Genomic DNA, 57,671 nt, shown 5'->3' with positions numbered 1-57,671 from the left:
ATAAATGAAACGGGACAGCCGTCTGGCTATCCCGGGGTGCCTGTGATTATTACGCCAAAGGCTATTCTGTTCATCTGTTATCTGCAGTAATTGCTGCACGCACGATTTTTAGGGCGGGTTTTACTCTTCACCATCCACATGTTCGCGGATCATTACCAGGAAAGGTTTACCAAAACGCTCCAGCTTACGATGTCCGACGCCGTTGACGCTGAGCATTTCCGAGGCGGTAATTGGCATCTGCTCCGCCATCTCAATCAGCGTCGCATCGTTAAACACCACATAAGGCGGAATATTTTCTTCGTCGGCAATCGCTTTACGCAGCTTGCGCAATTTTGCAAACAGCTTGCGATCGTAGTTGCCGCCGTAGCTTTTCTGGTTGTTATATTTCGGCTTAACGGTGACCAAACGCGGCACCGCCAGCATCAGCGGCGCTTCACCCCGTAAAATCGGCCTCGCCGCCTCGGTAAGCTGTAGCGCTGAATGTAGCGTGATGTTCTGTGCCACCAGCCCCAGATGAATCAGCTGGCGCAATACGCTGACCCAGTGCTCGTGGCTTTGCTCGCGACCGATACCATATACCGGCAGCTTATCGTGCCCCTGATCGCGAATGCGCTGGTTGCTGGCACCGCGCAGTACTTCCACCACGTAGCCCATGCCGAAACGCTGACCAACGCGGTAAATCGTGGAGAGCGCCTTTTGCGCCTCAACCAGGCCATCATAGCGTCGTGGCGGATCGAGACAGATATCGCAGTTGCCGCATGGTTGCTGGCGACCTTCGCCAAAATAGTTCAGCAGCACCAGACGGCGACAGGTTTGCGCTTCGGCGAAAGCGCCCATTGCATTAAGCTTATGGCGTTCGATATCCTGCAGCGGACCGGGCGCCTTCTCTTCCAGACAGCGACGTAGCCAGGCCATATCCGCTGGATCGTAGAGCAGCATCGCCTCGGCCGGCAGGCCATCACGTCCGGCGCGGCCGGTTTCCTGATAGTAAGATTCGATATTACGTGGAATATCAAAATGCACCACAAAGCGGACGTTGGGCTTGTTGATGCCCATACCGAAAGCGACAGTCGCCACCACGATTTGTAAATCGTCGCGCTGAAAAGCCTCCTGCACCTGGGCTCGATGCGCGTTGTCCATTCCGGCATGATAGGCGCCAACGCTCAGACCGCGACTTTGCAGGCGGGCGGCAGTGTCTTCTACTTTGGCCCGGCTGTTGCAGTAAATGATGCCGCTTTTGCCGCGCTGATCCTGTACGTAACGCAACAGCTGCTCGGTAGGCTTGAATTTTTCTACCAGCATATAGCGAATATTGGGCCGGTCGAAACTGCTGATCTGAATCAGCGGATCCTCAAGCTGCAGCAACCGAACAATATCGTTACGGGTGGTTTCGTCGGCGGTGGCCGTTAAGGCCATCACCGGCAGCGCTGGAAAACGCTGACGCAGCTGACCCAGCGCACCATATTCAGGACGGAAATCGTGGCCCCACTGGGAAATACAGTGCGCTTCGTCTACCGCCAGCATCGCCGGGTTCCAGCGCGTCAGGCTGTCAAGGAAGTTATCCATCATGAGGCGTTCCGGCGCGATATACAACAATCGCACCTCGCCGCTACGGCATCCCGCCATCACCGCCTGCTGCTCTTCCCGTGTTTGCGATGAGTTCAGGCATGCTGCCGCTACGCCATTCGCCAGCAACTGATCGACCTGATCTTTCATCAGCGAGATAAGCGGAGAAACGACCAGCGTCAGGCCGTCGCGCAGCAAGGCCGGAATTTGATAACAGAGCGATTTTCCGCCGCCAGTGGGCATCACCACCAGACAATCCCGGCCGCTCAGCGACGCCTGAATGATGGTTTGCTGCCCGGGGCGAAACTGCTGATAGCCGAAGGTATCACGTAATACCTGTTCAGCCAGCGCTTCGTGATTGATTACTGCCGCCGTAGACACGTCTTCCCCGTATTGCACTGCATAATGATGACTTGACGGGCGGCATGCCGCCCGAAGAGAGAATAGCTAAGTGACAGACCCGCCGGGCGCGCCTGGATCAGAACAGATCGTTTAAGGTTACGCCAACGCCGACGCGAGTCTGGCGGTGATTATAATCGATTAACGATTCGCCGTAGCCACTGAATACCTGGGTATAAAAACGCACATGCTCGCTAATCGGATAGCTCCAGCCCAGTTCCGCGCCGCCGTAACCGGTATTCCAGTTATAGGTACCCTGAATGCTGAAAATGCTGTCGCCCATCTGGTAGCCCAGTTTGGCGCGATAGTAACCCATGTATTTAGTGATGTCAGGGTTATCATCGCTGCTGGAGCCTTCTGACAGGCGATACCAGGGCTTAATTTCCGCCAGGAAGTTGCCGTTTTGCGCCATCAGGCGCGCATAAACGCGGTTCCAGCTGCGGGAAGTAGGATCGGAGCGCCCATTGGACTGATGGCTAAAGCCAAACTCCACATCGCGCAGCGTCCAGCCGGCAAACGAGTAATCCGTTGCCCAACCGAGAAAAATTTGTGGTTCGTAATTTGTTTCACGGAAAGGCGATGACTCGCCACGGTTAGAGAGCTGCCACCAGGAACGTTGGGTATAAGAAGCGGCCAGCACCGAATTATCGCCCAGAATACCGCGCCATAAAGGAAACGCCAGGCTGAGCTGGAATTGTACCTCATCCTTTTTCGCGTTGTCAGCCCAATCATAGGACTCAATGGCTTCCCTGTTAAGGTCGCTGGTCCAGGTATAGAGCAGATAGTTGCGTTCATAGGGATACAGCACAAAGGGATTATCATGCTTTTCCAGCAGGTTAGCGATAATGCTGCCGCGTACCGCTGGGGCATCATGTATTTCCTTGACGGTGGCTTCTTTAGCCTGCGCCAATACGGGCAGTAATAAGGCCGCCGCAACTAATCCTCTTAGCATCCGCATAGTATTCTCCGGTGAAGCGCTGTGTGCCATTCAAAGGGCCATTATGTAAAAAAAGCAGGCCATTCTACACACAATTCCCGGATGAATTCAGCGCTGTTTTCTGAAAGTGGAAAGCACTTTCCTGGCAGCATAGAATACACAATTTGTTAACATGATCGCACATTACGCATGGGCTTCAGGAAAATCCTTTTATGTCAGAGACTCAGTTAACTTCGACAGCGGCACGTCAGCTTATTGGCGAGATATTTGTTTATCATATGCCCTTTAATCAGGCGCTCGGCCTGGAGCTAAAACGCCTTGATGCCGATTACGCCGAACTGCGTTTTGCCAGTAAAACGATGCTGGTGGGCAATGCAGCCCAACAGATTTTGCATGGCGGCGTTATTGCCTCAGTGCTGGATGTGGCGGCGGGCCTGGTGTGCGTCACTGCCTCGCTGACGCGACATGAGAAGATTACCGAACAGGAATTACGCCAGCGTCTGGCGCGCATGGGAACCATTGATCTGCGCGTAGATTACTTGCGGCCCGGACGCGGGGAGCATTTTATTGCCGCCAGTAGCTTACTGCGCGCCGGCAATAAAATTTCCGTGGCGCGTGTGGAGTTGCATAACGATGCGGGCGTTCATATCGCCAGCGCTACCGCAACCTATCTGGTCGGCTAATTTTCACCGCTGCGCCCGCTTTTCCTTTACACTTGCGCCTTTACCCCGAGAACAAGGTGATGGATACACAACAAACGCGCCAGGGTATTTTCTGTGCGCTGTGCGCTTATTTTATCTGGGGCATAGCGCCCGCCTATTTCAAACTACTTCAGGACGTTGCTCCCGGCGAGATCATGACGCATCGCGTTATCTGGTCGGCGCTGTTTATGCTGGGGCTTATCTCACTGACCCGCAGCTGGCGGCGCGTAACATCGGTCATTCAGCAGCCTAAAAAGGTGCTTTTGCTGGCGGTCTCCGCCACGCTGGTCGGTGGCAACTGGCTGCTGTTTATCTGGGCGGTAAATAATCACCATATGCTGGAGGCCAGCCTGGGATATTTTATTAATCCTCTGCTGAACGTGGTCATCGGCATGGTGTTTCTGGGCGAACGTTTTCGGCGCATGCAGTGGGTTGCGGTGGCATTGGCAACCTGCGGCGTACTGGTGCAGCTGTGGAAGTTTGGTTCGCTGCCAATTATCGCGCTGGGGCTGGCATTGAGCTTTTCCCTGTATGGGCTTGTGCGTAAGAAAATTGCGGTAGATGCCCAGAGCGGGATGTTGATTGAAACATTATGGCTGTTTCCGCTGGCGTCGATTTATCTGTTTGGCATTGCCGACAGTGCCACCAGCCATCTCGGTAACAATAGCGCCTCGCTCAACCTGCTGCTGATCGCCGCCGGGGTCGTCACCACCATTCCGCTGATGCTGTTCACCGCCGCCGCCACGCATCTGCGTCTGTCGACGCTGGGCTTTTTTCAATATCTCGGCCCTACGCTGATGTTCCTGCTGGCGGTGCTGTTTTATGGCGAAATCATGACGCCAGATAAAGCGGTCACTTTTGGCTTTATCTGGCTGGCGCTGGCGCTGTTTATTATTGATGCGCTCTATACCCTGCGCCGGTCAGGAACGCGCAAAGCGTGATATAAAACGCGCCAGCGCCGGGCCGGTAAGCAAAATGGTAAACAGCCGAAGGGTTTGTAGCGCCATAACAAAAGCGATGTCAACGCGGCTCCCTGCCGCGATAATCGCCACGGTATCCAGCCCGCCAGGGCTGGTTGCCAGATAAGCAGTCAGCAGATCGATATCCAGCAGCTTCGTCAGCATCCAGGCCATCGCGCCACACAACAGCATTAGCCCGATAATAGAGGCAAGCATCTGCGGTAACGTGCGCAGCGCCAGACGAAATATCGGGCGCGTAAAGCGTAGCCCAACCGACCAACCGATCAATGCGTAGGCGGTCGCCAGCAACCACTCCGGCACCTGTAGCTCTACTGTCCCGCTGCTTTGCAGGGCCGCGCCCGCCAGCGCAGGCAGCAGCAGCGCGCCGGAAGGGATGCGAAAACGCTGCCCCAGAAACGCCCCCAGCAGCACAATGCCCAGCGTAATAACAAAACGCATATCCAGCGGCGGAAACCAGAGCTGCGGCGCGGCATGCTGCGCATCATCACCCAAACCGATACGCGCCACCATCGCTGCGGCGGTGGCGACAAACAGCACGCGCAGATACTGCATAAACGCCACCAGCCGCGCATCAGCGCCATAATCCGCAGCCATCGCCACCATCGCTGATGCCCCGCCTGGCGAAGAACCCCACGCGCCGGTTGGCCCGGGCAAATCACTGTAGCGCACCAGCAAGAAGCCAGACAGCCCGCTGGCTGCCAGCGTCAGCAGCAGAACCGTCAGCACAATCGGCCAGTCGGCAATCAGCGGCTCGATAACCGAGGGCGACAGGCTTTGCGCGATCATGCAGCCCAGCACCGCCTGACAGAGAATAAACAGCCGCTTATCAATACGCAGCGTCGCGCCCAGCAGCCCCATGACTACGCCGACGATCATCGGGCCCAGCAGCAGCGCGGCCGGTACATGAAAATATTGCAGTATAAAACCCAGCAGCAGGGAAACGCCGATAAGCGTTAACCACTGCTGATTGCGCGAGAGCTTTTCCATAGAAAGGAACGATCACAGAGGCTTGAAAAACGTAAGGTTACGTCCAACCCGTCGGGAATACCAGCAACAACAGGCCGGAGAAGATCTCTGGCCCGGCAGCGTTAAAGCCAGTTTTTACGTTTGAAGTAGAGATAGGGCGCCAGTCCGGCGAGGATCATCAGGCCGATAGCGGCAGGATAACCAAAACTCCATTTCAGCTCCGGCATAAACTCAAAGTTCATGCCGTAACTTGAGGCCACCAGTGTCGGCGGCAGGAACACCACCGATACCACCGAGAAGATTTTGATAATGCGGTTCTGCTCGATGTTGATAAAGCCCATTGCCGCCTGCATCAGAAAGTTAACCTTCTGGAACAGGGATTCATTGTGCGGCAGCAGTGATTCGATATCGCGCAGGATTTCCCGTGCCTGCTCCAGCTGGTTATTAGGCAAGCGCGCCTTACGCACCAGGAAATTCAGCGCACGCTGGGTATCCATCAGGCACAGGCGAACTTTCCAGCCAATATCTTCCAGCTCCGCCAGCGTAGAGAGCGCCTGATCAAACTCGTCGCCCTGCTGCCCTTCCATAATCACCCGGCTCAGCTTTTCCAGATCGCTGTAGATGTTTTCAATCTCATCTGCCAGCTGTTCAATTTTGGTTTCAAACAGATCCAGCAACAGTTCATAGGCGTTGCCGTCAATCAGCGTCTGACTGCGGGCGCGCATACGATAGAGACGAAACGCCGGCAGCTCGCGCTCGCGCAGCGTATAGAGACGCCCTTCGCGAATGGTGAAGGCGACGGTGGCGTTGCCTGCGTGATCTTTGGCATCTTCATAGAAAAAGAAGGAGTGAATATGCAGGCCATCTTCGTCTTCAAAGAAGCGTGCGGAGGCTTCGATATCTTCCAGTTCGGGACGGGTCGCCAGGCTTTGACCCAGTTCATTTTGTACGCGCTCGCGTTCTGCTTCTTCGGGCTCGATCAAATCGACCCAAACCGAAGAAACCAGATCTTCCGGCGTATCTTCCAGTTCCAGGCGTGTAAGGCGGCTGTGATCCAGTTTAAAAGCGCTCAGCATAGCAGTACTCCCAATGGGTCATTCAAACGGGACAATACGCCGGAACACAGAAACCTGAGTTTCAGTCGGTGGTAAACGCTAACTCGTGCGACGGGAAATGCGGTCGCTGACAACCACAAAGGCTATCAGCATAAGAGGATGGCCTTAGGGGTTGTACCTGTTAATAAGGTAGGTGAGCCAGCATCGACTGGGAGTGTCCAAGGCGAAAGTCCTCTTAGGGTGATGGTGCGCGCATGTTACGCTGAGACGAAAAAGGCGTCAAGCGAAGCAGGACGCCGCCAGCGGCAGCGCCCGGACTTTTCAGTAACGCGAGAAAATTGTCGTCTGACGCGCATGCGACCAGACAAGAGCAGGCTGCGCCAGCTTAGCGCGGCGGCAAATGCTATACCGCTTCAAGCCGCGCATAGGCGGCCACCAGCCATTTAATGCCCTGCCCCTGAAACGCGACCTGCAGACGGCTGTGATCGCCGCTGCCTTCAAGGTTGATGATGGTGCCTTCGCCAAACTTGGCGTGGCGCACGCGCTGCCCCAGCGTAAAGCCGCTGTCGTTCTGCGCCACCGGCGTGCCCATCCGCTGATGGTTAACCGGACGGCTAATGCTGGCGCGCAGGCGTACCTCATCCACACACTCTTCCGGCAGTTCACCGATAAAGCGCGACGGGCGATGATAAACTTCTTTCCCGTAGAGCCGACGCGTTTCCGCATAGGTTAACGTCAGCTTTTTCATTGCGCGGGTAACGCCAACGTAGGCGAGACGGCGCTCCTCTTCCAGCCTGCCGCCCTCGTCGAGCGCCATCTGGCTGGGGAACATCCCCTCTTCCATGCCGACAATAAAGACCTGGCTGAACTCCAGCCCCTTGGCAGCATGCATGGTCATCAGCTGGGCCGCGTCCTGCCATTTATCAGCCTGGCCTTCACCCGCTTCCAGCGCCGCGTGCGACAGAAACGCCTGCAACGGCATCAAATCTTGATCTTCGTCCTGATAGCTGTACTGACGCGTGGCGTTCACCAGCTCTTCTAAGTTTTCGATACGCGCCTGGCCCTTCTCGCCTTTTTCCTGCTCATACATCAGCCACAGGCCGGAATCTTTGATCACCCGGTCAGTTTGAATATGCAGAGGCAGCTCCGCCGTTTCCTGCGCCAGCGAATCCACCAGTTCGGTAAAGCGCTGTAGCGCCGAAGCGGCACGTCCGGCCAGCGCCTTTTCCTGCAGCAACTCGCGGCTCGCCTGCCATAACGTTAGCTGACGGTCACGCGACGCCTGGCGCACCACGTCCAGCGTGCGATCGCCAATGCCGCGCGTCGGCGTATTTACCACACGTTCAAAGGCGGCATCATCGTTACGGTTGGCGATCAGGCGCAGGTAGGCGAGTGCATCTTTGATCTCCTGACGTTCAAAGAAGCGCATGCCGCCGTAAATACGATACGGCATACTGGCCTGTAGCAGCGCCTCTTCCAGCACACGTGACTGGGCGTTGCTGCGATAAAGAATCGCACAGTCGCTGAGCGCGCCGCCGTTCTCCTGCCACACTTTGATACGGTTCACCACAAAGCGCGCTTCATCCAGCTCGTTGAAAGCGCAATAGAGTGAGATCGGCTCACCGTCGCTGCCGTCGGTCCAGAGCTCTTTTCCCAGTCGGCCATTGTTGTTGGCAATCAGGGCGTTGGCAGCCTTCAGGATATTGTTGGTGGAGCGATAGTTTTGCTCCAGACGAATGGTTTCTGCGCCGCGAAAATCGTTCAGGAAACGCTGAATGTTTTCCACCTGCGCGCCGCGCCAGCCATAAATGGACTGGTCGTCATCACCAACGATCATCACCCGGCTGCTGTCGCCAGCCAGCATTCTAATCCAGGCGTACTGGATATTGTTGGTATCCTGAAACTCATCCACCATGATGTTGGTGAAGCGTTCACGATAGTGGTTAAGAATGTGCGGCTTATTCAGCCACAGCTCATGGGCGCGCAGCAGCAGCTCGGCAAAATCAACCAGCCCGGCACGATCGCACGATTCCTGATAGGCCTGATAAATGCGCAGCCAGGTTTGCTCCACCGGATTGCCGTAGCTTTCAATATTCTGAGGACGCAAACCCTCATCTTTTTTGCCGTTGATGTACCACATCGCCTGACGCGGCGGCCACTGTTTTTCATCCAGATTCATTGCCTTAATCAGCCGCTTCAGCAGGCGCAGCTGATCTTCGCTGTCGAGGATTTGGAAGTCCTGCGGCAGTCGGGCATCAAGGTGATGCGCGCGCAACAAACGATGCGCCAGACCGTGGAACGTCCCGATCCACATGCCGCCCTGACTGGTGCCGATAAGCTGCTCAATACGATGGCGCATCTCTGCGGCGGCTTTGTTGGTAAAGGTAACCGCCATAATTGAGTAGGGCGAGCAGTTCTCTACCGTTAGCAGCCAGGCGATACGATGCACCAGCACGCGTGTCTTGCCGCTGCCCGCGCCTGCCAGCACCAGCAGGTTATTGCGTGGAGCCGCCACGGCTTCGCGCTGTTTATCATTCAGGCTGTTTAGCAGGTCAGAAACGTCCATAAGCACCGTCAGTCAGGAGAATCGCTCCAGCAAAGTCACTGGATATTTGTACAGAAGATTATATCAGCGCCGTCAGCGATGCCAACTGCGTAATTTCTACATGCGGCAATAGTCGCGCATCGTCAATCTGCATCAGGTTGCCCTCACGCAGATTGATCCAGCAGGCCTGCATACCGTAGCGCACCGCGCCAGCCACATCGGTAGTGAGATCGTCACCCACGTGCAGGATATTTTCCGGCGCGAGTTTTAATCGCTGCGCCGCCAGATGATACATATCCTGATACGGTTTCGCGCGCCCGTGCGGGCCGGCACGCAGCACAAACTGAAAATAGCGGTCAAGCCCGAACAGATGGGGTTCGGCGTTGCCGTTGGTTATCGCCACCAGCGGAACCCGCTCCGCCAGCGCCGCCAGCGCCACGTGCGTTTCCGGTGGGACATCAACCTGGCTACGCCAGTGGGCGAACACTTCCATGACCTTATCCGCACCTTCCTGCGCCTCGGCAGGCGTCAGGCCGATATTCAGCATCGCCAGTTCCACGGTGCGCCGCCGCCATTCCGTGACGTCATGACAGATATCAGGTTCCTGCGCCAGCAGTTGATTGCGCAGCTGCTGATAGGCTTCCACCGAAAAATCATGCAGATCGGGATGCCATGACTGCAAAAAGCGGTGCGATTCCCGCGTGGTTTTCAGGATCACCGGATGGTTGTCATACAGCGTGTCATCCAGATCGAAGGTAATCGCTTTGATCGGCTGCAGCCGACGGTAAAAATGCATCAGGATTTTCCTCGTTTGGCGCGTGGATGCGCTTCATCATACACTGACGCCAGGTGCTGAAAGTCGAGATGGGTGTAGATTTGCGTTGTCGAGAGGCTGGCATGACCCAGTAGCTCCTGTACCGCGCGTAAATCACCGCTGGATTCCAGCATATGCGTGGCAAAAGAGTGGCGCAGCTTGTGAGGATGAACGTGGCTGCTGACGCCTTGCTTAACGCCCCATTCGGCGAAGCGTTTCTGCACATTGCGCACCGAAATACGCTTGCCTTCTTTTGAGATGAACAGCGCATCGCCGTTGGGCGCGAAGCCTGCACGCAGCGTTAGCCACTTTTCAATCCATTCAACCGCTGTGCGCCCAATAGGCAAACGGCGCTCTTTGCTGCCTTTGCCGGTAACCCAGACTTCACCCGCTTCCAGATCGAGATGGCGCAGATCGATGCCAACCAGCTCGGAAAGACGCAGCCCTGCGCCATACATCACTTCCATCATGGCGCGGTCGCGCACCGCCAGCGGATCGTTTTGGTCAATGCTCAATAGCTGATTAACTTCATCGACATCAATATTCTTCGGCAGATGTCGCGGCGCGCGCGGCGTGGCAATACCTTTGGCCGGATTGGCCTTCAGCACGCCCTGGCTGACCAGCCAGTCTAAAAAACTGCGCAGAGCGGAAAGCCGCAGCGCCAGGCTCGCCGGCTGTAAACCGGCACGACGCCCTTTTGCCGCCAGCGACCGCACATGCATCGGTTCCAGTTGCGTCCAGTCAGTGATGTTCATTTCACTGACCTGTTCCGTCAGCACCGTAAGCTGGCGCGCATAGTTTTCATGCGTTAACGGGCTGAGCTGGCGCTCTACCTGAACATAGCGCAAGAAACCGTCCACGGCGGCCTGCAGCGGCACGATCGTATTCATGTGCGCGCTATCCAGCGGTTCAACAGTTCCGGCAGCATCAGCGCCAGATAATGCAGCAGCAGCGTGCCCTGTCCGGGCTGATAATGATGCATATCGCGACTGCTGAAGATCAATACGCCCAGGTCGCCACGCTCGCCAAACAGCGACATCGCCACTGAACCCACCGAGCGCGCCTGCGGCAACAACAGCAACAGCTCCGGCCCGTTCAGGCTGCCCAGATAGTGCTGCTCTTTACCCAGCAGCTGAATACGCACGGGTTCAAACGCCTGACGCGATAGCGCCAGTTGCGTAAAGCTCGACGGCGCGCCCAACTGCCAGCGGTCGCTGAATAGCCGTACATCCGCCCCGGCCAGGCCTAAATCACGCGCCCAGCGTTGCAGGCGGTTTAGCATATCCTGTAACGAAGGCGCGGAGGCCAGGTGGCTTTGCAGGCTAAGCAGGCGATCAAATAACTGGTGATTCGCAGATGCCTGCTCCATCAGCTGAGTAATCTCTTCTTCCAGCTGTTGAATATGGTTACGCTGCCGCGCCATATGCCATTCCACCAGCGATACGGTGCCGCGCACCGGATGCGGCACCGCCATTTGTTCTACCTGGCGCGCATTGCGAATAAAAAAGTCCGGATTTTGCCGCAGGTAGTCACCTACCGCTTCGTCGTTTAGCATCAGCTCTGAGGCTGTCTCTTCGACATTTTTCATAAATGAATAAACCCATCGTAAACATGCGTGGCCGGTCCGGTCATGTAGAGCGGATTCCCCGGCCCTTTCCAGGCGATGTGCAGCGTGCCGCCGGGCAGATCGACACGCACTTTTTCCGCCAGTAATCCCTGCTGTATGCCGCTGGCAACTGCTGCACAGGCTCCGCTGCCGCAGGCCTGCGTCTCTCCCGCGCCGCGCTCGTAAACGCGCAGACGGATATGTTCCGGGCTAACCACTTCCATAAAGCCGACATTTACCCGCTCCGGGAAACGCTCATGGCTTTCCAGTATCGGTCCCAACGTCTCCACCGCCGCCGTTTTGACGCTGGCAACCTGGATAACGCAATGCGGATTGCCCATAGAAACCACGCCAAACATCAGCGTCTGCTCAGCGACGCGCAGCAGGTACAGGTTTTCCGCTTTGTTGGCGCGAAACGGTACCTGCTGCGGCTCAAAATTAGGTTCGCCCATATTTACGCGCACCAGCTCGTCACTGGTGACGCTCAGCACCATACGTCCCGTTTGGGTACTGACCCGGATATCGCTTTTATTCGTCAGCCCTTTCAGACGGACAAAACGGGCAAAACAGCGCGCGCCGTTGCCACACTGCGCCACTTCGCTGCCGTCGGCGTTAAAAATCCGGTAGTGAAAATCAAGATCGGGATCGTACGGCGGCTCAACGATCAGCAACTGATCGAAGCCCACGCCCAGATGACGATCCGCAAGGCGGCGGATCAGCTCCGGCGAGAAATAGACATTTTGCGTGACGGCATCAACGACCATAAAGTCATTACCAAGACCGTGCATTTTCGAGAACTGCATTTTCTGCTCCGCCGGCTGGGCCATCATGATTACTGCGTCGCTTGCATATCCGCATCCGGGCTGGTCAGGTTAGTGTCCTGTTGGCCATCCGGCTGGGTCGCCGTTGAAGAAGAAGTGGACTGTCCGGCCGATGGCTGTGGTGAACTCTGTTTCGGCTTATCCTGCGGCGGAAAATAGAGCGGCCCTTTCAGTCCGCAGCCAGCCAGGCTGGTTAACGCCAGCGCCATTGCCAGCCGACAAATGGTTTTCTTCATGGTATTCCTGCTTATGATTGATGCATATTCATGGTTGCTTATCATCGCAGCTGACTTTGGAAAAGCAACAGGAAAAGGTGACGTGATGTGCTGCATCTCTCTCTTATCAGACGATGTTGCAACGGCTCCCGGCGCGCTATACTCGACCAAAACTTAAAGGAAGCAATGATGCAAGACAGTGAATTTCACCAGTTAGCTGACGATCTAATGTTAACGCTGGAAGAGCAGCTCGACGCCTGGGAGGGCGACAGCGATATCGATTATGAACTCCATGCCGGAATTATGACGCTTACGTTTGAGAACGGCAGCAAAATTATTATCAATCGTCAGGAGCCGCTGCACCAGGTGTGGCTGGCGACCAAAGGTGGCGGTTACCATTTCGATTATCAAAGCGGTAGCTGGATTTGCAACCGCAGCGGCGCTGAATTCTGGCAACTGCTGTCGGAAGCCTGTAGCGCGCAGGCGGGCGAGCCGGTTACTTTGCGCTAACTGCCTGAATTCTTAACGGTTCAAAAGACAAAGCCCCAGCGGGGCTTTGTTCTATAGAGAATATTTGGTCAGAAAGATGATACTGCTCTCTGTATCGCGCCATATATAAATGTTGGGGGCCGTACGGCCATCCTTTTCCCAGCGTTGACCAATCTCATCGTCAGAGACATGCTGATACCCCAAAGCCGTCAGATACTTTTCTAATGCCGCCGTTTCCGTTGTGCCATTAAAGACAATACCGCTAATTTCAGGAGAAGGGCCATCCATCCGGCGAAAGCGAAAGTAATAATCATCAGTTATACGCGGCGCATTTTTGATATCTTCATCGACGAAAAGGTGATAAAGCCTCCGCTCGCTCTGTTTGAAGCCGGGATTCCGCTCTGCCTTATTTATCAGGCTGGTATTGATGTAAAAAAAGTCGACAACGTTAATTACCAGTACCACCAGCAGTAGCATCAGCGCCCACTTAAGCCATTTCATTTTTTCTTAACGTCCCATCCAACGGTGACCTGCGCTCCGGCGTCGATACGACGAACGATATCAGAATCAAACCGGGTAAACGGCCTAATCGACATCATAAAATTCGGCAGCCTGCCTTTATAAGGAATATGAGGAATACGTGTATCAGCGGGATCCGGGAACAGCAGCGGGTTAAATCCTTTGTTTTTAAAACTGCCCAGCGCGCCATAGTAGCCCCAGCGCCTGAGCGCCGCCTCTTTGCTGACTATTTTCAGCCAGGGCCAGTAATTTTGCGGCCGCACAACTTTATAAAAGCCCAACAGATCTGAAACCAAATCCTCAGCGCTGAAGCCGCTGTCGGTGTAGCAGCTAAAAAACGGCATCGACTGCCAGTTTTCGAACGCAATCGCCGTGTCCATCATCATCGCCAGCGTAATGCTGTGCCTTTCAGTAAGCGTTCGCCCTCGTTTGATATTCCAGCGTGAACAGCGGCCGGTGCTAAATGGCTGGTACGTCATTGTTTGCTGATACTCAACCAGATAGTAAGGCTGCCCGCTGGCCTCGCCCCTTTCCATTTGCCCAAGGCAATCCGTTATATCACCCCCACGCGCATGCCCTAAATCTATCCAGCCTAAAATTTCTGAATAAACCAGCCCAGTATCTTTTATCCCTGATGCCTGGGGATCAATAATATCCTTACGTTTGCTCATAGCTATCCCTGCATGGTTAACAACAAGGTTTTGGCGAAAAAACAGCCTGTACTATGAGCAAATTAAGGGAGAAGCGCAGCCGCGCACTTAAGACCTGTCTCGAAAATGGGGAAGATAGAGCGGATTTCCCGGCCCTTTCCAGACGATATGCAGCGTGACACCGGGCAGCTTGACGCTTACGAGGGCGACAGCGATATCGATTATGAACTCCATGCCGGAATTATGACGCTCACTTTTGAGAACGGCAGCAAAATTATTATCAATCGCCAGGAGCCGCTGCACCAGGTATGGCTGGCGACCAAAGGTGGCGGTTACCATTTCGATTATCAAAGCGGCAGCTGGATTTGCAACCGCAGCGGCGCTGAATTCTGGCAACTGCTGTCGGAAGCCTGTAGCGCGCAGGCGGGCGAAAAGATCACGTTGAGTTAAGCGCTTGCCGGGTTTGAGCCTGGGACGGTTTAAGAGGCAAAGCCCCAGCGGGGCTTTGGTTTATAAACTATATTTCGTCAACCGGATGATCTGCTGCTCTTTATTTTGCCATATATAAAATTCAGTTTTCCGCCGGCCCTCTCTTTCCCAGTGTCCGCCCCACTCATCGTCAGGGACATACCGATATCCTAAAGCCGTCAGGTAGTTTTCTAACTCAGCGGTATCCGTTGCGCCATTAAAGATAATAGCGCTCATTTCTGGCGAAGGACCGTCCATCATCCCATAGCGAAAGTAATAATCATCTGAAATACGCGGCGCATTTTTGAGCTCGTTATCAACGTAAGAGTAATAAAGCCACCAGTCGCTCTGTTTAAAACCAGGGCTCTTTTCTGCCACGCCCATCATTTTACAGTCGGCTAAAACCAGGGCGATAACCATTACCACCGTTAACCCCAGCGTGCGCGTTAGCCATTTCATATTTTTTATTAACGTTCCCATCCCACAGTAACCTGCGCCCCGGCATCAATACGACGGACAATATCAGAATCAAACCGGGTAAACGGCCTAATCGACATCATAAAATTCGGCAGCCTGCCTTTATAAGGAATATGAGGAATACGTGTATCAGCGGGATCCGGGAACAGCAGCGGGTTAAATCCTTTGATTTTAAAACTGCCCAGCGCGCCATAGTAGTCCCAGCGCCTGAGCGCCGCCTCTTTGCTGACTATTTTCAGCCAGGGCCAGTAATTTTGTGGCTGCACAACTTTATAAAAGCCCAACAGATCTGAAACCAAATCCTCAGCGCTGAAGCCGCTGTCGGTGTACCAGCTAAAAAACGGCATCGACTGCCAGTTCTCGAACGCAATCGCCGTTTCCATCATCATCGCCAGCGTAATGCTGTGCCTTTCTGCAAGCGTTCGCCCTCGTTTGATATTCCAGCGCGAACAGCGGCCGGTACGAACCTGCTTGTACGTCATTGTTTGCTGATACTCAACCAGATAGTAAGGCTGCCCGCTGGCCTCGCCCCTTTCCATTTGTCCAAGGCAATCCGTTATATCACCCCCACGCGCATGCCCTAAATCTATCCAGCCTAAAACTTCTGAATAGATCAACCCATACTCTTTTGTCCCTGATGCCTGGGGATCAATAATATCCTTACGTTTGCTCATAGCTATCCCTGCATGGTTAACAACAAGGTTTTGGCGAAAAAACAGCCCGTGCCATAAGCAAAATAAGGGAGAAGCGCAGCCGCACACTTAAGACCTGTCTCGAAAATGTACCAGGAAAAGGGCATTGCCCGGGATAACGTGATCGTCTGGCAGACGCCGGTCCGGGTGGCTGCAACAGCGTGATGCTACTGGCTTAGTAAACCTGGAAGCGCTGCGGATAGTCGTTGCTGTCCGGCTGGTTAGCGCACAGCTGGGTGAGAGTCTGGCTACGGAAGGGAATGACCTGGGTGCGATTATCTACGCTGACAATTTGGTAAAACTGCGGCAGGTTGAAATTAACGAAGCTGGAGCCGTAGGTAAAACGATCGTGCGAAGAGGAGTAGAAGCGGCTCACGTCGCGCACCAGCTCCTCTTTGCTGCCTTCGCAGTGGTGATAAACCTCAATGCGATTGGCCTCATCCAGAATATAGATATTGAAGCCGCTATCGTTATTGGTGTCCTCAAAAAAGAACTGGATGATCCCTTCGCTGGCATAGCCATTAACCACCGGCGGCAGCTGAACCTGCTCGGTCTCAACTTTAATCGACAGGCCGTGCAGCTTGTTGTTGGAAATCGCGCCGTAAAATTCCACCGCGTTTTCCAGTTTCTGCACCGAGACGCCCAGGCGTTCAAAAAAGAGCCCCCATGTCTGACCGGCGACGCGCAGGGCTTTAAAGCGGCCCGGATCCTGACGCGTGCTGGAGAGACGCAGCTCAATGCATTCGGAAACCAGCTGCTGGACGCGCGTACGGATCAGCCCGCGCAGATGCTGGCTATAGCAGAACACTTCAACCGCATCGGGCGGTGCTGCATCCTGATGCATCTTACCGAGAATGGTTTTTAACGCATCCAGCATCGCCTGCTCGCCGCTGAAGTGCAGCGTACGCACTTCATTCCACGAGTTACGGTAAAGCAGGTCGATACTGCCGATCAGGCACTGCTGCTGCTGGCCAAAGCTGAACACGTCCAGCTTACGGAAATCAAAATGCACGACCTGATTACGGAAGGCGGCGGTCGGGTCATATTCCAGATTAACGATCAACGCCAGATGACGAATTTCGCACGGGCTGTAGAGCGCTTTCGCCGTAGGGGCCGGCAGCCGCAGCGGGAAATGGTGCGAAACATCCGCTACCAGCTCCTGCAACCGCGCCAGATCGCAGATTTCGTTGCCTTTAATATGCAGACGGGTTCTTTCCGTCAGTAAGCCGTTAAACCAGGCCCAGGCCACCAGCTTATTCAGGTAGCGGTTATACTCCAGCGGCTGATGGCTGATAATCGAACTCATATCCGGCGCCTGGTTATACAGATACCAGCCTGACCGGTTAGCACGCCCGGCCGGAACATGAATAAAGGTTAAATGCGTTTCGGACAAATCGGGCGAAATCTGCGGGTTAACCAGCGTCACTTTGCCCGGCAGCGCTTCAAAAGCGGCATACAGCTTACGCGTCAGCACGCCAATATCCTGCGGGCTGGCGCTAACGCTTAAGTTGTTACGGCGCGCAAAACGAATCAGATTGCGATAGCTCTGCATCATCGCATCCAGCAGTTCATTATGCGCTTCACGCACACGTTCGATTTTCCAGTCGGCCCGGCTATCGAGCACCGCAAGACGCGCCTCGTCCCAACCCCATTCGCTGACCAGCTGCGCCAGAATCTCGCGCCGCCAGCCGGAGCGATGCGCGCTTTCATCCTGCGACAGTTTTTCACAGACTTTCAGGTAAAAGCAGCGCCGTACCAGATCGAGTCGGGCATGATCGTCGATGCTGGTCAGATAGTGCGTTACGCGCTCCAGCATCATGCAGTAGGGATCAAGACCGAACGACACGATTTCGCCATCGTGCAGGCGCTGTTTGATATCCATAGCCAGCAGGCGAGTCTGGGGATACTCCCAGGAGTAAGCCTCCAGCAGCAGGGTTTTCAATACGGCTTTATAGGGCGAGTCGATGCTTTTATAGAGCTGCCACAAGCTGGCGCCAAAATATTCTTCGGCAGAAAGCGTACTTAGCCCGCCCAGGTCGAGCCATTCATTTGGCGTGAGCACCCCTTGCGCATAAAGCGACATCACGTAGTCGTCGTAATGCTCTTCTTCTTCACCCGGCACCATATTCCACAGGATGCGCTTGCCAGCCATACGCACGGCGGTACGATAAAACTCATCCAGCAGTAATATATGCTGCGTTGAGCCGCAATCTTCGCCGCCCAGGCTGCCACTTTCATTATGGCGAAAGCGATTCTCGTCGATCAGAAAGAAGCTGACTTCAACGCCCATCGCCGCGCACCACTTCTGCAGCAGCTGACATTTTTTCTGCAGCGCCAGACGCTCTTCACCATCCAGCCATGACTGATGGCAAACCCAAATATCCAGGTCGGAAGTGCTGTTCTGTCCAACGGAAGAGGTACTGCCCATAGAATAGAGGCCGGTAATCGGCATCTCTCCTTTGGGCGGTATCGCAACAGGCTGGCTCGACTTGCGTTCAATTTCCTGCAAATAATGCAGTTGGCTTTCATCGGACGTGTAGAAGCTGATGCCGTAGGGAACGTTACCTTCAAGGTAACCCGGCATCAAAGGATGATGATGATGTAATAGGGTTGGCAGCAGACCGTATACCTGCTGGAAAGCAGGGCCCATTGCAGCCAGTGCGCGATCGACACGCAGTTGGTTGATGGCATCCAGTCTCTGTTTCAGTGTCTCAATGTAGAGGTACAAGACGTCTCGCCTGATTGTCCCAGTGCTTATAAATAACCCTGTTTCCGTACTCCGCCGCTTCATTAAAAAATTTTTCGGGCAGATTACTGCTGGAAACGTGATCAATCTAACACCTGGCAGATTGACCGTAAAGAAAGTTGCGCTACTTAACAGTTTAGCACGCTTTATCCACCGATCGATCTGTCCTGTCCCTTTTACGCTTTCCTTTACTCGTCTAAAAATCGTGGAAACTGACAGCCTTCCTGTATCAATGATAGGATAATCAGTGAACGATCAAAACGGTATCAAGCATGTTAGATAAAATTTTAAGAATTGCCACCAGACAAAGTCCACTGGCGTTATGGCAGGCACAATATGTTCAGCAGCGTCTGATGGCCTGTCATCCGGGGCTGCAGGTGGAGCTGGTGCCGATGGTAACGCGCGGCGACATTATTCTCGACACCCCGCTGGCAAAAGTGGGCGGCAAGGGGCTTTTCGTCAAAGAGCTCGAACTGGCGATGCTTGAAAACCGGGCCGATATCGCGGTGCACTCTATGAAAGATGTGCCGGTAGAATTTCCGCAAGGTTTGGGCCTGGTCACCATTTGTGAGCGCGAAGATCCGCTGGACGCCTTTGTCTCGAATCACTACGCCACGCTGGATGCGTTACCGCAGGGCGCTGTGGTCGGCACCTCCAGCCTACGTCGTCAGTGTCAGCTGGCGGAGCTACGGCCCGACCTGACGATTCGCTCGCTGCGTGGCAACGTCGGTACGCGACTCTCAAAGCTGGACGCTGGTGAATATGACGCCATTATTCTGGCTGCCGCCGGTCTGAAACGCCTCGGCCTGCAGGATCGCATTCGTTATGCCATCCCCGCCGAAGTTTCTTTGCCTGCCGTGGGTCAGGGCGCCGTGGGGATTGAGTGTCGTCTGGACGATGAACAGACCATTATGCTGCTGGCGGCATTAAATGATGACGATACCGCGACGCGTGTAAAAGCGGAACGCGCTATGAATACGCGGCTGGAAGGTGGCTGTCAGGTTCCGATCGGTAGCTATGCCGTGCTTGAAGGCGATGATATTTGGCTACGCGGCCTGGTGGGTTCACCAGATGGTACATCCATGATCCGTGGCGAACGTCGCGGCCCGCGCACTCAGGCGGAGCAGCTGGGTATCTCCCTGGCGGATGAACTGCTTCAGAACGGCGCACGAGAGATCTTGCGCGAGGTTTATCAGGGAAATCCTCCAGCATGAGCATTCTTGTCACCCGCCCTTCCCCCTCAGGCGATGAGCTGGTGACGCGCCTGTGTGCGCTGGGTCATACGGCCTGGAGCTTTCCATTAATTGAGTTTTCCCCTGGACGTGAACTGGCGCAGCTGGCGCAGCAGCTTACTGCCCTGGCGCCTGGCGACCTGGTTTTTGTCCTTTCTCAGCATGTTATGCATTACGCGCAGCCCTGTTTGCAGCAGACGGGTTTAACATGGCCCGCTTCGCTGGACTATTATGCTATAGGGCGCACTACCGCCCTGGCGTTGCATCGTGCGTGCGGGCAGAACGTCCTCTGGCCGCCAGAGCATGAAACCAGCGAAATGCTGTTGCAATTGCCCACGCTGCGGCGGCTGAAGGGTAAAAAAGCGTTGATCCTACGCGGCAACGGTGGTCGCGAACTGCTTGGCACCACGCTGGCGCAGCGCGGAGCCGAGGTTCGCTTCCTGGAGTGCTACCAGCGTTGTGAAAAGTTTTATCATGGCCCCAGCGAAGGAAAACGCTGGCGTGACCGCGGTATTGATACGCTGGTGGTTACCAGCGGCGAGATGCTGCAACAACTTCATCGGTTATTCCCTGCGATAGATCGTGAGGAATGGCTGCTGGGCTGTCGGCTACTGGTCGTCAGCGAACGTTTGGCTACCCTGGCCCAGGAACTTGGCTGGCGTAATATCAAGGTAGCTGATGGTGCTGATAACGACGCGCTGGTGCGCGCGTTACAAACAACTTGAAAATGGGATGTGCCACAATGACGGAACAAAAAGATTCCTCCGCCATGGTTGAAGAGACAACGCCTGCGGTAGAAACCACGACTCCGCCTGCAAAAAAACCGACGCGTAAATCATCAGGCCAAACCGGCACCGCGCTGGGTGCTCTGGCGATTGTAGTTGCGTTGGCGATTGGGGCTGGGCTATGGGTCAATGGGCGTCATCAGGCGCAGCAACAGGCGCAGGTCAGCCAGACGTTAAGCGAACAGATCTCCGCGCTGACGCAGCAAAGCGAACGCGAAAAAGCGCAGCTGAAACAACAGCTGAGCACGCAGAGCAACGAACTGCATACCGCCCAGGCCCAGCAGGCAGCCCTGAGCCAACAGCTGGATGAATTGAAAGAAAAAGTGGCCACCATTTCAGGTAACGATTCTCGAACCTGGCTACTGGCGCAGGCCGATTATCTGGTAAAACTGGCCGGGCGTAAGCTGTGGAGCGATCAGGATGTGACTACCGCAGCGGCGCTGTTGAAAAGTGCTGATGCCAGCCTTGCGGATATGAACGATCCCAGTCTGGTTCCGGTGCGTCGGGCTATTACCCAGGATATCAGCAACCTTTCGGCGGTGAGCCAGGTTGACTATGACGGCATTATTTTAAAGCTGAATCAGCTCTCTAACGGCGTCGATAATCTGCGTCTGGCGGATAACGACAGCGATGATGCGCCCATGGATGCTGACAGTAATGAACTTAGCTCTTCGCTGCGAGAATGGCGTCAGAACCTGGTAAAAAGCTGGCACAACTTTATGGATGATTTTATTACCATCCGCCGCCGCGACAATACTGCAGAGCCGCTGTTAGCGCCGAATCAGGATGTTTACCTGCGTGAAAATATTCGCTCACGCCTGCTTATTGCCGCCCAGGCGGTGCCGCGTCATCAGGATGAGATCTATCGGCAGTCGGTGGATACCGTATCGACCTGGGTACGCGCCTGGTTTGATACCAGCGATGCCAGCACCAAATCTTTCCTGGCGCAGCTTGATGATTTAAGCCAGCAGACGGTTTCAATGGAAATTCCGGAGTCGCTGGAAAGCCAGCCGTTGCTGGACAAGCTGATGCAAACGCGGGTGCGTAACCTGCTGGCGCAGCCCGCTGAACCGGCAGCACAGCCGCAGCAGGGAGAGTAACGATGCTAAAAGTTTTTATACTATTTCTGTTGCTGATTGCCGGTGTGGTTATCGGTCCTATGATTGCGGGTCATCAGGGCTATGTGCTGATCCAGACCGACAACTGGAATATTGAAACCAGCGTAACCGGCCTGGCGATCATGCTTATTATCTCGCTGTTGGTGATCCTGGCCGTGGAATGGTTGCTGCGTCGCCTGTTCCGTACCGGCGCTAAAACCCGCGGCTGGTTTATGGGGCGCAAACGTAATCGCGCCCGTCGCCAAACGCATGAAGCACTGCTTAAGCTGGCGGAAGGCGACTATCGCCAGGTAGAAAAATTGCTTTCGCGCAATGCCGATCATGCTGAGCAGCCAGTGGTCAACTACCTGTTGGCGGCGGAGGCGGCACAGCAACGCGGCGATGAGATGCGGGCGAACCAGCATCTGGAAAGAGCTGCAGAGCTGGCGCATAACGATCCTATCCCGGTGGAAATTACCCGCGTTCGTCTTCAGCTGGCACGTAATGAAGATCATGCTGCCCGTCATGGCATCGATCGTTTGCTGGACGTGGCTCCGCGCCATCCCGAAGTGCTGCGCCTGGCGGAACAGGCTTATATACGTACCGGCGGCTGGAGCGCGCTGATCGATATCCTGCCGGCGATGGAAAAAACGCAGGTGGCAGATGACGAGCATATTAAAGCGCTGCGTCAGCAGGCCTGGCTGGGTTTGATGAACCAGGCGATGGCGGAACAGGGTAGCGAAGGTCTGAAGCGCTGGTGGCAAAGCCTGACCCGTAAAACGCGCCACGAAACGGCGCTGCAGGTGGCAATGGCGGATCATTTAATTGCCTGCGACGATCATGATACCGCTCAACAGATCGTGCTGGATGGGCTGAAGCGTCACTATGATGAGCGCCTGATCCTGCTGATGCCTCGACTGAAAACCGGCAATCCGGAACAGCTGGAAAAAGCGCTGCGCCAGCAGATTAAACAGCACGGCGCTACACCATTGCTCTATAGCACCCTGGGTCAGCTGTTAATGAAACATGGCGAGTGGCAGCAGGCAAGTGAAGCGTTCAGAGAAGCCCTGAAACAGCGTCCGGATGGTTTTGATTACGCCTGGCTGGCCGATACGCTGGATAAGCTGCATCATCCGGAAGAGGCCGCCCAGATGCGTCGCGAAGGTCTGTTGCTGACGTTAAAAAATAACCGCTAATAACAGCGTAAAAAAAGCCGGGATAAAACCCGGCTTTTTTATGCGTGCTGTAATCCGCGATAAAAATTTAGCAAAGCTGTTTTCCTGACGTGACGATTGCCGTCTTGTTGCCGGAACAGCATAAGCGATGCAGTACTCAGATAAAAAAACACCTGCCTAAAACAGGCAGGTGTAAAGATCAGGTCGGTAAGACAACCGGATTGGTACCCGACTCAACGTAGTGCCCTTAAATCCAATAAGGCGAACGATATTGGCTGGCTGGACAACGGGTACCCTAATTTGGCTCTGCATCATTCCTGGTTTATGAAGCCGAAGCGAACATAAGAGGTGGAATGAGCATCTACGCAGATAGTATTGCATAAGCTGTGCCAGTCTGCGCTGATCTTTTCCGTTATTGTCTATCTCTTTGAATCAAGAAAAAATAGTCTGACGCCCTGTTTTAAGCAGCATATCGTTGTCATAAACAGGCGACAGCCTGCCAATAATTTGTCTCCATTTTGAGACTACCCATACCCAGGCAAAAAAGTTTATTTATAATCAATAGATTATGTGTCTCCAGCCAGAGACAGGCGTGTTAACAAGCGCAACATTGCTGGGTTTCGCTATATAGTGATGCGGCTTTAAGCCAGACCGTAGATGGAACTTTGAGTAATGCAGCCTCTGTCCTGCCCTCTTGCCATCAACCGGTTCTCACACTCAACGCTGCCTGTTAGCCACCAGGTGCGAGCTGCGTAACGATTTTCGTCATTTTGATATAAACCGGCTCGGTTTTGTGCAGATGCTGGATGCACGCTATCCATACTCATGGCAACGATTGCTGAAACAGTGGCGTCAGGCGGGTTGTGATAAGGTCATTGGGGATAATAAATAAAGCAGAAGCAGAAGCAGAAGCAGAAGCAGAATATCAGATACAAAAAAACCTGCATAAGCAGGTTAATAAGATGGTCGGCGAGAGAGGATTCGAACCTCCGACCCACTGGTCCCAAACCAGTTGCGCTACCAAGCTGCGCTACTCGCCGACATAATGCTCTTATCTTACTTTCTTTTGCCTGGTGCGAAGAGAGGGACTTGAACCCTCACGTCCGTTAAGACACTAACACCTGAAGCTAGCGCGTCTACCAATTCCGCCACCTTCGCATGTTCCAGCAAAAGTTGGGGTGGCTAATGGGACTCGAACCCACGACAACTGGAATCACAATCCAGGGCTCTACCAACTGAGCTATAGCCACCATTACTTCTTACTACTAACGCGGTAAATGTTACCACCGCAGCTCTTGCGCCCGATTAATGGCGCGCCCGACAGGATTCGAACCTGAGACCTCTGCCTCCGGAGGGCAGCGCTCTATCCAGCTGAGCTACGGGCGCGTAGCGCCGTTGCGGATGGGGATACTACGGATTTGCACCCAAGCTGTCCAGTGCTTTTTTAATAAAAAAACGCGTTTGATTACGCTTTGTGCATTCCGTCTAAACAAACGCCAGTTCAGGTCGGCAAACGAATAAAAACCCCTCATTTAGCCGTTTGCCGCCCTGAAATAGCCGATCTTTATAACTGACCGCGATAGTAATAACGCAGGAATTTTATCAGACGCAGCTGACGACGCAGACGGCTGGGCTGGCTTAACAAGCGATAAAGCCATTCCAGCCCCAAACGCTGCCAGATAACCGGCGCGCGCTTCACATGTCCGGTAAAGACATCATAAGTGCCGCCTACGCCCATATAGAGCGCCTGCGGACAAACCTTTCGACACGCCTGCATCAGCAGTTCCTGCTTCGGTGACCCCATTGCCACCGTAACGATCTGCGCCCCGCTCTGTGCTACGCGTTTAAAAAGCGCTTCGCTGTCGTCTGCACTGAAATAGCCGTGCTGGGTGCCCACAATATTAACCTGCCACTGCTGGCGCAGCTTCGCTACCGTCTCTTCCATTACCTGCGGCTTGCCGCCGATCAGAAAGACCGGAATGCCTTGCTGCCCGGCACGCGCCATCAGCGCTTCCCACAAATCGGCCCCGGCGATGCGCGTAACCTGCGCCTGCGGATACCTTTTGCGGATCGCGCGCACAATGCTAATGCCGTCCGGGTATTTGATCTCCGCTGCATCAATCAGCTGACGCAGCGCCGGGTTTTCCTCATAGGCCAGCACCTTTTCCGCATTAATGGCGACCAGGGTGCCGCTACGTGCCTTGCCATCCGGGCAAAGATAGTCCAGGCATTCAGCCATGCCGGAAAAAGCGTGCAGCCTGATGCCACGAATCTGGTATTGGGGCGCCTTCGGCGTGACATCCATTTTAATAATCCTCACATCTTTCCGGCGTCGCGGCAGGCGTTTCCGCCAATATGCCAGCGCGTCGACGCGGACGAATCAAACCGGCGCTGTCCAGCAGCCAGAAAAGTAACTTAGCTATCATCACGCAGGCGGCAAAAATCAGGCAGAAGAAAACCACGCGGCTGACGAAGGCGTCCAGCCCTTCACGTGCCAGCACAATCATGTTGAACACCGCACCGAAACAGAAGCTTTGCAAGATTGCAGAGGTATAGCGGTTAGCGTGTTGTTTGCCTCCTTCATAAAGCCAGTCGAACCACTTAATAATCAGGCCCACCGCAACCGCGCCCACCGGAATAGCGGCTACGCCACCCATGACGATCAACGATCCCAACAAAGTGGGAGAGATCGCCAGACCTGAGTGGTTGTTCAGCACTTCCCAGGTGAAGTAGTTCGCGCTGTTCAGCACCAGTGAAGGTCGGCTCGGCCACAGCCAGCCGGGAATATAGACATAGAAATCACGAACAATCGGCGCCAGCCCCTGAAAGTGAATGTTGTCGTAGTTTTGTAACAGCAGCGCCAGGTTTTCCCACGGCGAGAAAGTGTCACGCGTCAGATAAAGAAATGTGTACAGCGCCTCGGCGCCGCTGACGTCAAGGTTATAGCGCCGCAGCGCCAGCCAGAACATCCCTACAATACCGAATGCGCCGGCGGCCGCCAGCATCCACAACGTGATCCAGCCGCGAATAATGCCGATGAACAAAAACAGGGCAAACGCAATAATGATGTTGGCGCGCGTGCCGCCAACAATGGCATAGGTCAGCAGGCCAAAGGCAACGGTGCTGGCAAGGAAAAATAGCCAGGCGCGTCGTCCTGGCTTCAGGAAGTAAACCACCAGCATTGCCGGAATAAAGAAATAGAAGAAGCGCTTGAGCGCCACGCTGGACACTTCACTGGAAAATATCTCGCTGTATGCATGCAGGCGAAACAGCAGAAAACCGTTACGCATAAAGAATATCGCCACGGTTACCAGCGCCAGCAGCGCCAGAATGCCCCAAATCAGATGCGCCTCTACCCGATTCACACTCAACAAGCTGCGCCCGCTATCAGTCCGTCGCGCCCGCAGACGCGTTTTATAGCTGACATAATAAATGGCGTAAAAACTGCCGGCCGCCAGCAACGCCTGCAATAAGAACGTCGGCGGTACTACCGTGACATCAAACCGGAAGACCAGCAAACTGGTTAAGGGAAAGCCGAAATAGAAGGTCAGCAAAAACAGTAGCGAGAAAAAGACGTTAAAGTTAAAGCGTACCCGCCGGAATTCGCGCCATGTCAGGGTCAGAATAAAGCCCAGCGACACCAGCCAGACCAGCAACAGGCCACCAAACTGCGCGAGACTCATTGCGCTCCTCCTTCTGCCAGCGTGAGCGCCTGCTTCCAGCCGCTAACAAAGGCTGGATCAAAGAAGGCGATGCCGGTTTTATCTATGCCAGAAAGCTGCTGACGAGCCTGAGCAACAATGTCCAGACTCAGCGCATCAGTATCAAACAATACGGGAAGCTGTTGCTCCACCATATCCTGCCAGAACGGGTTTTTCCGATTCAGTACCACCGGCACGTTGGCCTGCATCAGCAGACAAAGCGTCCCTATGCCCTGCTGACGCTCAAAAACAAAATAGCCCAGGTCGCAGTCGGCGATCAGTTGCAGATAGTCGTCAAACGCCATTTTATCGGTCAACAACGCCACCTGCCCATGGGGAAACAGATCGCGTGCAGCAGCGCTTACCTGATCGATATAAGCCTGATTATTGGGCGGATAACCGAGCGGCACTATCACCCTGACCTGTTCGCCAAACTGTTGCCGGATAGTCTGTAGCGCCGGAATGTGGCGATTGCTGGGATCGCCGGAGTTACCTAACAGCAGCGTAAAGGTTTTATCCTGACGCTGACGCGCTGGCATCGCCTGATGCATACGCGTAGGGAAATAGAGCAGCGAAGCTGGCACGCGCCGATGGCGCTGCTGATAATGGCTAATATCACCCCGGGTAGCGAACAGGTGCGCGACTCGTCCCTGCGCCAGTCGACGCAGCTGATAAAACAGACGGAACTTCAGGCTGCGTGACTCTTCATACAGATCCGCCCCCCAGACATGCCAGTAAACCTGATTGCGCCGCAGACTGCCGCTCAGTAATGCCAGCCACAGCCAGGGATTAAACTGCCCGTGCAGGAAAAAGTGGGTTTGCCGATCGCGCGCGCGTTGTAGCACCGCCTGGGCCAGCGCTTTTTTACTGGCAAAAATTTGCACCTGCAATGCCGGCCAGGCGGCGGCCAGCGTCATATCCTGGCTGACGACCATAAAGGTGCGCGGCGTGCGGCACGGCTGCGCTTCCCGCATTACATCATTAAAAAAACGCAGGATAGTCTGGTTATGATGCGGAATATCCGAACCCAGTACATGAATCAATGTCGTCATACTCTTCGGCGATAAATCAAAAAAGCGCATAAACAGAGCGCAAAATAGACAATATAGGTAGCCATATACGCCTGCGCGGCGCCGATGGCACCATAAGACGGTATTAACCAGCGCGAAAAAGCGGTCAGCAAAACAAACTGGCTAAGCTCGGCGGCAATATAAAAACGCAGCGAGGCTTTCGCAATCACCAAATAGCCGAAAACGTAAGCTCCAACCTTCAGCACATCGCCAATAAGCTGCCAGATAAAAAGGTCGCGCATGCCGGTGAACTGGCTGGAAAACAGCAGCCAGATCGCTACATCGCGCAGCAGCCAGACGCAAAAACCTACGGCAGCCACCGCTGGTAGCACAAAACGCAGCGTGCGGAAAATCTCGCGTGAGATTTCCGCTTTTGTATTCAGGCGTGAGAGCGTCGGCAGTAGCCAAACGCTAAAGGTGGCGGTAATAAACTGCAGCCAGGCATCGGATATGGTGGTAACGCCCTGCCATAGCCCGACTTCTTCCCAGCTATAGCGCGCTGCCAGCAGGTTACGCATCATCATCCAGGCAATAGGAAGCGTAGCGGACGTAATAAGCGCCATCAGCGTAAACTTAGCCAGCTGACGCGCCAACTCACTCCGCCAGCGCGGTGCCAGCGCGCGCAGCGGCAGGTGGTCGCGCTTTATCAGCAGCAGCAGCGCCGGAATGGCGATCAGCGCCGGCACCAGCGCCAGCCCAACCAGTGCGCCGCTATAGCCGCCCAGCCAGTAACAGATGACATAACCGATTACGCCGATGAGGCTGCCTGCCATCAGCGACAGCGCATTGCCCATCGCATCGCGGAACCCTTTCATGATTGCCAGCGCCAGATTGGCCCAGGCGATACCCATCTGCAAAAATGCCACGATGCGAATCACCTGCTGATAACGATCGTGACCAAACAGCAGCTGGCTAATGGGCGCGGCAGCCAGCAGAAAAATCACCGCCAACAGCGTGGAAAAGCCCAGCACCATGGTGACGGCAGTGCCGGTAACGGCGGCCAATTGCTGCGGCTGCTGTTGATACTGCGCGACATACTTAGTGACGCCATTAAAGATACCGGCACCCGCCAGCACGCCCAGCACGGTGATCAGCTGGCGGAAGTTGCCCGCCTGCCCTACTCCTTCCGGCCCAAAGCTGACTGCCAGCAGCTTTACCACCAGCAAGCCGGCAGCAATTTTTACCAGCGTGGACGCTGCGGTCCACACCGAGGCTTTAGCTAATGACATATCAGGAGAAGAAACTCAGCAGAGAGTTGATAACGGTGCTTTGATTGTTATCTGACAGGTTATAGAACAGCGGCAGACGCAGCAGGCGTTCGCTTTCAACGGTGGTATAGCGATCCTCGCCCGCAAAGCGGCCAAACTGCTCTCCCGCAGGCGAGCTATGCAGCGGAATGTAATGAAAGACCGCCAGGATCTCCGCCTCTTTTAGCCAGTTAATCAGCGCCGCCCGATCGTCCGCATCGCGCAGTTTAATGTAAAACATATGGGCATTGTGTTGGCAATCTAAAGGGATGCCCGGCAGTTCAATACGGCCCCGAGCCGCAACCGGCTTCAGGGCATCATGATAACGCTGCCAGAGATGCAGCCGTTGCTGATTAATCCGCGTTGCCGCTTCCAGTTGCGCCCACAGATAGGCTGCCTGCAGATCGGACATAAGATAGCTGGAGCCGATATCGCGCCAGGTATATTTATCCACCTGCCCACGGAAAAACTGGCTCCGGTTAGTGCCTTTCTCACGAATGATTTCTGCCCGTTCCACCAGCGCGCTGTCATTGATCAGCGTGGCGCCGCCTTCACCGCCCGCGGTGTAGTTTTTCGTTTCGTGAAAGCTGAAACAGCCGATGTGGCCGATGCTGCCCAGCGCCCGCCCTTTGTATGTAGACATGACGCCCTGCGCCGCGTCCTCAATCACATACAGTTGGTACTTGCGCGCCAGCGCCATAATCACGTCCATGTCACAGGCAACGCCTGCATAGTGAACCGGCACAATAGCCCGCGTTTTTTCAGTGATGGCCGCTTCGATACGGGTTTCATCAATGTTCAGCGTATCAGGACGCACATCCACAAACACAATCTTCGCGCCGCGCAGCACAAACGCATTGGCGGTAGAAACAAAAGTGTAGCTCGGCATAATCACTTCATCACCGGGCTGAATATTGATCAGCAACGCGGCCATTTCCAGCGATGCGGTGCAGGAGGGCGTCAGCAGAACCTTTTTGCTGCCGAAACGCTGCTCCATCCACTGCTGACAGCGACGCGTAAAGCCGCCGTCGCCGCACAGCTTGCCGCTACTCATGGCGGATTGCATATATTCAACTTCGGTTCCCACCACCGGTGGCGCATTAAATGGAATCATGACGTTACCTGTATAACCAGTAAGCAGTGCTCTCAAGAGAGGCACCACAACGAAGATAGAGCCGCATTGCGGCCAGATTGCTGAGCTGCGTCGCAACACGCAATTTGTTACGCCGCCGCGCCCGGCACCAGTCAAGCGCCGCCAGCATCAGCCGGGTCCCAACGCCCTGGCCCTGCGCTGTCGGCAGGGTCGCCAGCAGGCCGATACGCGCCTCATCAACGCCCAGCTCGCGCAGCGAAACGAAGCCCTGCAGCTTGCCCTGTTCATCATGCGCGATCAGACACTGGTTATCGAACGTGCCGCGTACTGCGTTTTCGATCCATTGCGCATAAAAGCGGGCGCTGTCGTGCGGCTGATACCAGGGCGCGCGAAAGCGGCTGTAAGCGAAAGCGGCGCCAGCGGCGGTACGCAATGCCGGAATATGTTCCGGTCGCGCGATACGTATACCGGATTGACGCTCCCCGGCGGTGACGGCAAGCAGTAGATCCGCCTCTCCTTCCACCAGGTGGAACCCCAGCTGCTGTAGCGTATCCAGCTGTGCGGTCTGCTGGCTGTCGACTTTTGCCTGCACCACATCAAACGCGTCGAGCTGCGCCAAATCGAGCGTGGCGGAGGCATCCCATGCCAGTTGAGCGCTGTTGTGTTGGAAAAAGGCGTTTTCCCAGTCGAGCGTTTTAATACTGGCGTGGACGCGCATGTAAGATATCCAGTAGATACTGACCGTAGCCGGTTTTTTGCAGCGCCTGAGCCGCACGGCGCAGGCCATCATCATCCAGCCAGCCGTTGCGCCAGGCGATCTCCTCCAGACAGGCGATTTTAAAGCCCTGCCGTTTTTCAACCGTTTGCACAAAGGTGCTGGCTTCAATCAGGCTGTCATGCGTACCGGTATCCAGCCAGGCAAAGCCACGGCCCAGCAGTTCAACGCTGAGTTCGCCCTGTTCCAGATAACGCTGGTTAATAGAGGTGATTTCCAGCTCGCCGCGTGACGAAGGCTTAACCTGGCGTGCGAACTCCACGACCTGGCTATCGTAAAAATAAAGCCCGGTAATCGCCCAGTTAGATCGGGGTTTAACGGGTTTCTCTTCCAGTGAAATCGCGCGGAAATCGTCGTCAAACTCCACCACGCCAAAGCGCTCGGGATCCATAACCTGATAGCCAAAAACTGTCGCGCCCTGACTACGCGCCGCCACTTTTTTCAATTTGGGACTGAAGCCCTGACCGAACCAGATATTATCGCCCAGCGCCAGACAGCTCGGCTCGCCGTTAAGAAACGTTTCGCCAATAATAAAAGCCTGCGCCAGGCCATCCGGGCTGGGCTGGGCCGCATACGCCAGCCGGATGCCGAATTCGCTGCCGTCGCCCAACAGGCGCTGGAAGTGCGGCATATCATCCGGCGTGGTAATAATCAGAATTTCGCGGATGCCTGCCAGCATTAATACTGACAGGGGATAGTAGATCATCGGCTTGTCATAGATGGGCAGCAGCTGTTTCGAGATCCCTCGCGTGATAGGATGCAACCGCGTACCGGATCCACCGGCCAGAATAATGCCTTTCATGGTGATTCGCCTCAGTGAGGGGAAGAAAGCCCGAGCCGCTCGCCCTGATAGCTGCCATCAAGAATGCTGCGCCACCAGTTCTCATGACTCAAATACCACTGCACCGTTTTACGCAGGCCGCTTTCAAACGTCTCCTGCGGACGCCAGCCCAGCTCGCGCTCGATTTTTCCGGCATCAATCGCGTAGCGCTGATCATGACCAGGGCGGTCGGTAACAAAGGTAATCAGATCGCGGAAGTGTGCAATGCCTGCCGGTTTGGTCGGCGCCAGCTCTTCCAGCAGGTCGCAAAGCGTATTTACAACGTCGATATTACGCTGTTCGTTATGACCGCCAATATTATAGGTTTCTCCGGCCTGGCCAGTGCTCACTACGGTTACCAGCGCGCGCGCATGATCTTCCACATACAGCCAGTCGCGAATTTGTCCGCCATCGCCATAAACCGGCAGCGGTTTGCCTGCCAGCGCATTGATAATCATCAGTGGAATAAGCTTTTCGGGAAAATGGTAAGGACCATAGTTGTTAGAACAGTTGGTCACGATAACCGGCAGGCCGTAGGTGCGCATCCAGGCACGAACCAGGTGATCGCTGCTGGCTTTACTGGCGGAGTAAGGACTGCTGGGCGCGTAAGGCGTGGTTTCGGTAAAGAAGTCATCGCTGCCATGCAGATCGCCAAACACTTCATCGGTGGAAATATGATGGAAAACAAACGCCGCCTGCTTTTCAGCTGACAGGCCGCGCCAGTAATGACGTGCCGCTTCCAGCAGCTGCCAGGTGCCGACAATATTGGTTTCAATAAATGGCCAGGAGCTGTCGATAGAGCGATCAACGTGGCTTTCCGCCGCCAGATGCATAATGCAGTCGGGCTGATAGCGTGTCAGCAGGCGATCCAGCGCGGCGCGATCGCAAATATCGACGTGCTCAAAAGCAAAGCGATCGCTATCCGCAACCGGAGCCAACGAAGAGAGATTGCCGGCGTAGGTCAGCTTATCGACCACCGCCACCCGGTGTCCGGTATGCTGGATAAGATGGCGAACCACCGCCGAACCGATAAAGCCTGCGCCGCCGGTAACCAGAAATTGCTTCATCGCCACACTCCTTTCGTGTCCACTACCCAGCGCTGGGTGACCTGCTCGCCGCTTACCGCTTTAAAAACGTGGTGATCAACCAGCATCACCAGAACATCCGCCTGCGTGAGCGCCTGCTCCAGCGTTACCAGTGTCGCTTCATCAGCCAGCGCCGCCGGGATCTGCTGCACATTAGGCTCCACCACCCAGGTCGTGCCGCTATGCCAGGAGGCGACCAGATGCGCAACCTCCATCGCTGGGCTTTCCCGTAAATCGTCAATGTTAGGTTTAAAGGCCAGGCCAAAGCAGGCAATGGTTAATTCGCTGGCGCGCTTGCCGCTCTCGCTCAGGCAGTCGGCAACCGCTGCTTTCACTTGATCCAGCACCCAGTGCGGCTTGGCGTCGTTTACTTCACGCGCGGTGCGGATAAGACGCGCCAGCTCTGGATTCTGCGCGACGATAAACCAGGGATCGACTGCAATACAGTGGCCGCCGACGCCCGGCCCCGGCTGCAGAATATTGACGCGCGGGTGACGGTTGGCCAGCGCTATCAGTTCCCACACGTTGATGTCCTGCTGCGCGCAAATCAGCGACAATTCGTTGGCAAAAGCGATATTAACGTCACGGAAGCTGTTTTCGGTCAGCTTGCACATCTCAGCGGTGCGGGCATTGGTGACTACGCATTCGCCCTCAAGGAAAATGCGGTACAGCTCGCTGGCGCGCTCAGAGCAGGCTGGCGTCATGCCGCCGATCACGCGATCGTTTTTAATCAGCTCAACCATTACCTGACCGGGCAGCACCCGCTCAGGACAGTAGGCGATGTGAATATCGGGGCTATCCGGCTGCTGCTGTGGAAACGATAAGTCAGGACGCGCTTCAGCCAGCCAGTCTGCCATCTGTTCCGTCGCGCCGACCGGCGAGGTGGATTCCAGGATCACTAAATCGCCCGGCTTTAACACCGGCGCAAGCGACAGCGCGGCTGCCTGAACATAGGTCATATCAGGCTGATGGTCGCCTTTAAACGGCGTGGGAACAGCGATCAAAAACGCATCGGCCGCCACCGGCTGCGTGGCGGCACGAAGAAACCCCTGCTGTACGGCCTGCTTAACTACCGTATCCAGATCCGGTTCGACGATATGAATTTCGCCACGGTTTATAGTCTCAACGGCGTGCGCATTGATATCAATTCCCACAACATGCTGCTGGCGCGATGCAAACGCGGCGGCGGTAGGCAGCCCGATGTAGCCTAGGCCAATAACCGAAATCGTTCTAAAACTCATAATGTTACTCTGTGATTTTTTAACGCCTGCAGAATGCGGGCACAGGCATGGCCATCGCCATACGGATTATGCGCATGGCTCATCGCCTGCCAGGCTTCTTCATGGGTGAGCAGATGGGTAACCTCTGCCACAATCTTCTCTTCGCGGGTTCCAACCAGGCGCACCGTTCCGGCCTCAATCGCCTCGGGACGCTCCGTGGTTTCGCGCATGACCAGAACCGGTTTACCCAGCGAAGGCGCTTCTTCCTGAATGCCGCCGGAGTCGGTCAGAATGAGCCAGGCCCGATTCATCAGCCAGACAAAGGGCAAATACTCCTGCGGCTCAATAAGAATAATATTGTCGATGCCGCTCAGGATACGTTTAACGGGCTCGCTGACGTTGGGGTTCAGGTGCACCGGGTAAACTATCTGGATATCAGGATGCTGACGCGCCAGCGTCGCCAGCGCGCTGCAAATGCGCTCAAAACCGTCGCCAAAGCTTTCACGGCGGTGCCCGGTAACCAGAATCAACTTTTTCGCCGCATCAAGAAAAGGATAACGCGCGGCCAGGCTCTCGTGGTGCTGGCGATCGGAGAGAATGCGATCGCGCACCCAGAACAGCGCATCAATAACCGTATTACCGGTAACAAATATCTGCTTATCCGACAGGTTTTCCCGCAACAGGTTCTGCCGGGAGTATTCAGTAGGGGTAAAGTGCCACGTAGCCAGATGGCCGGTCAGTTTACGGTTCGCTTCCTCAGGCCATGGCGAATAGAGATCGCCGGTGCGCAGCCCGGCCTCAACGTGCCCCACCGGGATGCGATGATAAAAAGCGGCCAGGCTGGCTGCCAGCGTTGTGGTGGTATCGCCATGCACCAGCACGACATCAGGACGGAAAGAGGCAAATACGCCTTTTAGCCCCTCCAGTATCCGGCTGGTGATTTCCGTGAGTCCCTGCTCCGGACGCATAATATCCAGATCATAGTCTGGCTTTAGCGTGAAAAGGCGCAGAACCTGATCGAGCATCTCGCGATGCTGGGCCGTCACACACAGGCGGGCATCAAATGCGGCATCGTTCGCCAGCGCATGCACCAGCGGAGCCATTTTGATAGCTTCCGGCCTCGTGCCAAAAACGGTAAGTACTTTCACTGTTTTTCTCTTCGTTCGTTAGCCGTGTCAGTCACAGCGACACCTGCAACGCGCGTATCAGGCACGAGGACGGCGAATAAGGGCAACGCCTGCACCCACCAACGCGCCAATGGCGCCCCACATAATCATGACCAACGTCCGGCGCGGGCTGTCGCGCTTCACCGGCTCTTCCGGGGTGCGCAAATAGCGGTAGGTCTGAAACTTCTGCTCAAGCGTAGGCCCAACGTTCAACGTATCGAGCATGGCCCGATTTTGATCATAGTCCAGATCGTATGTCGGCCCATTCGCCTGCAGGTTTTCCAGGCGCGCCTGCAGCATCGGCCTGCCAAGCAAAAAGAGTTCTGAATCGGGCAGCTGCTCCGATGGCGTACTGGTTTTTGCCTGGTCGATCCCCTGCTGTTGCGCAATTTTTAGCGCCTGCTCTACGCTGCGTAGCTGCCGTTGATACACCGCATTGGCCACCTTTTCCTGGCGTTTGACCTGCGCTTTCAGTTGAACGGTACGCGCCGCCCAGGCCGCCGTCAGTTCCTGATTTAAATGACGCGCCGCGCGTTCGCTGGCGAAAGCAACATACTGACGCAGCAGATTGTTGGCATCTACTGCGGTTTCCGCTACCAGCCTGACGCTATCGCTCAGGTTTTTCGCGCTGTCCGCCGGGCTGAACTGAATATTGCTGACCATTTCGTCCAGCAGCGCGGCATCTTTATGGACGTTGCCGCTTTTGCGGTGCTTATAGTAGTCAGTTTGTAACCAGAATTCGCGCCGCGTGTCCCATGAAGAGAGTTGCATAAGAAATTCCTGGTAGGCATCGTCCATTACCGAGGGCTGCGGTACCGTCAGCGCGGTGGCGCCATTACGGTTATCCAGGTTGCGTAAGAATTGCTGCTGCGAATAGTAGCCGCCAATCATATTTACCGTGGGACGATCGGTGATTGCCGTGGTGCTCCACTCCTGTTTAACCAGCAGAGACCAGATAAACGCCAGTAGCATGCCCAACAGCGCCAGCCCGATAATCCAACGTTTGCCGCGCCACAGCGCGCAAAACAGGCCACGAATATCCAATTCGTTATCCACGAAGTCAGAGGTCATATGCAGGGTATCCTTGTCCAGAGGGCGCTTAGCCCGGGTGCTTATTTTTATTAGCGCGACGCAGGCGGCGCTTGAGACGTTTGATCATGCGGGCAACGCGCCAGGCGCGCTTGATGCAGTAGCCGTAGAGGACGAAAGCAAACAGAAAAAGCAGCAGCATCACCCACTCAGGAATAAACGCCAGATACTCACCCAATACGCCTACAGCAGCCAGTAGCGCAGCGGCAAGCGTGATCAGCACAAACGCCTGTCGTGAAGTAAACCCGGCGCGCATGATCAAATGATGAATATGCTGACGATCGGCAGAGAAAGGACTCATTCCTTTACGCAGTCGGCGATACATGATCGCCACCATATCCATCAGCGGAATGGCAATCAGCCACAGCGCCGTAACCGGCGTAATGGGGTGCGTAACGCCCTGGGTGGTTTCCAGCAGGATCCAGATAATGGTAAAGCCAATCAGCGTACTGCCCGCATCGCCCATAAACACTTTATAGCGTTTACCGAAAACGCCCAGATTAAGGAGAATATAGGGAAGCGTGGCGGCAATCATGGCAAAGCACCACATCGCCAGGCTGTGCTGGCCGTCGAAAAAGAGGATGATGCCCATTGCGCCAAAGGTCACGCAGGACAAACCGCCCAGCAGACCATCAATGCCGTCAACCATATTGAAAGCATTGATTGCCGCCCAAACGGCAAACAGCGTCAACACATAGCCAAATGGCCCGACAACCAGTTCCATTGGTCCGATAATATAGCCAAGACTGAGCAAGTAGAGTTTGCCCACCACCATCATCACTATCGCGATAGCAGCCTGTACGACGGCACGAATCTTGACGCTAATGTCAAAACGGTCATCCAGCGCCCCAACCAATACCAGCACACCGGCACAGGCCAGATAGAGTATCGCGTGGGGCAGATAATAATTAGTGATAACAAAAGTAAAGCAGATGCCTGCATAAACGGAGATGCCGCCAACCAGCGGAATCAGTCCCTGATGACGTTTACGATAATTCGGGCGGTCAACCAGGCCGACTTTTTTAGCTGCTTTGCGGGCAAAAAAAATGAATGCCAGTGAAAACAGAAAAATTAGACCAAGCTCGGTACTCATGGTGAGTAAATTCACATTAACAACTCTCAGCTAAGACACCGGGTAAATATAAGCAATAATTATGCCTGCCACCCTGACTGACGTCCTGATAACGCGATTTGGCCGCACGACCGCTGGTTATTTAAGCAAAAGCGTCTGCTTTTATTACACTTAGCGACCGGTGACGTCCGACAGTCGCTTTATCCTATAGCCCAAAAATAAAAAACGCCACGTCTGAGCGTGGCGTTACCCGAGTTTTCTTACCGTGCTAAAGAGTCTTGAACTCTCCCTGACGCAACGGCTAAAAAATTATGAACGTTTCATCATGTCGAAGAATTCATCGTTGGTCTTGGTCATGGCCAACTTATTGATGAGGAATTCCATTGCGTCGATTTCGCCCATCGGGTGAATAATCTTGCGCAGGATCCACATCTTCTGCAGCTCTTCCTGGGAAGTGAGCAGTTCTTCTTTACGCGTCCCGGAACGGTTGTAGTCGATAGCCGGGAACACGCGTTTTTCAGCGATTTTACGTGCGAGATGCAGCTCCATGTTACCGGTGCCTTTGAACTCTTCGTAAATCACTTCATCCATCTTCGAACCGGTATCTACCAGCGCAGTAGCGATAATGGTCAGGCTGCCGCCCTCTTCCACGTTACGCGCCGCACCAAAGAAGCGTTTCGGACGATGCAGGGCGTTTGCATCCACACCACCGGTCAGAACCTTACCGGAAGCTGGCACGACGGTGTTGTAAGCACGCGCCAGACGCGTGATGGAGTCGAGCAGAATAATAACGTCTTTTTTATGCTCAACCAGGCGCTTGGCCTTTTCGATCACCATTTCGGCAACCTGAACGTGACGAGATGCTGGCTCATCAAAGGTAGAAGCAACCACTTCGCCTTTGACCAGACGCTGCATCTCGGTCACTTCTTCAGGACGTTCGTCAATCAGCAGCACCATCAGCACGCAGTCAGGATGGTTGTAGGCAATGCTCTGCGCGATATTCTGCAGCAGCATGGTTTTACCCGCTTTCGGCGGTGCAACAATCAGACCACGCTGGCCACGGCCAATCGGTGAAGCGAGATCCAGCACGCGTGCGGTCAGGTCTTCTGTTGAGCCGTTACCGCGCTCCATACGTAAACGAGAGTTCGCGTGCAGCGGCGTCAGGTTTTCAAACAGAATCTTACTGCGCGCATTTTCCGGTTTATCGTAGTTGACCTCGTTAACTTTCAGCAGTGCAAAGTAACGCTCGCCCTCTTTCGGCGGACGAATTTTGCCTGAAATGGTATCACCAGTGCGAAGGTTAAAGCGGCGAATTTGGCTGGGGGAAACATAGATGTCGTCAGGACCGGCGAGGTAGGAGCTGTCTGCGGAGCGGAGGAAACCAAATCCGTCCTGCAGTATCTCCAGTACGCCATCACCGAAGATATCCTCACCGCTTTTCGCGTGTTGTTTGAGGATAGCAAAAATGATGTCCTGCTTACGCATGCGCGCCAGGTTTTCCAGCCCCATGTTCTCGCCAAGAGTAATCAGCTCTGAAACCGGCGTATTTTTTAGTTCGGTAAGATTCATAATGGTGGGTTCTTAAACTCGGGGTATATCTCGAAAAGGTTGTCGTGAATGGTATGGCAAAAGAAGGTCCATGCCCGTTAATGGCTCCGTTTCCGTGTCTGCTCGATGATCTTATGCGTGAATGCCGATCTGAAAACGAGGAGACGGTTGAAAACAGATGCCGGAAATTGTGATGCTAACCGTCAGATTGTTGAGGCACTGGGAAGATAACGCCAGCGTTCAACAAGGGAAACAAACTACAGGTAAGTTCGTAATGCAGTAGATTTAACTTAGCACGCTTCATGCCGGGCGTCTAGCGGTCTGGCAAAAATTACTCTGACCGCCAGCGCCGGCAATGAATCAGCTCAGGTTCGCGTTCAGGAACTCTTTGAGCTGGCCTTTCGACAGCGCACCAACTTTGGTCGCTGCAACTTCACCATTTTTAAACAGCAGCAGCGTCGGGATGCCGCGAATACCGTATTTCGGCGCCGTTTCCGGGTTCTCATCGATATTCAGTTTGGCAATGGTCAGCTTACCGTCATACTCTTCTGCTACTTCGTCGAGGATCGGGGCGATCATTTTGCACGGACCACACCATTCTGCCCAGAAGTCCACCAGCGTTAAACCTTCGGCTTTCAGCACGTCGGTTTCAAAGCTATTGTCGGTTAGATGAACGATTTTATCGCTGCTCATGTCTTACTCCACAAGATTATGCCTGGCTGGTTGGCGTAAAATCTGCCAACGTAGGTTGACTTTATTTCACCGGATACGCTTTCGTAAAGCAATAGTAAGCTGATATTCTACCACACTATGAGCAAAACACACTTAACCGAACAGAAGTTTTCCGACTTCGCCCTGCACCCACAGGTTATCGAAGCCCTTGAAAAGAAAGGCTTCCATAATTGTACGCCTATCCAGGCGTTAGCATTGCCCCTTACACTGGAAGGGCGCGATGTCGCGGGCCAGGCGCAAACCGGAACCGGCAAAACGATGGCGTTTCTAACGTCAACGTTCCATTATTTGCTTTCTCACCCTGCAGCCGAAGGCCGTCAGATCAATCAGCCACGCGCGCTGATTATGGCTCCGACGCGCGAACTGGCCGTACAGATTCATGCCGATGCTGAACCGCTGGCGCAGTCCACCGGCCTGAAGCTGGGTCTCGCCTATGGCGGCGACGGCTATGACAAACAGCTAAAAGTGCTGGAAAAAGGCGTCGATATCCTGGTGGGCACCACCGGTCGCCTGATCGATTACGCTAAGCAGAACCACATTAACCTGGGCGCAATTCAGGTGGTGGTGCTGGATGAGGCCGATCGCATGTTCGATCTGGGCTTCATTAAAGATATTCGTTGGCTGTTCCGCCGTATGCCTGCGGCAAATCAGCGTCTGAGCATGTTGTTCTCCGCCACGCTTTCTTATCGCGTACGCGAGCTGGCATTTGAGCATATGAACAACGTCGAGCATATCGAAATCGAGCCGGATCAGAAAACGGGCCACCGCATTCAGGAAGAGCTGTTCTACCCTTCTAATGAAGAAAAGATGCGCCTGTTGCAAACGCTTATTGAAGAAGAGTGGCCGGACCGCGCCATTATTTTCGCCAATACCAAACATCGTTGCGAAGATATCTGGGGCCATCTGGCAGCAGATGGACACCGTGTAGGGTTGCTGACCGGCGACGTGGCGCAGAAAAAACGCCTGCGTATCCTGGAAGACTTTACCCGTGGCGACGTAGACATTCTGGTTGCGACCGATGTTGCCGCACGCGGTTTGCATATTCCGGCAGTGACGCACGTCTTTAACTACGATCTGCCTGACGATTGCGAAGATTACGTTCACCGTATCGGTCGTACCGGACGCGCCGGCGCCAGCGGTCACTCTATCAGCCTCGCCTGTGAAGAGTACGCGCTGAACCTGCCTGCCATCGAAGAGTATATTGGTCACGGCATTCCGGTCAGTAAATATAACAGCGACGCGTTGATGACCGATCTTCCGCCGCCGAAACGCCTGACGCGTAACCGTCCGGGTAGCGGTCCGCGCCGTGCTGCGGGCAACAACCGTCGCAGCGGTGCACCGCGTAACAATAACCGTAAACGTTCAGGTTAATCACACCATGTTCAGCGCGTCGTCACTTTATGCTGCGATTGATTTGGGCTCTAACAGCTTTCATATGTTAGTGGTGCGCGAGGTGGCGGGAAATATTCAGACCGTCGCCCGCATCAAGCGTAAAGTGCGCCTCGCCGCCGGCCTTAACAGCGCCGGAGAGCTTTCTGAAGAAGCGATGGAGCGAGGCTTACAGTGCCTGAGGCTGTTTTCAGAGCAGCTGCAGGATATCCCTGCCGATCAGATTCGTGTGGTTGCCACCGCAACGCTGCGTCTGGCGGCAAACGCGAAACATTTCCTCGCCCAGGCCGAAGCGATTCTTGGCTGTTTAGTTAACGTTATTAGCGGCGAAGAAGAAGCGCGGCTGATTTACCAGGGCGTAGCGCATACTACCGGTGGCTCTGATGAACGCCTGGTGGTGGATATCGGCGGCGGTAGCACTGAACTGGTTACCGGAACCGGCGCGCAAACAACCGCGCTGTTCAGTCTGTCGATGGGCTGCGTCACCTGGCTGGAGCGTTATTTCGCTGACCGGCATTTAGGTAAAAAGAACTTTGAGCAGGCGGAACAGGCCGCTCGCGCCATGATTCAGCCTGTCGCGGGACGATTGCGCGATCAGGGCTGGCAAATTTGCGTGGGCGCTTCCGGCACCGTGCAGGCGCTACAGGAAATCATGGTAGCGCAGGGCATGGATGAGCGTATTACGCTGGATAAACTGCAGCAGCTTAAACAGCGTGCGATCAAATGTGGCAAGCTCGAAGAGCTGGAGATCGAAGGCCTGACTCTGGAGCGGGCACTGGTTTTCCCCAGCGGCCTCTCTATTCTGATTGCCATCTTTGAAGAATTAAATATTGAAAGCATGACGTTGGCAGGCGGCGCTCTGCGTGAAGGCTTGCTGTACGGTATGCTGCACTACCCGGTCGATCGGGATATTCGTAGCCGAACCATCCACAATATTCAGCGTCGTTTTATCATCGACGTTGAACAGGCGGAGCGCGTACGTCAGCTGGCGATGAGCTTTGTTCAGCAGGTAAGCCCGCACTGGAAGCTGGATGCTTATTGTCGTGAGCTGCTGGAAAATGCCTGTCTGATCCATGAAATTGGTCTGAGCGTGGATTTCCGTCTTGCCACCCAGCATGCCGCTTATCTGGTGCGCCATCTTGATCTGCCCGGGTTTACGCCCGCTCAGAAAAAGCTGTTGGCCACGCTGTTGCAGAATCAAAGTAACGGTATTGACCTGGCGCTGCTGAACCAGCAAAACGCTGTGCCGCCCCGCATGGCAGAACGGATGTGTCGGCTGCTGCGTCTGGCGGTGATTTTCGCCAGCCGTCGTCGTGATGACAGTTTGCCAACGGTGCAGTTGCACAGTGAAGACGAGGCGCTACAGGTGCTGTTGCCGTCAGGCTGGTTGCAGGCTCACCCGCTGGGCGCGGAGATGCTGGAGCAGGAGAGCCGCTGGCAATCCTATGTGCACTGGCCGCTCAGGATAATTTAGCAGTTGGGCTGCGTCATTGCAGACGCAGCCTTCTCTGTCAGGTTCCTTTCCTGGCTTTATCCAGCATCGCACGCAAACCGGCAACCCGACTTTGCCCGGTTTTCATGCGCTCTTCCGCACTGACAACTTTACGTTCGGTTTCCCACATCAGATCATCCTGCGGCAGCTCCAGCAAAAAACGGCTGGGCTGCGGACGTACCAGTTCGCCATATTGCCGACGCTCGCGGCACAGCGTGAACGTGAGCTCTTTTTGCGCGCGGGTAATGCCAACGTAGGCCAGCCGCCGCTCTTCCTCGATGTTATCTTCATCAATGCTGCTCTGATGCGGCAACAGCCCCTCTTCCATGCCGACCAGGTAGACATAAGGAAACTCCAGGCCTTTCGACGCGTGCAGCGTCATTAGCTGAACCTGATCTAACTCCTCATCGCTTTCGCCACGCTCCATCATGTCGCGCAGCGTAAAACGGGTTACCACCTGCGTCAGCGTCATTGGCTCATCCAGTTCGCTGCCTTCCAGCATCTCCGTCATCCACTGGAAGAGCGTATTAACGTTTTTCATGCGCATTTCAGCGGCCTTCGGGCTGGCGGAAGTTTCAAACAGCCAGCTTTCGTAGTCGATGCCGCGAATGAGATCGCGTACCGCATTTATCGGCTCCCGCTCCGCCAGCTGGGCAATTTCCCGTAGCCAGCCGGTAAAACGCTGCAGATTTTCCAGGCTGCGCCCGGTCAGCGTTTGGCCCAGTCCTAAATCAAAGCTGGCGCTGAACAGACTTTTGTTACGCTGATTCGCCCATTCGCCCAGTTTTTGCAGCGTTGCCGGGCCAATCTCACGACGCGGCGTATTGATAATGCGTAAAAAAGCGCTGTCATCATCCGGATTGGTTAATACGCGCAGGTAGGCCAGCAGATCCTTGATTTCAGGACGTGAAAAGAAAGATGTCCCGCCCGAAATACGGTAGGGAATGCGGTTTTGCATCAGCATCTTTTCAAATACGCGCGACTGATGATTGCCACGATAAAGAATGGCGTAATCTTTATACTGCGTTTTGTTAATAAAATGGTGCGCAATAAGCTCGCCGGTCACGCGCTCCGCCTCATGATCTTCATGATTCGCGCTCAGCACCTTAAGCTCGGCGCCGTAGCCCAGCTGTGAAAACAGACGCTTTTCAAACACGTGCGGATTATTGGCGATCAAAATATTCGCCGCTTTCAGGATGCGCTCGGTGGAGCGATAGTTCTGCTCCAGCTTAATCACCTGCAGCGCCGGAAAGTCCTCTTTCAGCAGCACCAGGTTTTGCGGCCGCGCGCCGCGCCAGGAATAGATTGACTGATCGTCGTCACCGACCACGGTAAAGCGCGCCCGCGCACCCACCAACAGCTTTACCAGTTCATACTGGCTGGTGTTGGTATCCTGATACTCATCCACCAGCAGATAGCGAATGCGCTGTTGCCAGCGTTCACGCACCTCCTGATTGCGCTGCAGCAATAGCGTCGGCAGCAGGATTAAGTCATCGAAGTCCAGCACGTTACAGGATTTAAGATGACGATCGTACAGTTCATAACAGTGAGCAAAGATACGATCCCGATCTGACTGCGCCCGCGCCTGGGCGTGTGCAGGATCAATCAGATCGTTTTTCCAGTTGGAAATGGTAGAAACCAGCAGCTGCAGCAGATTTTTATCATTTTCCAGCCACTGCTCGGTTAAATCTTTTAGCAGCGCCAGCTGATCCTGGTCATCAAACAGGGAAAAGTTAGATTTCATCCCCAGCGCGGCATATTCACGCTTGATGATTTCCAGTCCCAGCGTGTGGAAGGTAGAGATCATCAGCCCGCGCGCTTCTTTCCGGCCCAGGGTTTGCGCCACGCGCTCTTTCATTTCACGTGAGGCTTTATTGGTAAAGGTGACCGCCGCAATATGGCGAGCCTGATAGCCGCACTCACGGATCAGATGGGCAATTTTATTGGTAATGACGCGCGTCTTGCCGGAACCCGCGCCCGCCAGCACCAGGCACGGGCCGGTGACATATTCGACGGCTTGTTGTTGGCTGGGATTCAGACGCATAGAAGTACTCAGTGAAAATAAGGAGGGTTAACTAACAGCGTGGTAGTATATCCAGCAGCATCCATACGACTCAAGGCACGATCATGGCAAAAACCGCAGCGGCAATGCATATCCTTGTAAAAGAAGAGAAACTGGCTCAGGAGCTGTTAGCGCAGCTGGAAAAGGGCGCAGACTTTGAAAAACTGGCGAAGAAACACTCAACCTGTCCGAGCGGACGCAAAGGCGGACACCTGGGCGAGTTTAAAAAAGGGGCAATGGTGCCGGCTTTCGATAAAGTCGTGTTTTCCTGCCCTCTGCTGACGCCTTACGGACCTCTGCACACCCAGTTTGGCTATCACATCATCAAGGTGCTGTACCGCAACTAATAAAAAACCGGTGTTGAACACACCGGTTTTGTCTGTTTCCGCTTTGCTTATCAAGTCCGGGCCACAGGGACTCCGCTATGGTGTTCGTCCTGCAGCAAAGGGCAGGTAAGAACAGCCCCAGCAGCATGGATAACGGTGTGCTGGGGCGTGCAAACATGGTCAACGCAACGGCAAGCTAAAAGACGCTATCAGCCCGCGACAGAAATACGTTTCATATCGGTCATATAACCACGCAGTTTACGTCCCACCGCCTCAATCGGGTGATTACGTACCGCTTCGTTAACGTCACGCAGCTGAGCGTTATCTACTGCGGCTGGCGCAACCTCTTTGCCTAAATCACCCGCCTGCAGCGTGGTCATGAACTCTTTCAACAATGGCACGGCGGCGTTAGCAAACAGGTAGTTGCCATATTCAGCGGTATCGGAGATTACCACGTTCATTTCATACAGACGCTTACGGGCAATGGTATTGGCGATCAGCGGCAGTTCATGCAGTGATTCATAATAAGCGGATTCTTCGATAATGCCGGAATCCACCATGGTCTCGAACGCCAGCTCAACGCCCGCTTTGACCATCGCAACCATGATCACGCCACGATCGTAATATTCCTGCTCGGAAATCTTACCTTCATACTGCGGCGAGTTTTCAAAAGCGGTCTGGCCCGTCTCTTCACGCCAGGTCAGCAGTTTCTTATCATCATTTGCCCAGTCAGCCATCATGCCGGAAGAGAATTCGCCCGAAATGATGTCATCCATATGCTTCTGGAACAGTGGCGCCATAATAGTTTTCAGCTGCTCAGAAAGCGCAAAGGCGCGCAGCTTAGCGGTGTTGGAAAGGCGATCCATCATCAGCGTGATACCGCCATGTTTCAGCGATTCGGTGATGGTCTCCCAGCCGTACTGCAGCAGCTTGCCTGCATAAGCTGGATCGGTGCCATCGGCCACCAGCTTGTCGTAGCACAGGATAGAACCCGCCTGCAGCATGCCGCAGAGAATGGTCTGCTCGCCCATCAGGTCAGATTTTACTTCGGCAACGAAGGAGGATTCCAGCACGCCCGCACGGTGACCGCCGGTCGCTGCGGCCCAGGCCTTGGCAATGGCCATACCTTCGCCTTTTGGATCGTTTTCCGGGTGTACCGCAATCAGCGTCGGTACGCCAAAGCCACGCTTATACTCTTCACGCACTTCAGTACCCGGACATTTCGGCGCAACCATCACCACGGTAATGTCTTTACGGATCTCTTCACCCACTTCAACGATATTGAAACCGTGGGAATATCCCAACGCCGCACCTTCTTTCATCAGCGGCTGCACAGCCTGCACCACGGCTGAGTGCTGTTTGTCTGGCGTCAGGTTAATCACCAGATCGGCCTGCGGGATCAGCTCTTCATATGTCCCAACCTTAAAACCGTTTTCGGTGGCCTTGCGCCAGGAAGCGCGCTTTTCAGCAATCGCTTCGGCACGCAGCGTGTAAGAGACATCCAGACCAGAATCACGCATGTTAAGGCCCTGGTTAAGGCCCTGAGCACCACAGCCAACAATGACGACTTTTTTGCCCTTCAGGTAACTTGCTTCATCAGCAAACTCATCACGCGTCATAAAGCGACATTTACCTAATTGCGCCAGCTGCTGACGCAGGTTCAAAGTGTTGAAATAGTTAGCCATGGGCACTCCGTTTTGAGGTTGTGTTTACCGTTATTTTTTACGCGAAGCCGGTGACAGCCTCGCCTTCTATAGCCCCATCATATGACAGGAAATCTGTTGCTTAAATTGATATATTAACAACGTCGTATTGCAATAACTGCAACGTAGAAATGAGGCCTGAATCGCATGGATTTACGAGACCTGAAGCTTTTTTTACATCTGGCGGAAAGCCGCCACTTTGGCCGCACTGCCCGCGCCATGCATGTTTCGCCCTCTACACTTTCGCGCCAAATACAGCGACTGGAAGAGGATCTCGGCCATAGCCTGTTTCTGCGTGATAACCGCACCGTTACGTTGACCGACGCAGGAGAACAGCTGCGTCAGTTTGCACAGCAAACCCTGTTGCAATATCAGCAGATGCGTCATGCCATGGGTCAACATGGCCCTTCACTGAGCGGCGAGCTGAAACTCTTCTGTTCCGTTACTGCCGCCTACAGTCATCTGCCGCCGATACTTGACCGCTTTCGCGCGGAACATCCGCAGGTGGAAATTAAACTCACCACCGGTGATGCTGCCGACGCCGTGGAGAAAGTTCAGACCGGCGAAGCCGAACTGGCCATTGCCGGTCGCCCTGAAACGCTACATGCCAGTATTGACTTCACGCCGCTGGGCCATATTCCTCTGGTATTGATTGCGCCAGCCTTGCCCTGTCCGGTACGCAACCAGGCGACACAGCCTGAACCCGACTGGACGCAGATCCCCTTTATCCTGCCGGAACAGGGCCCGGCGCGACGACGGATCGACCTCTGGTTTCGCCGCCTGCGTATTGCTAATCCGCTTATTTACGCGACCGTTTCCGGTCATGAAGCCATTGTTTCCATGGTGGCGCTGGGCTGTGGCATCGCCCTGCTGCCGGACGTGGTGCTGGAGAATAGCCCGGAACCGGTACGCAACCGTGTTCTGGTACTGGAAGACATTGACTCAGTCGCGCCTTTTGAACTGGGCGTCTGCGTTCAGAAAAAGCGGCTCGGCGAGCCGCTGATCAAAGCGTTCTGGCAACTGTTGTAACTAGCCAGCCAGGAAAAAACGAAACGCCGGGTTCTGGCTTTCATCATGGAAATCGTAGCCGAGCGCGGTGAGATGCTCTTCGAAACGGGGTTCATTCTCGCCCAGCTCAAACGCCGCCAGCACCCGACCATAGTCGGTGCCGTGGCTACGATAGTGGAACAGTGAAATATTCCAGTAAGTGCCCAGCGTTTGCAGGAACTTCAACAGCGCGCCTGGCGCCTCCGGAAATTCAAAACTGAACAGGCGCTCACGAAGCGGCTTGGAGGGACGACCGCCAACCATGTAACGAACATGCAGTTTGGCCATTTCGTCATCAGAGAGATCGACCACCTGATAGCCGCCTGCCGTTAACTCGTCGATGATTTCCCGTCGTTCTTCCCGACCGCGCGTCAAACGAACGCCAACAAAAATGCAGGCGTCTTTGGCATCCGCGTAGCGGTAGTTAAATTCCGTTACCGCGCGTCCGCCCAGCGTCTGACAGAACTTCAGGAAACTACCCTGCTGTTCCGGGATGGTGACAGCCAGCAACGCCTCGCGCTGCTCGCCAAGCTCACAACGCTCGGAAACATAGCGTAGCCCGTGAAAGTTAACGTTAGCGCCAGAGAGAATATGCGCCAGTCGCTCACCCTGCAGGTTATGCTGCTGGATATACTTTTTCATGCCGGCCAGCGCTAATGCTCCGGAAGGTTCCGCTACGGCGCGCACATCTTCAAACAGATCTTTCATCGCCGCACAGATGGCATCGCTGTCAACGGTAACGATATCATCTAAATAGGCCTGGCACAGACGGAAGGTTTCGCTGCCAATACGCCTTACCGCCACGCCTTCAGCAAACAGTCCGACACGCGGTAAATCTACCGGCTCGCCCGCTTTCAGCGCCGCCTGCAGACAGGCTGACTCGGCTGCCTCTACCGCTATCACTTTGATTTGTGGCATTAATTGTTTAATCAATACCGCCACGCCAGCAGCCAACCCACCGCCGCCTACCGGAACAAAGATACGATCAAGATGCGCATCCTGCTGCAACAGCTCCATCGCCAGCGTTCCCTGACCGGCAATGACCGCAGGATGATCGAAAGGGGGAACAAAGGTGTAACCCTGCCGCTCCGACAGCTCGATCGCTTTCGCTTTCGCCTCGTCAAAGTTGGCGCCGAACAGATAAGCCTCACCGCCAAACGCGCGTACCGCCTCAACTTTGATATCTGCCGTGGTAACCGGCATCACAATCAGTGACTTAATGCCCAGTTTGCTGGCGGAAAGCGCAACGCCCTGCGCGTGATTTCCCGCAGAGGCGGTGACCACGCCTCGCGCCTTTTGCTCTTCATCCAGACCGGCAATCATCGCGTAGGCACCGCGCAGTTTAAAACTGTGTACCGGCTGACGATCTTCGCGTTTAACCAGTACCGTATTGCCAAGACGGGCAGAGAGCTTTTCCATCTTTTGCAGCGGCGTCACCTGTGCCACTTCGTAAACCGGCGAGCGCAGAACGGCGCGCAGATATTCAGCGCCGCAGGGCGCGTCGGGTAACGGTTGAGACTCAGCCATCCTTAGCCTCCAAGCTTCGATTTATCACGCACTGCACCTTTATCCGCGCTGGTTGCCAGCGAGGCATAGGCGCGCAGAGCCAGCGAAACCTGACGCTGACGCGAATGCGGTGTATATGCCGCTTCTCCACGCGCTTCTTCCTGTTCACGACGCGCATGTAATTCATTGTCCGGTACATCAAGCCTGATGCCACGGTTTGGAATATCGATTTCAATCATGTCGCCATCGCGCACCAGGGCGATTGTGCCGCCGCTGGCCGCTTCCGGTGAGGCATGACCGATAGAGAGACCTGACGTACCACCAGAAAAACGTCCATCGGTGATCAGTGCGCAGCTTTTACCCAGTCCCATAGATTTCAGGTAAGTGGTCGGATAGAGCATCTCCTGCATGCCCGGTCCGCCTTTCGGCCCCTCGTAGCGAATCACCACCACGTCTCCGGCCACGACTTTGCCGCCAAGGATCGCCTCAACCGCATCATCCTGACTTTCATACACTTTCGCCGGTCCACGGAATGTCAGGATCTCTTTGTCTACGCCTGCGGTTTTAACGATACAGCCATCTTCCGCCATATTGCCGTACAGTACCGCCAGACCTCCGTCCTGACTGTAAGCATATTCGCGTGAACGAATACAGCCTTCCTTACGGTCATCGTCCAGCGTGTCCCAGCGGCAATTCTGCGAGAAGGCCTGGGTGGTGCGGATACCTGCCGGTCCGGCGCGGAACATTTTCTTCACTGCCTCATCCTGCGTCAGCATGATGTCGTAATTATCCAGCGCATCACGCAGCGTCGTACCCAACACGTTATGTACGTTGGTATTCAGCAAGCCTGCACGATCCAGCTCGCCCAGGATGCCGATAACGCCGCCCGCACGGTGAACATCTTCCATATGGTATTTGGGAGTGCTGGGTGCCACTTTGCATAAATGCGGCACCACACGCGACAGGCGATCAATATCGGAAATATTAAAATCGATTTCACCCTCTTGCGCTGCTGCCAGCAGGTGCAGAACAGTATTGGTTGAACCGCCCATGGCAATATCCAGCGTCATCGCATTTTCAAAAGCGGCTTTATTGGCGATATTGCGCGGCAGCGCGGTTTCATCATCCTGTTCGTAATAGCGTTTCGCCAGACTGACGATGCGCTTACCGGCATTAATGAATAACTCTTTGCGATCGGCATGCGTAGCCAGCAGTGAACCGTTGCCCGGCTGAGACAGTCCCAGCGCTTCGGTCAGGCAGTTCATGGAGTTAGCGGTAAACATGCCGGAGCAGGAGCCGCAGGTAGGACAGGCGGAACGTTCGATCTGATCGCTTTCAGCATCGCTGACATTAGGGTTCGCGCCCTGAATCATGGCATCAACCAGATCCAGCTTGATGATTTTATCGGACAGTTTGGTTTTGCCCGCTTCCATCGGTCCGCCAGAGACGAAAATGGCCGGAATGTTCAGGCGCAGCGCTGCCATCATCATTCCCGGGGTGATTTTATCGCAGTTGGAAATACACACCATCGCATCGGCGCAGTGCGCATTCACCATGTACTCTACCGAGTCGGCAATCAGTTCGCGCGACGGCAGAGAATAGAGCATGCCGCCATGACCCATGGCAATACCATCATCTACCGCAATGGTATTGAATTCTTTTGCTACGCCGCCCGCCGCTTCGATCTGTTCAGCGACCAGTTTACCAAGATCGCGCAAATGAACGTGGCCCGGCACAAATTGGGTAAAGGAGTTAACGACAGCGATAATCGGTTTGCCAAAATCGGCGTCGGTCATTCCTGTGGCGCGCCACAGGGCACGGGCACCGGCCATGTTACGGCCGTGAGTGGTAGTGGCGGAACGGTACTTAGGCATGCTCTGTTTACTCCAGTCTGGATATATAAGCGGGCCGATAATCGCGCCCGCAAAATCATGAATTTATGGGTTTACCGGATCCAGCCAGCCCCATTTATCTTCAGTTTCGCCGGTGAACAGGCCAAAAAATGCCTGCTGGATACGTTTCGTCACCGGACCGCATTTACCTTCGCCTACTTTAATGCCATCGACGCTACGCACTGGCGTAATTTCAGCCGCGGTGCCGGACATAAAGACTTCATCGGCCAGGTAGAGAGACTCACGTGACAGCACCTGCTCACGCACTTCAATACCAGCGTCTTTCGCCAGTTTAATAATGGCATCGCGGGTAATGCCGGGTAATGCGGAGGAGGTAAACGGCGGGGTAAACAGGATGCCATCTTTTACTTCAAACAGGTTTTCACCCGCACCTTCAGAAATATAGCCGTTGGTATCCAGCGCAATGCCTTCCTGGTAACCATGGCGACGCGCTTCGCTGCCCACCAGCAGTGAGGAGAGGTAGTTACCGCCCGCTTTCGCCGCGGTAGGGATCGTGTTAGGCGCTACGCGATTCCACGAAGAGACCATCGCATCGATGCCCTGCTCCAGCGCTTCTGCGCCCAGATAAGCGCCCCACGGGAAGGCGGCAATGATGACATCAGTGCTGTAGCCATCCGGTGGGTTAACGCCCAGACCAACATCACCAACAAATGCTAAAGGACGAATATAAGCACTCTGCAGCTTGTTCACGCGCAGCACTTCACGGCAGGCTGCCATCAACTCATCCACGCTGTGCTTCAGCGGGAATCGATAAATTTTGGCAGAGTCGTGCAGGCGCTGCATATGTTCACGGTGGCGGAAAACCACAGGCCCCTTGTGGGAGTCGTAGCAGCGGACGCCTTCAAAAACAGACGTGCCGTAATGCAGGGCGTGAGACATGACGCTGACTTTCGCCTCTTCCCATTTCACCATCTCACCGTTGAACCAGATAAAGTCTGCTTTCTTCGTACTCATTCTTATTTCCTTTCGCGACTATGCGCGGATTTGTTGTGTTGTCTGTTGTTGAATCTGGACGCAAGCAACATCCATCAGTTTGCTCAGCTGTGTTGACAGTAAATCGACTGAGCGCTGACTGGCAACGGTCATTTCGATATTAATATTCTCGGCGTTAGCCACGCTGGCCATATTCATAGCACAGACCTGAAAGCCGCGATGACGAACAACGCGCAAAATACGCTCCAGAACTTCAGGCCGGAAACGCGCTTCGATAGACAACTGGTGCTGGTTCATACGGTTTTCTCCATCATGTTTGCGTTGCTGGCGCCGGGGGGCACCAGAGGCCAGACGTTCTCAAGTTCATCAATAGCCACATGCAACAGATAAGGGCCTTCACTGTTCAGCAGCGCATCTAATGCGGCGTCAACCTGATCTTTACGAGTGATACGCTGGCCAGGAATATCAAAAGCGCGAGCCAGCATCAGAAAATCGGGATTATCGGACAGGTTGGTTTCACTGTAGCGCTCTGAAAAAAACAGCTGCTGCCACTGGCGCACCATGCCTAAACGCTGGTTATCCATCAGTACGATTTTTATCGGCAGCTTTTTACGCTTGATGGTGCCCAGCTCCTGCACGTTCATCATGAAAGAGCCATCGCCCGATACGCAGATGACACAATCTTCCGGCCGGGCGACCTGAGCGCCAACCGCGGCTGGCAAACCGAACCCCATGGTTCCCAGCCCGCTTGAGGTGATAAAGTTCTCCGGCGCGCTGAATGACATATGCTGCGCCGTCCACATTTGATGTTGACCAACGTCAGTGGTGACAATCGCGCTTTTAGCTTTGCGATCTGACAGCTGGCGCAAAAACAGAGGCGCGTAGATGGCCTCGCCCGGATGATCGTAACGCCAGCGGTGCTCGCTCTTCAGCGCAATAACCTCAGCGCGCCATTCATCGATATCACAGGGTTGCGCCAGCTCCGGCAGCAGCTCATTAAAGTCACCCTGCAAGCCAACGTGCGCCCGACGCAGCTTGTTTAGCTCGGCCGGATCGATATCCATATGGATAACGCTGGCATGCGGTGCAAAAGTATCAAGCTTGCCGGTCACCCGATCGTCAAAACGGGCGCCAACGGCAATCAGCAAATCACACTGCTGTACGGCCAGGTTCGCCGCTTTCGTGCCATGCATCCCCAACATTCCGAGGTAACAGGCATCGCTGGCATCCGGCGCACCCAGACCTTTCAACGTTGCTACCGTTGGCATACCGGTTTGCTGAACAAACGCGCGCAACGCCGGTACGGCCTGGGCGATGCCTACGCCGCCGCCAACATACAAGACCGGCTTTTTCGCCTGCGCAATCAGCGCGCGCGCCTGCTGTAACTCATGATGAGGATGCGCAACCGTCTCGGCTACGGGCAGCAAATGCGGCGTCAACTCGCCGCTGGCTACCTGAATATTTTTGGGGATATCAACCAGCACCGGGCCGGGACGACCAGATTGCGCTATCGCAAAAGCTTCTGCCATTACTTCCGGCAGCGTCTCTAACGACTCAACCAGAAAGCTGTGTTTAGTGCAGGCCAGAGATAAACCCAGTACGTCAATTTCCTGAAAGGCATCGGTGCCGATAAGCGGGGCGGCAACCTGGCCGGTGATAGCGACAACCGGTACAGAATCCATCATGGCATCGGCAAGGCCGGTGATCAGGTTGGTGGCACCCGGCCCGGAAGTCGCGATACAGACGCCTACGTTACCGGTTGCTCGGGCATAGCCGATGGCGGCCATGGCAGCGCCCTGCTCATGACGGCACAGTAGGTGTTCAACGCCTCCGTCATACAGCGCGTCGTAAACCGGCATAATCGCGCCACCCGGATAACCGAACACGGTTTTTACCCCTCGCGCACGCAACGCTTGAACCACCCACTGAGCACCTGTCATCGTTATTCCCCTGCCTGATCCCGGGAACAACAGTATTTTATGCTACTGTACATTGTTTGTTCCTCTTTCATTAACTATCCCGATACCTGACCATAAAAAAACCCCCGGACCTTTCGGTGCGGGGGTTCTTTTAGATTCAGGCTTGATTTTTAAGCCTTTCTTCCTCCGAGCGCAGCCCCGCACGGTGTGATAATAATCACCACCACGCTAATCACGACTAGGCTAATCACTCGTAGAAGGGCTTTCATATGCTGTTCAAAATTTCACTTATTCGAAGTAATGCCTAAAGAGTTATCACAGACAGGCATAGCTCGACAACCTTTTTCATCACACAATTTTATATCTGCTTTAGCCATATTTAAAAATAGCCTTTCATTTCAAAAGGTAGCAAGCATTGAAAGTTATTCATTACGAACCTGTCGCAATGAGTTATCCTGGATGAAGTCTCTTTTTGCTTGAGCAACTTTTTAATGTTATGAACGTAGAAGCAAAACTTTTCGGCAAGGCACGCAACTTTATTTAACCAGCATCGCCTTGTTGCCGAACCCTCTGCATACTTCTCTGGAGATGACACAAGGAGCGAGTATGTCTTTATCCCGCGTTATTACACGTGCGGCCCTGGGCGTAGAAGCGCCGCTGGTGACGGTGGAAGTTCATATAAGTCGTGGTTTACCCGGCCTTTCGCTGGTTGGGTTACCTGAAAAAACGGTGAAAGAAGCGCGCGACAGGGTGCGTAGCGCGATTATTAATAGCGGCTTTGATTTCCCGGCAAAGCGTGTCACGGTTAATCTGGCTCCTGCTGATTTGCCAAAAGAAGGCGGCCGCTTCGATCTCCCCATTGCCGTTGCCATTCTTGCCGCTTCAGAGCAACTTCCTGGCGTAGAACTGGCCCAGTTTGAATTCCTGGGAGAGCTGGCGCTTAGCGGTGCGCTCAGAGGCATACAGGGCGCGATTCCCGCAGCAATGGCCGCCAAAGAAGCGGACAGAAGATTAATTTTACCTGCTGAAAATGCTGCCGACGTGGGTTTGGTCCAACAGGGAGAATCACTGGTTGCTGAGAGCCTGATGGAGATCTGTGCTTTTCTCTTAAAGCAGCATTCTCTCTCACCAGGGAAAGCAGAGGAGATAGTTAACGAAGAGAAAAGCGAGGACTTGTGCGATATCATCGGTCAACAGCAGGGAAAGCGAGCGCTGGAAATCGCCGCGGCAGGAGGACACAACCTACTGCTTATTGGCCCGCCGGGAACAGGAAAAACTATGCTGGCGATGCGGCTAACCGGGCTATTACCTCCTCTTACCGAACGTGAAGCATTAGAGTGCGCCATTATTGCCAGTATCGTAAAAAGTGGCGATGTGCATAAACAATGGCGCAGGCGACCGTTTCGGCTTCCCCATCATAGTTCAACGCTCTATGCGCTTATCGGCGGTGGTAGCATTCCGCAGCCCGGCGAAATTACCCTGGCACATAACGGAGTACTGTTTCTGGATGAACTGCCCGAGTTCAATCGAAAAACGCTGGATGCGTTACGTGAGCCGTTAGAAACCGGTGAAATTACCATTTCGCGCGCACGGGCCAAAGTCACCTGGCCTGCACGCTTTCAACTGGTTGCCGCAATGAATCCCAGCCCAACCGGACATTATCAGGGCAATCATAATCGCAGCACGCCACAGCAAACGTTGTGTTATCTCAGCCGCTTATCAGGGCCCTTTCTTGATCGTTTCGACCTTTCGCTGGAGATACCGCTGTTGCCGCCAGGAATGTTAAGCCAGCCGCAAAAAAACGCCGAGGGCAGTAATGAGGTCCGGTTACGGGTGCTGGAAGCGCGTGAACGTCAGCTGGCGCGTCAGGGCAAAGTGAATGCGTTAATGAGCAATGCAGAAGTACAGCAATGGTGTGGGTTACAACAAGCCGATGCAGAATGGCTTGAGTCAGTATTGGTTAAACTGGGGCTTTCTGTCAGAGCCTGGCAACGCTTGCTAAAGGTCTCACGTACCATCGCTGATTTAGCAGGGCAAGAAAGGCTTAGTCGTGCGCATCTGTTGGAAGCTTTAAGCTATCGCGGCATGGATCGTATGATGGCGCATTTGCATAAAAGCCTGGAATAGAAATGGGGCCGCAGCCCCATTTTAACGTCAGATGATTGCTATCTTTTCTGAAGAAGGTTTTGCTTAATCGTCAGAATCGCTATAGTCTTCAACGCCTTCCATTTGTGGCTTACCACCTGAAAGAGTATGAAAGCGTTTTGGACGCTTGATACGCGTCATATACTTACTCCATACGCGCTCAGCTTCAGTTTGTGGTTCACGTAAACCACGACATACTTCTATGAACTGACGCTCTTCTTCTGTCACAGGCTCACGTCTGGACAGATCAAGCTCATTAAACGCGTAACCGTGCCTTTCGAGAAGCTGAGCTTCTTTAATTGTAAAGTCACCATGACGCGAAAACCCACGCGGGTAGTGTTTGTTATCAAAAAAACGATTAGTTGTTGCGAAGCTATCCGCCATTTTACACGCTCCTAACTCTTCTATGGCCGTGCGATTTATGGCGCGGAGTATTAGTTAGGCTTGACAGAGTGTAAAACAAAACATTTAAATCATTACGACAAACAAATTTTTGGGAGTGGGCTGTGGATACGGAATTATTAAAGACCTTTCTTGAGGTGAGCAGAACGCGCCATTTTGGCCGCGCAGCAGAAGCCCTCTACCTTACGCAATCTGCAGTGAGTTTTCGCATCAGACAGCTGGAAAACCAGCTGGGTGTTAATCTTTTTACCCGTCATCGTAATAATATTCGGCTCACTTCTGCCGGCGAGCGTCTGCTTCCTTATGCTGAAAGCCTGATGAGTACCTGGATGATGGCGAAAAAGGAAGTGGCGCACACTCAGCAGCATCATGAGCTGTCGATAGGTGCCAGTGCATCCCTTTGGGAGGCTTACCTTACGCCATGGCTGCAAACGCTGTACGAAAACCGTGAAAGTCTGCACCTTGAGGCACGCGTTGCACAGCGGCACTTACTGGTTAAACAACTGCACGAGCGTCAACTTGATCTACTGATTACCACCGAAGCGCCTAAAATGGATGAGCTGACCAGCCAGCAGATCGGACATATTTCACTCACGCTATTTCGCTCGCGCAAAAGTGAAAAGCGGGAAAAGTATGACTATATCAAACTGGAGTGGGGAGCGGATTTCCATCAGCATGAAAGCTATCTGGCCGGTGCGGATGATGTGCCCGTACTAACAACGACATCAGCGCATTTAACCCGTCAGTTACTCCATACTACGGGCGCCTGCGCCTTTCTACCGGATAACTGGATACAGCTGTATCCTGATCTAACGGTTATTCCTGACACGCCCGTGGCCGTAAGGCCGTTATATGCGGTTTGGCTACAAAACAGCGATCAGCAGTCTCATATTCGTCAGTTACTGAAGTTTCCGGTACTGGTGTCAGCATAATTTATTAAAAACAGTAAACGGGAAGTTATAAGAGAAGAGGGGTGAGGGGAATATTCCATTCATCCTGCCATCATAAAAATGGTGACTGGCTAACGGAAAGCAAAAAAAATCCTTTGCGTTAGCAAAGGATTGTTTATCTGGCAGGGGCGGAGGGACTCGAACCCCCAACACCCGGTTTTGGAGACCGGTGCTCTACCAATTGAACTACGCCCCTAAATAAGGGTGGCGGTGCGGACGGGACTCGAACCCGCGACCCCCGGCGTGACAGGCCGGTATTCTAACCGACTGAACTACCGCACCACCGAATACTGCATTACCAGCGGGGTCTCGCTGATAACCGGTGTTACCT

53 protein-coding genes and 6 tRNA genes are annotated in these 57,671 nt (G+C 54.4%); 14 read left to right on the top strand and 45 right to left on the bottom strand.

The window, feature by feature from the left end:
- Nucleotides 1-120: 120 nt before the first annotated feature.
- Entirely contained in the window at nt 121-1,947 is a 1,827-nt protein-coding gene (gene recQ / locus ACQE32_RS18880) for an ATP-dependent DNA helicase RecQ (protein WP_085069483.1), read from the bottom strand.
- 97 nt (nt 1,948-2,044) lie between these two features.
- Nucleotides 2,045-2,923: a phospholipase A gene (pldA, locus tag ACQE32_RS18875; RefSeq protein ID WP_426975102.1), complete on the bottom strand. Its 879-nt coding sequence runs from the start codon at nt 2,921-2,923 to the stop codon at nt 2,045-2,047.
- A gap of 191 nt (nt 2,924-3,114) precedes the next feature.
- On the opposite strand from pldA, the gene ACQE32_RS18870 reads away from it, so the two are divergent.
- Both ACQE32_RS18870 and rarD read left to right on the top strand, forming a co-directional pair.
- The gene (locus ACQE32_RS18870; RefSeq protein WP_426975101.1) at nt 3,115-3,585 is read left to right on the top strand and encodes a thioesterase family protein; all 471 of its coding nucleotides are present in this window, start codon (nt 3,115-3,117) and stop codon (nt 3,583-3,585) included.
- Nucleotides 3,586-3,644: 59 nt separating this feature from the next.
- Nucleotides 3,645-4,544: an EamA family transporter RarD gene (rarD, locus tag ACQE32_RS18865; protein ID WP_427022248.1), complete on the top strand. Its 900-nt coding sequence runs from the start codon at nt 3,645-3,647 to the stop codon at nt 4,542-4,544.
- Here the strand turns inward: rarD and ACQE32_RS18860 are convergent.
- From ACQE32_RS18860 to lptM, 9 genes are all read right to left on the bottom strand, one after another.
- Entirely contained in the window at nt 4,524-5,570 is a 1,047-nt protein-coding gene (locus ACQE32_RS18860) for an AbrB family transcriptional regulator (RefSeq protein WP_426982318.1), read from the bottom strand. The genes rarD and ACQE32_RS18860 overlap by 21 nt on opposite strands.
- Nucleotides 5,571-5,671: 101 nt before the next feature.
- The gene (gene corA / locus ACQE32_RS18855) at nt 5,672-6,625 is read right to left on the bottom strand and encodes a magnesium/cobalt transporter CorA (protein ID WP_085069473.1); all 954 of its coding nucleotides are present in this window, start codon (nt 6,623-6,625) and stop codon (nt 5,672-5,674) included.
- A gap of 144 nt (nt 6,626-6,769) precedes the next feature.
- The gene (gene ysgD / locus ACQE32_RS18850; RefSeq protein ID WP_418304150.1) at nt 6,770-6,826 is read right to left on the bottom strand and encodes a YsgD/CorL family protein; all 57 of its coding nucleotides are present in this window, start codon (nt 6,824-6,826) and stop codon (nt 6,770-6,772) included.
- Nucleotides 6,827-7,007: 181 nt separating this feature from the next.
- Nucleotides 7,008-9,170: a DNA helicase II gene (uvrD, locus tag ACQE32_RS18845; RefSeq protein ID WP_426975098.1), complete on the bottom strand. Its 2,163-nt coding sequence runs from the start codon at nt 9,168-9,170 to the stop codon at nt 7,008-7,010.
- 58 nt (nt 9,171-9,228) lie between these two features.
- Complete coding sequence (yigB, locus tag ACQE32_RS18840; RefSeq protein ID WP_426975097.1) at nt 9,229-9,945, bottom strand: 5-amino-6-(5-phospho-D-ribitylamino)uracil phosphatase YigB; 717 nt, start codon at nt 9,943-9,945, stop codon at nt 9,229-9,231.
- Nucleotides 9,945-10,853, bottom strand: coding sequence for a tyrosine recombinase XerC (xerC, locus tag ACQE32_RS18835; protein WP_426975096.1), 909 nt, complete (start codon nt 10,851-10,853; stop codon nt 9,945-9,947). Before xerC ends, yigB begins: the two co-directional genes overlap by 1 nt.
- The gene (locus ACQE32_RS18830) at nt 10,850-11,551 is read right to left on the bottom strand and encodes a DUF484 domain-containing protein (protein ID WP_426975095.1); all 702 of its coding nucleotides are present in this window, start codon (nt 11,549-11,551) and stop codon (nt 10,850-10,852) included. Before ACQE32_RS18830 ends, xerC begins: the two co-directional genes overlap by 4 nt.
- Complete coding sequence (dapF, locus tag ACQE32_RS18825; protein ID WP_250652782.1) at nt 11,548-12,372, bottom strand: diaminopimelate epimerase; 825 nt, start codon at nt 12,370-12,372, stop codon at nt 11,548-11,550. Before dapF ends, ACQE32_RS18830 begins: the two co-directional genes overlap by 4 nt.
- Nucleotides 12,373-12,401: 29 nt before the next feature.
- On the bottom strand, nt 12,402-12,626 hold the full coding sequence (gene lptM, locus ACQE32_RS18820) for an LPS translocon maturation chaperone LptM (RefSeq protein ID WP_250651134.1): 225 nt from the start codon (nt 12,624-12,626) through the stop codon (nt 12,402-12,404).
- A 168-nt stretch (nt 12,627-12,794) separates the two neighbouring features.
- Here lptM and cyaY (ACQE32_RS18815) point away from each other — a divergent pair, with 168 nt between their 5' ends.
- A complete protein-coding gene (cyaY, locus tag ACQE32_RS18815) occupies nt 12,795-13,115 on the top strand; it encodes an iron donor protein CyaY (RefSeq protein WP_426982320.1) in 321 nt (106 codons plus the stop codon).
- Nucleotides 13,116-13,166: 51 nt separating this feature from the next.
- On the opposite strand, the gene ACQE32_RS18810 is transcribed toward cyaY (ACQE32_RS18815), so the two are convergent.
- Entirely contained in the window at nt 13,167-13,595 is a 429-nt protein-coding gene (locus ACQE32_RS18810) for a hypothetical protein (protein ID WP_426982321.1), read from the bottom strand.
- Nucleotides 13,592-14,284, bottom strand: a complete 693-nt coding sequence (locus ACQE32_RS18805) for a hypothetical protein (RefSeq protein WP_427022247.1) — start codon at nt 14,282-14,284, stop codon at nt 13,592-13,594. The genes ACQE32_RS18810 and ACQE32_RS18805 overlap by 4 nt, the downstream gene beginning before the upstream one ends.
- A gap of 147 nt (nt 14,285-14,431) precedes the next feature.
- Between ACQE32_RS18805 and cyaY (ACQE32_RS18800) the strand changes: the two genes are divergently transcribed.
- Entirely contained in the window at nt 14,432-14,713 is a 282-nt protein-coding gene (gene cyaY / locus ACQE32_RS18800) for an iron donor protein CyaY (RefSeq protein ID WP_426975125.1), read from the top strand.
- A 60-nt stretch (nt 14,714-14,773) separates the two neighbouring features.
- Here cyaY (ACQE32_RS18800) and ACQE32_RS18795 read toward each other — a convergent pair whose 3' ends face one another.
- The 3 genes from ACQE32_RS18795 to ACQE32_RS18785 form a co-directional block, all read right to left on the bottom strand.
- A complete protein-coding gene (locus ACQE32_RS18795; RefSeq protein ID WP_426982323.1) occupies nt 14,774-15,157 on the bottom strand; it encodes a hypothetical protein in 384 nt (127 codons plus the stop codon).
- A gap of 41 nt (nt 15,158-15,198) precedes the next feature.
- Complete coding sequence (locus ACQE32_RS18790) at nt 15,199-15,882, bottom strand: hypothetical protein (protein WP_427022246.1); 684 nt, start codon at nt 15,880-15,882, stop codon at nt 15,199-15,201.
- A gap of 193 nt (nt 15,883-16,075) precedes the next feature.
- Entirely contained in the window at nt 16,076-18,628 is a 2,553-nt protein-coding gene (locus ACQE32_RS18785) for a class I adenylate cyclase (protein ID WP_426975089.1), read from the bottom strand.
- Nucleotides 18,629-18,918: 290 nt separating this feature from the next.
- On the opposite strand from ACQE32_RS18785, the gene hemC reads away from it, so the two are divergent.
- From hemC to hemY, 4 genes are read left to right on the top strand one after another with little or no spacing between them, the layout of a single operon-like run.
- Entirely contained in the window at nt 18,919-19,860 is a 942-nt protein-coding gene (hemC, locus tag ACQE32_RS18780; RefSeq protein WP_085069454.1) for a hydroxymethylbilane synthase, read from the top strand.
- Complete coding sequence (hemD, locus tag ACQE32_RS18775) at nt 19,857-20,603, top strand: uroporphyrinogen-III synthase (protein ID WP_426975088.1); 747 nt, start codon at nt 19,857-19,859, stop codon at nt 20,601-20,603. Before hemC ends, hemD begins: the two co-directional genes overlap by 4 nt.
- A 17-nt stretch (nt 20,604-20,620) precedes the next feature.
- The gene (gene hemX, locus ACQE32_RS18770; protein WP_250651140.1) at nt 20,621-21,763 is read left to right on the top strand and encodes a uroporphyrinogen-III C-methyltransferase; all 1,143 of its coding nucleotides are present in this window, start codon (nt 20,621-20,623) and stop codon (nt 21,761-21,763) included.
- 2 nt (nt 21,764-21,765) lie between these two features.
- Entirely contained in the window at nt 21,766-22,956 is a 1,191-nt protein-coding gene (gene hemY, locus ACQE32_RS18765; RefSeq protein ID WP_426975087.1) for a protoheme IX biogenesis protein HemY, read from the top strand.
- 942 nt (nt 22,957-23,898) lie between these two features.
- Here hemY and ACQE32_RS18760 read toward each other — a convergent pair.
- The 18 genes from ACQE32_RS18760 to trxA form a co-directional block, all read right to left on the bottom strand.
- Nucleotides 23,899-23,975 (bottom strand) — tRNA-Pro (locus ACQE32_RS18760).
- A 31-nt stretch (nt 23,976-24,006) separates the two neighbouring features.
- Nucleotides 24,007-24,093, bottom strand: a tRNA-Leu gene (locus tag ACQE32_RS18755).
- Between the two features lie 16 nt (nt 24,094-24,109).
- Nucleotides 24,110-24,185: transfer RNA gene (locus ACQE32_RS18750), tRNA-His, on the bottom strand.
- 59 nt (nt 24,186-24,244) lie between these two features.
- A tRNA-Arg gene (locus ACQE32_RS18745) sits at nt 24,245-24,321 on the bottom strand.
- 178 nt (nt 24,322-24,499) lie between these two features.
- Nucleotides 24,500-25,240: a lipopolysaccharide N-acetylmannosaminouronosyltransferase gene (wecG, locus tag ACQE32_RS18740; protein ID WP_427022255.1), complete on the bottom strand. Its 741-nt coding sequence runs from the start codon at nt 25,238-25,240 to the stop codon at nt 24,500-24,502.
- A 1-nt stretch (nt 25,241) separates the two neighbouring features.
- The gene (gene wzyE, locus ACQE32_RS18735) at nt 25,242-26,618 is read right to left on the bottom strand and encodes an ECA oligosaccharide polymerase (protein ID WP_426975084.1); all 1,377 of its coding nucleotides are present in this window, start codon (nt 26,616-26,618) and stop codon (nt 25,242-25,244) included.
- Nucleotides 26,615-27,688, bottom strand: coding sequence for a TDP-N-acetylfucosamine:lipid II N-acetylfucosaminyltransferase (locus ACQE32_RS18730; protein WP_426982325.1), 1,074 nt, complete (start codon nt 27,686-27,688; stop codon nt 26,615-26,617). Before ACQE32_RS18730 ends, wzyE begins: the two co-directional genes overlap by 4 nt.
- Entirely contained in the window at nt 27,685-28,935 is a 1,251-nt protein-coding gene (gene wzxE / locus ACQE32_RS18725; protein WP_426975082.1) for a lipid III flippase WzxE, read from the bottom strand. Before wzxE ends, ACQE32_RS18730 begins: the two co-directional genes overlap by 4 nt.
- 1 nt (nt 28,936) lies before the next feature.
- The gene (gene rffA / locus ACQE32_RS18720; RefSeq protein ID WP_426982327.1) at nt 28,937-30,067 is read right to left on the bottom strand and encodes a dTDP-4-amino-4,6-dideoxygalactose transaminase; all 1,131 of its coding nucleotides are present in this window, start codon (nt 30,065-30,067) and stop codon (nt 28,937-28,939) included.
- A 4-nt stretch (nt 30,068-30,071) separates the two neighbouring features.
- Entirely contained in the window at nt 30,072-30,764 is a 693-nt protein-coding gene (gene rffC, locus ACQE32_RS18715) for a dTDP-4-amino-4,6-dideoxy-D-galactose acyltransferase (protein WP_426975080.1), read from the bottom strand.
- Nucleotides 30,742-31,623, bottom strand: a complete 882-nt coding sequence (rfbA, locus tag ACQE32_RS18710; protein ID WP_426982329.1) for a glucose-1-phosphate thymidylyltransferase RfbA — start codon at nt 31,621-31,623, stop codon at nt 30,742-30,744. The genes rffC and rfbA overlap by 23 nt, the downstream gene beginning before the upstream one ends.
- 11 nt (nt 31,624-31,634) lie before the next feature.
- Nucleotides 31,635-32,708: a dTDP-glucose 4,6-dehydratase gene (gene rfbB, locus ACQE32_RS18705; RefSeq protein ID WP_426975078.1), complete on the bottom strand. Its 1,074-nt coding sequence runs from the start codon at nt 32,706-32,708 to the stop codon at nt 31,635-31,637.
- Nucleotides 32,705-33,967 (bottom strand): UDP-N-acetyl-D-mannosamine dehydrogenase, encoded by a 1,263-nt coding sequence (gene wecC / locus ACQE32_RS18700; RefSeq protein WP_426975077.1) that lies wholly within the window; start codon nt 33,965-33,967, stop codon nt 32,705-32,707. The genes rfbB and wecC overlap by 4 nt, the downstream gene beginning before the upstream one ends.
- A complete protein-coding gene (gene wecB / locus ACQE32_RS18695) occupies nt 33,964-35,094 on the bottom strand; it encodes a non-hydrolyzing UDP-N-acetylglucosamine 2-epimerase (RefSeq protein WP_426975076.1) in 1,131 nt (376 codons plus the stop codon). Before wecB ends, wecC begins: the two co-directional genes overlap by 4 nt.
- Nucleotides 35,095-35,151: 57 nt before the next feature.
- Nucleotides 35,152-36,183 (bottom strand): ECA polysaccharide chain length modulation protein, encoded by a 1,032-nt coding sequence (gene wzzE / locus ACQE32_RS18690; protein WP_426975075.1) that lies wholly within the window; start codon nt 36,181-36,183, stop codon nt 35,152-35,154.
- Nucleotides 36,184-36,211: 28 nt separating this feature from the next.
- The gene (gene wecA, locus ACQE32_RS18685; protein ID WP_426975123.1) at nt 36,212-37,294 is read right to left on the bottom strand and encodes a UDP-N-acetylglucosamine--undecaprenyl-phosphate N-acetylglucosaminephosphotransferase; all 1,083 of its coding nucleotides are present in this window, start codon (nt 37,292-37,294) and stop codon (nt 36,212-36,214) included.
- A gap of 288 nt (nt 37,295-37,582) precedes the next feature.
- On the bottom strand, nt 37,583-38,842 hold the full coding sequence (rho, locus tag ACQE32_RS18680) for a transcription termination factor Rho (RefSeq protein ID WP_038628983.1): 1,260 nt from the start codon (nt 38,840-38,842) through the stop codon (nt 37,583-37,585).
- 339 nt (nt 38,843-39,181) lie between these two features.
- On the bottom strand, nt 39,182-39,514 hold the full coding sequence (gene trxA / locus ACQE32_RS18675) for a thioredoxin TrxA (protein WP_085069436.1): 333 nt from the start codon (nt 39,512-39,514) through the stop codon (nt 39,182-39,184).
- 117 nt (nt 39,515-39,631) lie between these two features.
- Between trxA and rhlB the strand changes: the two genes are divergently transcribed.
- Nucleotides 39,632-40,924, top strand: a complete 1,293-nt coding sequence (gene rhlB, locus ACQE32_RS18670) for an ATP-dependent RNA helicase RhlB (protein WP_426975074.1) — start codon at nt 39,632-39,634, stop codon at nt 40,922-40,924.
- Nucleotides 40,925-40,931: 7 nt separating this feature from the next.
- Nucleotides 40,932-42,416, top strand: coding sequence for a guanosine-5'-triphosphate,3'-diphosphate diphosphatase (gene gppA / locus ACQE32_RS18665; protein ID WP_427022245.1), 1,485 nt, complete (start codon nt 40,932-40,934; stop codon nt 42,414-42,416).
- A 37-nt stretch (nt 42,417-42,453) separates the two neighbouring features.
- On the opposite strand, the gene rep is transcribed toward gppA, so the two are convergent.
- Nucleotides 42,454-44,478, bottom strand: coding sequence for a DNA helicase Rep (rep, locus tag ACQE32_RS18660; RefSeq protein WP_427022244.1), 2,025 nt, complete (start codon nt 44,476-44,478; stop codon nt 42,454-42,456).
- A gap of 83 nt (nt 44,479-44,561) precedes the next feature.
- On the opposite strand from rep, the gene ppiC reads away from it, so the two are divergent.
- The gene (gene ppiC, locus ACQE32_RS18655; protein WP_038628993.1) at nt 44,562-44,843 is read left to right on the top strand and encodes a peptidylprolyl isomerase PpiC; all 282 of its coding nucleotides are present in this window, start codon (nt 44,562-44,564) and stop codon (nt 44,841-44,843) included.
- 188 nt (nt 44,844-45,031) lie between these two features.
- Here ppiC and ilvC read toward each other — a convergent pair whose 3' ends face one another.
- A complete protein-coding gene (ilvC, locus tag ACQE32_RS18650) occupies nt 45,032-46,507 on the bottom strand; it encodes a ketol-acid reductoisomerase (RefSeq protein WP_426975071.1) in 1,476 nt (491 codons plus the stop codon).
- A gap of 165 nt (nt 46,508-46,672) precedes the next feature.
- On the opposite strand from ilvC, the gene ilvY reads away from it, so the two are divergent.
- Nucleotides 46,673-47,554, top strand: coding sequence for an HTH-type transcriptional activator IlvY (ilvY, locus tag ACQE32_RS18645; RefSeq protein WP_250651153.1), 882 nt, complete (start codon nt 46,673-46,675; stop codon nt 47,552-47,554).
- Here the strand turns inward: ilvY and ilvA are convergent, their stop codons facing one another.
- The 6 genes from ilvA to ilvL all read right to left on the bottom strand — a co-directional run bounded on the left by ilvA (nt 47,555) and on the right by ilvL (nt 54,112).
- On the bottom strand, nt 47,555-49,099 hold the full coding sequence (gene ilvA, locus ACQE32_RS18640; RefSeq protein ID WP_427022243.1) for a threonine ammonia-lyase, biosynthetic: 1,545 nt from the start codon (nt 49,097-49,099) through the stop codon (nt 47,555-47,557).
- Between the two features lie 2 nt (nt 49,100-49,101).
- Complete coding sequence (gene ilvD / locus ACQE32_RS18635; protein ID WP_085069426.1) at nt 49,102-50,952, bottom strand: dihydroxy-acid dehydratase; 1,851 nt, start codon at nt 50,950-50,952, stop codon at nt 49,102-49,104.
- Nucleotides 50,953-51,015: 63 nt separating this feature from the next.
- Complete coding sequence (ilvE, locus tag ACQE32_RS18630) at nt 51,016-51,945, bottom strand: branched-chain-amino-acid transaminase (protein WP_085069423.1); 930 nt, start codon at nt 51,943-51,945, stop codon at nt 51,016-51,018.
- 18 nt (nt 51,946-51,963) lie between these two features.
- Nucleotides 51,964-52,221 (bottom strand): acetolactate synthase 2 small subunit, encoded by a 258-nt coding sequence (gene ilvM / locus ACQE32_RS18625; RefSeq protein WP_250651154.1) that lies wholly within the window; start codon nt 52,219-52,221, stop codon nt 51,964-51,966.
- A complete protein-coding gene (ilvG, locus tag ACQE32_RS18620) occupies nt 52,218-53,864 on the bottom strand; it encodes an acetolactate synthase 2 catalytic subunit (RefSeq protein ID WP_427022242.1) in 1,647 nt (548 codons plus the stop codon). Before ilvG ends, ilvM begins: the two co-directional genes overlap by 4 nt.
- A gap of 149 nt (nt 53,865-54,013) precedes the next feature.
- Complete coding sequence (gene ilvL / locus ACQE32_RS18615; RefSeq protein ID WP_071883719.1) at nt 54,014-54,112, bottom strand: ilv operon leader peptide; 99 nt, start codon at nt 54,110-54,112, stop codon at nt 54,014-54,016.
- Nucleotides 54,113-54,449: 337 nt separating this feature from the next.
- Here ilvL and ACQE32_RS18610 point away from each other — a divergent pair, with 337 nt between their 5' ends.
- The gene (locus tag ACQE32_RS18610) at nt 54,450-55,970 is read left to right on the top strand and encodes a YifB family Mg chelatase-like AAA ATPase (protein WP_426975068.1); all 1,521 of its coding nucleotides are present in this window, start codon (nt 54,450-54,452) and stop codon (nt 55,968-55,970) included.
- A gap of 63 nt (nt 55,971-56,033) precedes the next feature.
- Here ACQE32_RS18610 and ACQE32_RS18605 read toward each other — a convergent pair whose 3' ends face one another.
- On the bottom strand, nt 56,034-56,372 hold the full coding sequence (locus ACQE32_RS18605) for a DUF413 domain-containing protein (RefSeq protein ID WP_085069415.1): 339 nt from the start codon (nt 56,370-56,372) through the stop codon (nt 56,034-56,036).
- Nucleotides 56,373-56,494: 122 nt separating this feature from the next.
- Between ACQE32_RS18605 and hdfR the strand changes: the two genes are divergently transcribed.
- Nucleotides 56,495-57,322 (top strand): HTH-type transcriptional regulator HdfR, encoded by an 828-nt coding sequence (hdfR, locus tag ACQE32_RS18600; RefSeq protein ID WP_427022241.1) that lies wholly within the window; start codon nt 56,495-56,497, stop codon nt 57,320-57,322.
- A 138-nt stretch (nt 57,323-57,460) separates the two neighbouring features.
- On the opposite strand, the gene ACQE32_RS18595 is transcribed toward hdfR, so the two are convergent.
- Nucleotides 57,461-57,536: transfer RNA gene (locus tag ACQE32_RS18595), tRNA-Trp, on the bottom strand.
- A 9-nt stretch (nt 57,537-57,545) separates the two neighbouring features.
- Nucleotides 57,546-57,622 (bottom strand) — tRNA-Asp (locus tag ACQE32_RS18590).
- Between the last annotated feature and the right edge of the window lie 49 nt (nt 57,623-57,671).

Source organism: Pantoea sp. FN0302 (assembly GCF_050113775.1).
Taxonomy (GTDB): domain Bacteria; phylum Pseudomonadota; class Gammaproteobacteria; order Enterobacterales; family Enterobacteriaceae; genus Mixta; species Mixta alhagi.
Note: the sequence above shows the minus strand (reverse complement) of the source record. Positions and strands in the feature narration are given on the sequence as shown.

Bases quoted from the DNA above. Each gene is read 5' to 3' on its own strand.
- corA (WP_085069473.1), bottom strand. From the start codon at position 6,625: ATGCTGAGCGCTTTTAAACTGGATCACAGCCGCCTTACACGCCTGGAA.
- gppA (WP_427022245.1), top strand. From the start codon at position 40,932: ATGTTCAGCGCGTCGTCACTTTATGCTGCGATTGATTTGGGCTCTAAC.
- dapF (WP_250652782.1), bottom strand. From the start codon at position 12,372: ATGCAGTTCTCGAAAATGCACGGTCTTGGTAATGACTTTATGGTCGTT.
- ppiC (WP_038628993.1), top strand. From the start codon at position 44,562: ATGGCAAAAACCGCAGCGGCAATGCATATCCTTGTAAAAGAAGAGAAA.
- ACQE32_RS18860 (WP_426982318.1), bottom strand. From the start codon at position 5,570: ATGGAAAAGCTCTCGCGCAATCAGCAGTGGTTAACGCTTATCGGCGTT.
- ilvL (WP_071883719.1), bottom strand. From the start codon at position 54,112: ATGAAAGCCCTTCTACGAGTGATTAGCCTAGTCGTGATTAGCGTGGTG.
- ilvC (WP_426975071.1), bottom strand. From the start codon at position 46,507: ATGGCTAACTATTTCAACACTTTGAACCTGCGTCAGCAGCTGGCGCAA.
- rffC (WP_426975080.1), bottom strand. From the start codon at position 30,764: ATGCGCGTCCACGCCAGTATTAAAACGCTCGACTGGGAAAACGCCTTT.
- ACQE32_RS18870 (WP_426975101.1), top strand. From the start codon at position 3,115: ATGTCAGAGACTCAGTTAACTTCGACAGCGGCACGTCAGCTTATTGGC.
- cyaY (WP_426975125.1), top strand. From the start codon at position 14,432: ATGCAGCGTGACACCGGGCAGCTTGACGCTTACGAGGGCGACAGCGAT.
- rffA (WP_426982327.1), bottom strand. From the start codon at position 30,067: ATGATTCCATTTAATGCGCCACCGGTGGTGGGAACCGAAGTTGAATAT.
- wzyE (WP_426975084.1), bottom strand. From the start codon at position 26,618: ATGAGTCTCGCGCAGTTTGGTGGCCTGTTGCTGGTCTGGCTGGTGTCG.
- wzxE (WP_426975082.1), bottom strand. From the start codon at position 28,935: ATGTCATTAGCTAAAGCCTCGGTGTGGACCGCAGCGTCCACGCTGGTA.
- pldA (WP_426975102.1), bottom strand. From the start codon at position 2,923: ATGCGGATGCTAAGAGGATTAGTTGCGGCGGCCTTATTACTGCCCGTA.
- wecG (WP_427022255.1), bottom strand. From the start codon at position 25,240: ATGGATGTCACGCCGAAGGCGCCCCAATACCAGATTCGTGGCATCAGG.
- yigB (WP_426975097.1), bottom strand. From the start codon at position 9,945: ATGCATTTTTACCGTCGGCTGCAGCCGATCAAAGCGATTACCTTCGAT.
- ACQE32_RS18810 (WP_426982321.1), bottom strand. From the start codon at position 13,595: ATGAAATGGCTTAAGTGGGCGCTGATGCTACTGCTGGTGGTACTGGTA.
- xerC (WP_426975096.1), bottom strand. From the start codon at position 10,853: ATGAATACGATCGTGCCGCTGCAGGCCGCCGTGGACGGTTTCTTGCGC.
- rarD (WP_427022248.1), top strand. From the start codon at position 3,645: ATGGATACACAACAAACGCGCCAGGGTATTTTCTGTGCGCTGTGCGCT.
- ilvA (WP_427022243.1), bottom strand. From the start codon at position 49,099: ATGGCTGAGTCTCAACCGTTACCCGACGCGCCCTGCGGCGCTGAATAT.
- rfbA (WP_426982329.1), bottom strand. From the start codon at position 31,623: ATGAAAGGCATTATTCTGGCCGGTGGATCCGGTACGCGGTTGCATCCT.
- ilvG (WP_427022242.1), bottom strand. From the start codon at position 53,864: ATGACAGGTGCTCAGTGGGTGGTTCAAGCGTTGCGTGCGCGAGGGGTA.
- ACQE32_RS18605 (WP_085069415.1), bottom strand. From the start codon at position 56,372: ATGGCGGATAGCTTCGCAACAACTAATCGTTTTTTTGATAACAAACAC.
- rep (WP_427022244.1), bottom strand. From the start codon at position 44,478: ATGCGTCTGAATCCCAGCCAACAACAAGCCGTCGAATATGTCACCGGC.
- ilvE (WP_085069423.1), bottom strand. From the start codon at position 51,945: ATGAGTACGAAGAAAGCAGACTTTATCTGGTTCAACGGTGAGATGGTG.
- trxA (WP_085069436.1), bottom strand. From the start codon at position 39,514: ATGAGCAGCGATAAAATCGTTCATCTAACCGACAATAGCTTTGAAACC.
- rhlB (WP_426975074.1), top strand. From the start codon at position 39,632: ATGAGCAAAACACACTTAACCGAACAGAAGTTTTCCGACTTCGCCCTG.
- hemX (WP_250651140.1), top strand. From the start codon at position 20,621: ATGACGGAACAAAAAGATTCCTCCGCCATGGTTGAAGAGACAACGCCT.
- hemY (WP_426975087.1), top strand. From the start codon at position 21,766: ATGCTAAAAGTTTTTATACTATTTCTGTTGCTGATTGCCGGTGTGGTT.
- wzzE (WP_426975075.1), bottom strand. From the start codon at position 36,183: ATGACCTCTGACTTCGTGGATAACGAATTGGATATTCGTGGCCTGTTT.
- ACQE32_RS18830 (WP_426975095.1), bottom strand. From the start codon at position 11,551: ATGAAAAATGTCGAAGAGACAGCCTCAGAGCTGATGCTAAACGACGAA.
- wecA (WP_426975123.1), bottom strand. From the start codon at position 37,294: ATGAGTACCGAGCTTGGTCTAATTTTTCTGTTTTCACTGGCATTCATT.
- cyaY (WP_426982320.1), top strand. From the start codon at position 12,795: ATGCAAGACAGTGAATTTCACCAGTTAGCTGACGATCTAATGTTAACG.
- ACQE32_RS18790 (WP_427022246.1), bottom strand. From the start codon at position 15,882: ATGAGCAAACGTAAGGATATTATTGATCCCCAGGCATCAGGGACAAAA.
- uvrD (WP_426975098.1), bottom strand. From the start codon at position 9,170: ATGGACGTTTCTGACCTGCTAAACAGCCTGAATGATAAACAGCGCGAA.
- rho (WP_038628983.1), bottom strand. From the start codon at position 38,842: ATGAATCTTACCGAACTAAAAAATACGCCGGTTTCAGAGCTGATTACT.
- lptM (WP_250651134.1), bottom strand. From the start codon at position 12,626: ATGAAGAAAACCATTTGTCGGCTGGCAATGGCGCTGGCGTTAACCAGC.
- hemD (WP_426975088.1), top strand. From the start codon at position 19,857: ATGAGCATTCTTGTCACCCGCCCTTCCCCCTCAGGCGATGAGCTGGTG.
- ilvM (WP_250651154.1), bottom strand. From the start codon at position 52,221: ATGAACCAGCACCAGTTGTCTATCGAAGCGCGTTTCCGGCCTGAAGTT.
- ACQE32_RS18730 (WP_426982325.1), bottom strand. From the start codon at position 27,688: ATGACGACATTGATTCATGTACTGGGTTCGGATATTCCGCATCATAAC.
- ilvY (WP_250651153.1), top strand. From the start codon at position 46,673: ATGGATTTACGAGACCTGAAGCTTTTTTTACATCTGGCGGAAAGCCGC.
- ilvD (WP_085069426.1), bottom strand. From the start codon at position 50,952: ATGCCTAAGTACCGTTCCGCCACTACCACTCACGGCCGTAACATGGCC.
- rfbB (WP_426975078.1), bottom strand. From the start codon at position 32,708: ATGAAGCAATTTCTGGTTACCGGCGGCGCAGGCTTTATCGGTTCGGCG.
- ACQE32_RS18610 (WP_426975068.1), top strand. From the start codon at position 54,450: ATGTCTTTATCCCGCGTTATTACACGTGCGGCCCTGGGCGTAGAAGCG.
- wecC (WP_426975077.1), bottom strand. From the start codon at position 33,967: ATGAGTTTTAGAACGATTTCGGTTATTGGCCTAGGCTACATCGGGCTG.
- hemC (WP_085069454.1), top strand. From the start codon at position 18,919: ATGTTAGATAAAATTTTAAGAATTGCCACCAGACAAAGTCCACTGGCG.
- ACQE32_RS18805 (WP_427022247.1), bottom strand. From the start codon at position 14,284: ATGAGCAAACGTAAGGATATTATTGATCCCCAGGCATCAGGGATAAAA.